The 55,943-nt window shown below is 68.4% G+C and carries 54 protein-coding genes (2 of these 54 cut by a window edge); 29 read left to right on the top strand and 25 right to left on the bottom strand.

The window, feature by feature from the left end:
• Together ACZ7J0_RS13885 and ACZ7J0_RS13880 are read right to left on the bottom strand one after the other, a co-directional pair.
• Nucleotides 1-168: the 5' portion of a DUF5326 family protein gene (locus tag ACZ7J0_RS13885; RefSeq protein WP_468708895.1), read on the bottom strand. 51 nt of this gene lie to the left of the window's left edge; the window shows 168 of its 219 coding nt (coding positions 1-168); its start codon is at nt 166-168; its stop codon lies off the left edge, out of view.
• Between the two features lie 153 nt (nt 169-321).
• Nucleotides 322-639 (bottom strand): cupin domain-containing protein, encoded by a 318-nt coding sequence (locus tag ACZ7J0_RS13880; protein WP_469120360.1) that lies wholly within the window; start codon nt 637-639, stop codon nt 322-324.
• Between the two features lie 52 nt (nt 640-691).
• Between ACZ7J0_RS13880 and ACZ7J0_RS13875 the strand changes: the two genes are divergently transcribed.
• The 4 genes from ACZ7J0_RS13875 to ACZ7J0_RS13860 all read left to right on the top strand — a co-directional run bounded on the left by ACZ7J0_RS13875 (nt 692) and on the right by ACZ7J0_RS13860 (nt 3,858).
• Entirely contained in the window at nt 692-1,072 is a 381-nt protein-coding gene (locus ACZ7J0_RS13875) for a phage holin family protein (RefSeq protein WP_470887035.1), read from the top strand.
• Nucleotides 1,073-1,077: 5 nt separating this feature from the next.
• Nucleotides 1,078-2,226: a cystathionine gamma-lyase gene (locus tag ACZ7J0_RS13870; protein WP_470887033.1), complete on the top strand. Its 1,149-nt coding sequence runs from the start codon at nt 1,078-1,080 to the stop codon at nt 2,224-2,226.
• Nucleotides 2,227-2,438: 212 nt separating this feature from the next.
• Nucleotides 2,439-3,332: a LysR family transcriptional regulator gene (locus ACZ7J0_RS13865; RefSeq protein ID WP_470887031.1), complete on the top strand. Its 894-nt coding sequence runs from the start codon at nt 2,439-2,441 to the stop codon at nt 3,330-3,332.
• A gap of 46 nt (nt 3,333-3,378) precedes the next feature.
• Nucleotides 3,379-3,858 (top strand): NUDIX domain-containing protein, encoded by a 480-nt coding sequence (locus ACZ7J0_RS13860; protein WP_470887029.1) that lies wholly within the window; start codon nt 3,379-3,381, stop codon nt 3,856-3,858.
• Here ACZ7J0_RS13860 and ACZ7J0_RS13855 read toward each other — a convergent pair.
• On the bottom strand, nt 3,855-5,438 hold the full coding sequence (locus ACZ7J0_RS13855; RefSeq protein WP_470887027.1) for a globin domain-containing protein: 1,584 nt from the start codon (nt 5,436-5,438) through the stop codon (nt 3,855-3,857). The genes ACZ7J0_RS13860 and ACZ7J0_RS13855 overlap by 4 nt on opposite strands.
• A 205-nt stretch (nt 5,439-5,643) precedes the next feature.
• Entirely contained in the window at nt 5,644-6,285 is a 642-nt protein-coding gene (locus tag ACZ7J0_RS13850) for an HAD family hydrolase (RefSeq protein WP_470887025.1), read from the bottom strand.
• 77 nt (nt 6,286-6,362) lie between these two features.
• Between ACZ7J0_RS13850 and ACZ7J0_RS13845 the strand changes: the two genes are divergently transcribed.
• Both ACZ7J0_RS13845 and ACZ7J0_RS13840 read left to right on the top strand, forming a co-directional pair.
• A complete protein-coding gene (locus ACZ7J0_RS13845; RefSeq protein WP_470887023.1) occupies nt 6,363-6,890 on the top strand; it encodes a DUF2269 family protein in 528 nt (175 codons plus the stop codon).
• A gap of 5 nt (nt 6,891-6,895) precedes the next feature.
• On the top strand, nt 6,896-7,783 hold the full coding sequence (locus ACZ7J0_RS13840) for a GNAT family N-acetyltransferase (protein ID WP_470887021.1): 888 nt from the start codon (nt 6,896-6,898) through the stop codon (nt 7,781-7,783).
• A 4-nt stretch (nt 7,784-7,787) separates the two neighbouring features.
• Here ACZ7J0_RS13840 and ACZ7J0_RS13835 read toward each other — a convergent pair whose 3' ends face one another.
• Both ACZ7J0_RS13835 and ACZ7J0_RS13830 read right to left on the bottom strand, forming a co-directional pair.
• Nucleotides 7,788-8,219, bottom strand: a complete 432-nt coding sequence (locus ACZ7J0_RS13835) for a GlcG/HbpS family heme-binding protein (protein ID WP_470887019.1) — start codon at nt 8,217-8,219, stop codon at nt 7,788-7,790.
• Nucleotides 8,220-8,269: 50 nt separating this feature from the next.
• On the bottom strand, nt 8,270-9,484 hold the full coding sequence (locus tag ACZ7J0_RS13830; protein WP_470887017.1) for an MFS transporter: 1,215 nt from the start codon (nt 9,482-9,484) through the stop codon (nt 8,270-8,272).
• A gap of 140 nt (nt 9,485-9,624) precedes the next feature.
• Between ACZ7J0_RS13830 and ACZ7J0_RS13825 the strand changes: the two genes are divergently transcribed.
• Nucleotides 9,625-10,083 (top strand): MarR family winged helix-turn-helix transcriptional regulator, encoded by a 459-nt coding sequence (locus ACZ7J0_RS13825; protein ID WP_470887015.1) that lies wholly within the window; start codon nt 9,625-9,627, stop codon nt 10,081-10,083.
• A 23-nt stretch (nt 10,084-10,106) separates the two neighbouring features.
• The gene (locus ACZ7J0_RS13820; protein WP_470887013.1) at nt 10,107-10,559 is read left to right on the top strand and encodes a GNAT family N-acetyltransferase; all 453 of its coding nucleotides are present in this window, start codon (nt 10,107-10,109) and stop codon (nt 10,557-10,559) included.
• 109 nt (nt 10,560-10,668) lie between these two features.
• On the opposite strand, the gene ACZ7J0_RS13815 is transcribed toward ACZ7J0_RS13820, so the two are convergent.
• On the bottom strand, nt 10,669-12,045 hold the full coding sequence (locus tag ACZ7J0_RS13815; protein ID WP_470887011.1) for a serine hydrolase domain-containing protein: 1,377 nt from the start codon (nt 12,043-12,045) through the stop codon (nt 10,669-10,671).
• Nucleotides 12,046-12,206: 161 nt separating this feature from the next.
• Here ACZ7J0_RS13815 and ACZ7J0_RS13810 point away from each other — a divergent pair, with 161 nt between their 5' ends.
• Nucleotides 12,207-12,770 (top strand): dihydrofolate reductase family protein, encoded by a 564-nt coding sequence (locus tag ACZ7J0_RS13810; protein WP_470887010.1) that lies wholly within the window; start codon nt 12,207-12,209, stop codon nt 12,768-12,770.
• Nucleotides 12,771-13,175: 405 nt separating this feature from the next.
• Here the strand turns inward: ACZ7J0_RS13810 and ACZ7J0_RS13805 are convergent, their stop codons facing one another.
• Nucleotides 13,176-13,835: a hypothetical protein gene (locus ACZ7J0_RS13805; RefSeq protein WP_470887008.1), complete on the bottom strand. Its 660-nt coding sequence runs from the start codon at nt 13,833-13,835 to the stop codon at nt 13,176-13,178.
• A gap of 381 nt (nt 13,836-14,216) precedes the next feature.
• Complete coding sequence (gene dnaB, locus ACZ7J0_RS13800; RefSeq protein ID WP_470887006.1) at nt 14,217-15,704, bottom strand: replicative DNA helicase; 1,488 nt, start codon at nt 15,702-15,704, stop codon at nt 14,217-14,219.
• A gap of 423 nt (nt 15,705-16,127) precedes the next feature.
• On the opposite strand from dnaB, the gene ACZ7J0_RS13795 reads away from it, so the two are divergent.
• The gene (locus tag ACZ7J0_RS13795) at nt 16,128-17,465 is read left to right on the top strand and encodes an MATE family efflux transporter (RefSeq protein ID WP_470887004.1); all 1,338 of its coding nucleotides are present in this window, start codon (nt 16,128-16,130) and stop codon (nt 17,463-17,465) included.
• 113 nt (nt 17,466-17,578) lie between these two features.
• Here ACZ7J0_RS13795 and rplI read toward each other — a convergent pair whose 3' ends face one another.
• The 4 genes from rplI to rpsF form a co-directional block, all read right to left on the bottom strand.
• Nucleotides 17,579-18,025 (bottom strand): 50S ribosomal protein L9, encoded by a 447-nt coding sequence (gene rplI, locus ACZ7J0_RS13790; protein ID WP_315894947.1) that lies wholly within the window; start codon nt 18,023-18,025, stop codon nt 17,579-17,581.
• An 18-nt stretch (nt 18,026-18,043) separates the two neighbouring features.
• A complete protein-coding gene (rpsR, locus tag ACZ7J0_RS13785; RefSeq protein ID WP_005315025.1) occupies nt 18,044-18,280 on the bottom strand; it encodes a 30S ribosomal protein S18 in 237 nt (78 codons plus the stop codon).
• Nucleotides 18,281-18,323: 43 nt separating this feature from the next.
• Nucleotides 18,324-18,905 carry a single-stranded DNA-binding protein gene (locus ACZ7J0_RS13780; RefSeq protein ID WP_469120376.1) on the bottom strand — a complete coding sequence of 194 codons (582 nt, stop codon included), beginning with the start codon at nt 18,903-18,905 and terminating at the stop codon, nt 18,324-18,326.
• A 74-nt stretch (nt 18,906-18,979) separates the two neighbouring features.
• Nucleotides 18,980-19,270 carry a 30S ribosomal protein S6 gene (rpsF, locus tag ACZ7J0_RS13775; RefSeq protein WP_004950685.1) on the bottom strand — a complete coding sequence of 97 codons (291 nt, stop codon included), beginning with the start codon at nt 19,268-19,270 and terminating at the stop codon, nt 18,980-18,982.
• A 272-nt stretch (nt 19,271-19,542) separates the two neighbouring features.
• On the opposite strand from rpsF, the gene ACZ7J0_RS13770 reads away from it, so the two are divergent.
• From ACZ7J0_RS13770 to ACZ7J0_RS13760, 3 genes are all read left to right on the top strand, one after another.
• Nucleotides 19,543-19,857 (top strand): hypothetical protein, encoded by a 315-nt coding sequence (locus ACZ7J0_RS13770; RefSeq protein ID WP_468708923.1) that lies wholly within the window; start codon nt 19,543-19,545, stop codon nt 19,855-19,857.
• A gap of 118 nt (nt 19,858-19,975) precedes the next feature.
• Nucleotides 19,976-21,094 (top strand): lipid II:glycine glycyltransferase FemX, encoded by a 1,119-nt coding sequence (locus ACZ7J0_RS13765; RefSeq protein ID WP_468708924.1) that lies wholly within the window; start codon nt 19,976-19,978, stop codon nt 21,092-21,094.
• A 73-nt stretch (nt 21,095-21,167) separates the two neighbouring features.
• On the top strand, nt 21,168-22,199 hold the full coding sequence (locus ACZ7J0_RS13760; protein ID WP_468708926.1) for an alanine racemase: 1,032 nt from the start codon (nt 21,168-21,170) through the stop codon (nt 22,197-22,199).
• Between the two features lie 3 nt (nt 22,200-22,202).
• Here the strand turns inward: ACZ7J0_RS13760 and ACZ7J0_RS13755 are convergent, their stop codons facing one another.
• Nucleotides 22,203-23,684: a glycosyltransferase family 87 protein gene (locus tag ACZ7J0_RS13755; protein ID WP_470887000.1), complete on the bottom strand. Its 1,482-nt coding sequence runs from the start codon at nt 23,682-23,684 to the stop codon at nt 22,203-22,205.
• Nucleotides 23,685-23,792: 108 nt separating this feature from the next.
• Nucleotides 23,793-26,537, bottom strand: a complete 2,745-nt coding sequence (locus ACZ7J0_RS13750) for a transglycosylase domain-containing protein (RefSeq protein ID WP_470886998.1) — start codon at nt 26,535-26,537, stop codon at nt 23,793-23,795.
• A gap of 370 nt (nt 26,538-26,907) precedes the next feature.
• On the opposite strand from ACZ7J0_RS13750, the gene ACZ7J0_RS13745 reads away from it, so the two are divergent.
• The 3 genes from ACZ7J0_RS13745 to ACZ7J0_RS13735 all read left to right on the top strand — a co-directional run bounded on the left by ACZ7J0_RS13745 (nt 26,908) and on the right by ACZ7J0_RS13735 (nt 30,113).
• Complete coding sequence (locus ACZ7J0_RS13745) at nt 26,908-27,588, top strand: PadR family transcriptional regulator (protein WP_468708930.1); 681 nt, start codon at nt 26,908-26,910, stop codon at nt 27,586-27,588.
• A 50-nt stretch (nt 27,589-27,638) separates the two neighbouring features.
• Complete coding sequence (locus tag ACZ7J0_RS13740; RefSeq protein ID WP_470886996.1) at nt 27,639-28,721, top strand: inositol-3-phosphate synthase; 1,083 nt, start codon at nt 27,639-27,641, stop codon at nt 28,719-28,721.
• A 114-nt stretch (nt 28,722-28,835) separates the two neighbouring features.
• Complete coding sequence (locus ACZ7J0_RS13735; protein ID WP_470886994.1) at nt 28,836-30,113, top strand: MFS transporter; 1,278 nt, start codon at nt 28,836-28,838, stop codon at nt 30,111-30,113.
• 86 nt (nt 30,114-30,199) lie between these two features.
• Here the strand turns inward: ACZ7J0_RS13735 and ACZ7J0_RS13730 are convergent, their stop codons facing one another.
• Nucleotides 30,200-31,666: a CCA tRNA nucleotidyltransferase gene (locus ACZ7J0_RS13730; RefSeq protein ID WP_470886992.1), complete on the bottom strand. Its 1,467-nt coding sequence runs from the start codon at nt 31,664-31,666 to the stop codon at nt 30,200-30,202.
• Between the two features lie 184 nt (nt 31,667-31,850).
• On the opposite strand from ACZ7J0_RS13730, the gene ACZ7J0_RS13725 reads away from it, so the two are divergent.
• From ACZ7J0_RS13725 to trxA, 7 genes are all read left to right on the top strand, one after another.
• Complete coding sequence (locus ACZ7J0_RS13725) at nt 31,851-34,139, top strand: DUF6049 family protein (protein WP_470887320.1); 2,289 nt, start codon at nt 31,851-31,853, stop codon at nt 34,137-34,139.
• A 46-nt stretch (nt 34,140-34,185) separates the two neighbouring features.
• Entirely contained in the window at nt 34,186-36,372 is a 2,187-nt protein-coding gene (gene murJ, locus ACZ7J0_RS13720; protein WP_470886990.1) for a murein biosynthesis integral membrane protein MurJ, read from the top strand.
• Nucleotides 36,373-36,491: 119 nt separating this feature from the next.
• Nucleotides 36,492-38,174 (top strand): protein kinase family protein, encoded by a 1,683-nt coding sequence (locus ACZ7J0_RS13715; RefSeq protein WP_470886988.1) that lies wholly within the window; start codon nt 36,492-36,494, stop codon nt 38,172-38,174.
• 23 nt (nt 38,175-38,197) lie between these two features.
• A complete protein-coding gene (gene sigM / locus ACZ7J0_RS13710) occupies nt 38,198-38,902 on the top strand; it encodes an RNA polymerase sigma factor SigM (protein ID WP_470886986.1) in 705 nt (234 codons plus the stop codon).
• The gene (locus ACZ7J0_RS13705; RefSeq protein WP_470886984.1) at nt 38,899-39,804 is read left to right on the top strand and encodes an anti-sigma factor; all 906 of its coding nucleotides are present in this window, start codon (nt 38,899-38,901) and stop codon (nt 39,802-39,804) included. Before sigM ends, ACZ7J0_RS13705 begins: the two co-directional genes overlap by 4 nt.
• 124 nt (nt 39,805-39,928) lie before the next feature.
• Nucleotides 39,929-40,903: a thioredoxin-disulfide reductase gene (trxB, locus tag ACZ7J0_RS13700; protein WP_468708942.1), complete on the top strand. Its 975-nt coding sequence runs from the start codon at nt 39,929-39,931 to the stop codon at nt 40,901-40,903.
• Between the two features lie 29 nt (nt 40,904-40,932).
• Nucleotides 40,933-41,289 (top strand): thioredoxin, encoded by a 357-nt coding sequence (trxA, locus tag ACZ7J0_RS13695; protein WP_470887318.1) that lies wholly within the window; start codon nt 40,933-40,935, stop codon nt 41,287-41,289.
• Nucleotides 41,290-41,365: 76 nt separating this feature from the next.
• Here trxA and ACZ7J0_RS13690 read toward each other — a convergent pair whose 3' ends face one another.
• The 9 genes from ACZ7J0_RS13690 to rpmH form a co-directional block, all read right to left on the bottom strand.
• Nucleotides 41,366-41,983, bottom strand: coding sequence for a GNAT family N-acetyltransferase (locus tag ACZ7J0_RS13690; protein WP_468708944.1), 618 nt, complete (start codon nt 41,981-41,983; stop codon nt 41,366-41,368).
• A 299-nt stretch (nt 41,984-42,282) separates the two neighbouring features.
• Nucleotides 42,283-43,377, bottom strand: coding sequence for a ParB/RepB/Spo0J family partition protein (locus tag ACZ7J0_RS13685; RefSeq protein WP_470886981.1), 1,095 nt, complete (start codon nt 43,375-43,377; stop codon nt 42,283-42,285).
• Nucleotides 43,374-44,447 carry a ParA family protein gene (locus tag ACZ7J0_RS13680; protein WP_470887316.1) on the bottom strand — a complete coding sequence of 358 codons (1,074 nt, stop codon included), beginning with the start codon at nt 44,445-44,447 and terminating at the stop codon, nt 43,374-43,376. The genes ACZ7J0_RS13685 and ACZ7J0_RS13680 overlap by 4 nt, the downstream gene beginning before the upstream one ends.
• Before the next feature lie 283 nt (nt 44,448-44,730).
• A complete protein-coding gene (rsmG, locus tag ACZ7J0_RS13675; RefSeq protein ID WP_470886979.1) occupies nt 44,731-45,447 on the bottom strand; it encodes a 16S rRNA (guanine(527)-N(7))-methyltransferase RsmG in 717 nt (238 codons plus the stop codon).
• 98 nt (nt 45,448-45,545) lie between these two features.
• On the bottom strand, nt 45,546-46,058 hold the full coding sequence (locus ACZ7J0_RS13670) for a Jag family protein (protein ID WP_470886977.1): 513 nt from the start codon (nt 46,056-46,058) through the stop codon (nt 45,546-45,548).
• A 13-nt stretch (nt 46,059-46,071) separates the two neighbouring features.
• Entirely contained in the window at nt 46,072-47,346 is a 1,275-nt protein-coding gene (gene yidC / locus ACZ7J0_RS13665; protein ID WP_470886975.1) for a membrane protein insertase YidC, read from the bottom strand.
• 3 nt (nt 47,347-47,349) lie between these two features.
• Entirely contained in the window at nt 47,350-47,676 is a 327-nt protein-coding gene (yidD, locus tag ACZ7J0_RS13660) for a membrane protein insertion efficiency factor YidD (RefSeq protein ID WP_468708951.1), read from the bottom strand.
• The gene (rnpA, locus tag ACZ7J0_RS13655) at nt 47,673-48,044 is read right to left on the bottom strand and encodes a ribonuclease P protein component (protein WP_470886973.1); all 372 of its coding nucleotides are present in this window, start codon (nt 48,042-48,044) and stop codon (nt 47,673-47,675) included. Before rnpA ends, yidD begins: the two co-directional genes overlap by 4 nt.
• Nucleotides 48,045-48,061: 17 nt before the next feature.
• On the bottom strand, nt 48,062-48,199 hold the full coding sequence (rpmH, locus tag ACZ7J0_RS13650) for a 50S ribosomal protein L34 (protein WP_006381191.1): 138 nt from the start codon (nt 48,197-48,199) through the stop codon (nt 48,062-48,064).
• A gap of 370 nt (nt 48,200-48,569) precedes the next feature.
• Here rpmH and dnaA point away from each other — a divergent pair, with 370 nt between their 5' ends.
• The 6 genes from dnaA to gyrB all read left to right on the top strand — a co-directional run.
• Nucleotides 48,570-50,321 (top strand): chromosomal replication initiator protein DnaA, encoded by a 1,752-nt coding sequence (gene dnaA, locus ACZ7J0_RS13645; RefSeq protein WP_470886970.1) that lies wholly within the window; start codon nt 48,570-48,572, stop codon nt 50,319-50,321.
• Nucleotides 50,322-51,254: 933 nt separating this feature from the next.
• A complete protein-coding gene (gene dnaN, locus ACZ7J0_RS13640; RefSeq protein ID WP_470886968.1) occupies nt 51,255-52,385 on the top strand; it encodes a DNA polymerase III subunit beta in 1,131 nt (376 codons plus the stop codon).
• 144 nt (nt 52,386-52,529) lie between these two features.
• A complete protein-coding gene (gene gnd / locus ACZ7J0_RS13635) occupies nt 52,530-53,408 on the top strand; it encodes a phosphogluconate dehydrogenase (NAD(+)-dependent, decarboxylating) (RefSeq protein WP_470886966.1) in 879 nt (292 codons plus the stop codon).
• Nucleotides 53,409-53,464: 56 nt separating this feature from the next.
• The gene (gene recF / locus ACZ7J0_RS13630) at nt 53,465-54,586 is read left to right on the top strand and encodes a DNA replication/repair protein RecF (protein ID WP_470886964.1); all 1,122 of its coding nucleotides are present in this window, start codon (nt 53,465-53,467) and stop codon (nt 54,584-54,586) included.
• The gene (locus tag ACZ7J0_RS13625) at nt 54,583-55,179 is read left to right on the top strand and encodes a DciA family protein (protein WP_470886962.1); all 597 of its coding nucleotides are present in this window, start codon (nt 54,583-54,585) and stop codon (nt 55,177-55,179) included. Before recF ends, ACZ7J0_RS13625 begins: the two co-directional genes overlap by 4 nt.
• A 286-nt stretch (nt 55,180-55,465) precedes the next feature.
• Nucleotides 55,466-55,943: the 5' end (the start) of a DNA topoisomerase (ATP-hydrolyzing) subunit B gene (gene gyrB, locus ACZ7J0_RS13620; RefSeq protein ID WP_470886960.1), read on the top strand. It continues 1,598 nt past the right edge of the window; only the first 478 of its 2,076 coding nucleotides appear in the window; the start codon lies at nt 55,466-55,468; its stop codon lies off the right edge, out of view.

Genomic DNA, 55,943 nt, shown 5'->3' with positions numbered 1-55,943 from the left:
GATCAGTCCGCCGACCAGAGCCGCGAAGACCAGGACCTTGAAGAGCAACCCGATGACGAAACCGACCACGCTGGCGATCATTCCGCCGAACACGACCAGCGCGATGACGGGTATGGCGACCCACTTCACCCACCAGGGCATCCCCGCGAGAATCTCCTTTACCGCCATTGTCCTTACCTCGTCTCCATGAGTCTTCGAGTGCTCCGCCCGGTTGTTCCGTAGCGAACACTCACGATGCTAGGGGCGGCAGGGGGCCGGCGGGGGCCTCGCAGCCCTTGATCTCCCCTGACGCGACCCCTAGGGACTCGGGCGCTTCGACCCTCAGCTCTCGGGCGGCGAGAAGACCACCATCACCCGGAGATCCTCCGTGACGTGGTGGAACTTGTGCGGCACACCGGCCGGTACGTACACCACGCTGCCCCGCCCCACCTGCGTCGTCTCCGTCCCCACCGTGATCGAGGCCCGGCCGCTGATGACGAGGTACACCTCGTCCTCGGTGTGCGGCTGCTGCGGGTCGAGCTCGCCCGCGTTCAGCGCGTAGAGACCCGCCGACATATTGCGCTCACGCAGGAACTGCAGATAAGCGCCCTTGTTGGCGGCGCGCTCCGCCTCCAGCTCGTCCAGTCGGAATGCCTTCATCGTCCGTCCGCCCCCTGCACTTGGCCCGATCATGTCTGCCACGATCAGACACATGATGAATTTCGTAGTCAAGACGATCGCCAACGCGGCAGCCCTGTTGGTGGCGATCTGGCTCCTCGACGACATCACCCTGACCGGTGACAGCACCGGCAAGAAGGCGCTGACGCTCATCCTCGTCGCCCTCGTCTTCGGCCTGGTCAACTTCCTCGTCAAGCCGCTCGTGAAGCTGCTCACGCTGCCGCTGTTCATCCTCACGCTCGGGCTGATCACTCTCGTGATCAACGCCCTGATGCTGCTGCTCACCTCCTGGCTCGCCGACAAGCTCGACCTGAGCTTCCACGTCGAGGGCTTCTGGACCGCGGTGCTCGGTGGCCTGATCATTTCGATCGTCTCGTGGGCGCTGAACGTCGTACTCCCCGACTCCAAGGACTGATCCGCATGACCATCGGAGACGGCACCCGGGCCGTCCGGGCCGGGCTGCCCGAGGCCCTCAAGTATGAGCCGACGCTGCCCGGGCCGGTGTTCGCCGCCCACTTCCATCTGCCCGGCGACCCGACGGGGCCCTACACCTACGGCCGTGACGAGAACCCGACCTGGACCCATCTCGAACGCGCCATCAGCGAGCTGGAGGCCCCTGGTACGTCACCGGGGGAGCCGTCGGCGCAGGCAGGCGTCGAGACGGTCACCTTCGCCTCGGGTATGGCTGCGATCTCCGGGGTCCTCTTCTCGCAGCTGCGGGCCGGCGACGCGGTCGTCCTGCCGTCCGACGGCTATCAGGCGCTTCCCCTGGTGCGCGAGCGCCTGGAGGCGTACGGAGTCGAGGTCCGCACCGCGCCGACAGGCGGTGACGCGCAGCTGGAGGTCCTGGACGGTGCCCGGCTCCTGTGGATCGAGACGCCGTCCAACCCCGGTCTCGACGTCTGCGACATCCGGCGGTTGGCCCGTGTGGCGCATGAGGCCGGCGCACTGGTCGCGGTCGACAACACCCTGGCCACCCCCCTCGGACAGCGGCCACTGGACCTGGGCGCGGACTTCTCGGTGGCGAGCGACACCAAGGGCATGACGGGGCACGGCGACATCCTCCTGGGCCATGTCAGCGGCCGTGATCCGCTGCGCATGGCGGAGGTACGGCGCTGGCGCAAGGTCGTCGGCGCGATCCCCGGCCCGATGGAGGCCTGGCTGGCACACCGCTCGCTGGCCACCCTCCAACTCCGCGTCGACCGGCAGTGCGGGACCGCGCTGACCCTCGCCGAGGCGCTGGGGGAGCGCGCGGACGTGTCCGGCCTGCGCTACCCGGGCCTGCAGGACGACCCCTCCCACAAGGTGGCCTCGGGGCAGATGCGGCGCTTCGGCTCCGTGGTCTCCTTCGTCCTGGCGGACCGCGGAAGGGCGGAGCGGTTCCTGGACGGTCTTCGGCTCGTGGACGACGCGACCAGCTTCGGAGGAGTGCGCTCCACCGCCGAGCGGCGCGGGCGCTGGGGCGGCGACGCCGTACCGGAGGGCTTCATCCGCTTCTCGGTCGGAGCGGAGGATCCGGAAGATCTGGTGGCCGACGTGCTGCGGGCTCTCGACGAGGCCCGGGGATAGGAAGCCGGACAGGCGGAAGGGACGGTCCGAGCCTCCCCCCTCATGGCTCGGACCGTCCCTGGCTGTCGGCGCGGACATCCGCCTGACCAAGGCTAGTTGACTGTGCGTCAGTGTCCAATCACGGTAGCGACAGAGACCTATCGACTTATTTATAGTTGGACGTCCTGAGGCGTCGTCAGTCGTCAGACCGTGGAGCCAGGAGAGGGGCGGGCATGGATCTGGCCCTGCTGCGCACGTTCATCACGGTGCACCGGGCCGGCTCCTTCACCAGGGCCGCCGCGCTCCTCGGTCTCTCCCAGCCGGCCGTCACCAGCCAGATACGAACCCTGGAACGGCAGCTGGGCCGCCCGCTCTTCCTCCGCCGCGCCCGCGGCGTCACCCCCACCACGATCGGCGACGAACTCGCGCACCGGGCCGCGCCCCACCTGGACGCCCTCGTCGAAATCGCGGAAGCGGGAGCCGACGAGAGCGGTGTCCGCACCCTGCATCTGGCCGGGCCCCCAGAATTCACCTCCGTACGCGCCCTGCCCGCGCTCACTCCTCTGATCTCCCAGGGCCTGGCGTTACGAGCCTCCTTCCTCGGCAACGCCGAGGAGGCCCTTGAAGGGCTCGCCGCCGGGCACCACGACCTGGCCATCGCCACGGCGCGGCCCCGCGGTGGGCTTCTGACCGCGACGCCGCTCTGCGACGAGGAGCACGTCCTGGTCGCCTCGCCTCGTTGGGCCGCCCGGCTCGCCCCCGGCGTGCTGCTGCGCAGAGGCGCCGTCGTGCTGGAGCAGCTGCCCGTGGTCGAGGTGCACGAGTCGCTCCCCTTCGTCGCCCGCTACTGGGCCGCGGTCTTCGAGAGCAAGCCCGCTGCCGCCGCCACCGTCGTCGCCCCCGACCTGCGGGCCGTCCTGGAGTCCGCGGCCTCGGGCGCAGGTCTCGCGGTACTGCCCCGCTATCTGTGCGAGGAAGCGTTGGAGAGGGGGCGCGTGGTGGCCCTGCTCGATCCGCCGGTCCCGCCCCTGCGCACCTATTTTCTGGTCGTTCGCACAGGAACGCTGGCCCTGCCGCATATTGCACGGGCACATGAGTGGCTGCTGCGCGCGGCGGCCGACTGGTGAGGGCCGAGTGGGTTTCAGACGGCGTTCCACGGGCCATTTTCTTGCCATGACCGAACGTCCAGTGGTCAAGCGCACCGCCCGTGCCATCCTCCTCGACGGCAACGACCTCATCCTGATCAAGCGCACCAAGCCGGGGGTCGATCCGTACTGGATCACGCCGGGCGGCGGAGTCGAGCCCGAGGACGCGACCGTCGTCGACGCCCTCCACCGCGAAGTCCACGAAGAGCTGGGTGCCAAGATCACCGACGTGGTGCCGTGCTTCGTCGACACCGTCGAGCACATCGTGGACGGTGGCGTGTCGGGCGTGAAGGTGCAGCACTTCTTCGTCTGCAGGCTCGAATCGATGGACGAGTCGCTGCGGCACGGTCCCGAGATCGAGGAGCCCTGCGGCGAGTACGAGATCGTTCGCGTGCCCTTTAGTCGCGTCGGCATCGCGGCCGTCCACCTCGTGCCGCTGTCCCTGCGTCACTACCTCGACGGGAACATCGAGGGCGTGCGCGCGATGCACGCCCCCGACCTGGGCTAATCCGCCGCAGCCACGAGCTCTTCGAGGGAGTCGTGGCGGATCCGGTCCGACGGCATCCCGATGCCCCTGAGCGCGTCGACCCCGCTGCGGATCATGCCGGCCGGGCCGGAGAGGTACGCGTCGAACTCGTCCCACGGACCGAACTCGCGCACGGCGTGCGGAAGCTGCCCCTGGTGCGCCCGGTCGTCTATCACCGTGCGCACGGCGAGCCAGGGGTGCGCCTGCTGGAGGCGGAGCATCGTGTCGATGTCGTAGAGGTCGTGATCGCTTCGTGCTCCGTAGAACACCTCGACGGGGCGCCGCTCACCATGCTCGGCGACGTCCTCGACCAGCGCCTTGATGGGCGCGATACCGGTGCCGCCGCCCAGACAGAGCAGCCCGTTGTCGGTCGAGTGGTCCACGGTCATCGATCCGGCGGGCGGTCCCAGGCGCAGGGTGTCCCCGGGGCGGGCGTGGTGCACCAGCGCGTTGGAGACCCAGCCGGCGGGGACCGCCTTGACGTGGAAGGACAGCAGCCCGTCGGGGCGCGGCGCCGATGCGAAGGAGTAGTTCCGCCAGACCCTGGGCCACCAGGGGGTTTCCAGCGTCGTGTACTGGCCGGCCAGGAAGGGATACGGCTGGTCGGGCCGGACGGTGACGACGGCGATGTCGGGCGTCCGCAGATCGTGCGAGACGACCTCGGCGTGCCACCAGGCGGGAGCGTGCCGCTCGTTCTCCGCGGCGGCGTCGATCATGATCTGGGAAATGGTCGTGTACGTACGGATCCAGGCGGCCTCGGTCTCCTCGTCCCAGGTGCTCGTCGCATACCGGGTGAGTGAGCCGATGAGAGCCTCGCCGACCGCAGGATAGTGCGAGGGCTGCGTACCGTACTTGCGATGACCACGGCCCAGGTGCTCGAGGTACTGGGTCAGCACAGGAGCGTTGTCCATGTGCTCGGCGGCGGTCAGCAACGCCTTGAGAAGCCGGTCGCGCTGGGCGTCCATGGCGGCCGGGAAGAGGGACCGCAGCTCGGGGTGGCGGACGAAGAGCAGCGCGTAGAAGTACGAGGTGACCTTGTCGGCCACGGGGGCGACCTCGGCGAGCGTGCGCCGGATGAGGATCGCGTCGGGAGAACCGATCTCGACGGGGCGCGGCTCGGCGCGGGGCCCGGCCTGCGGCGGCTGAGGTTCGGTGCGGGGCGGCTGGGGCGCGGCGTGGGGCGGCTGGGGCTGGGTCCCCGACGCCTGCGGTTCGACCGGCATGGGCTGGGGCTCTGCCTCGCGGCGGGGCTCACCGTGGGGCGCGCTCCCGTGCTCGGGAGCGCCCTGTCTGGGAATGTCGGGTGCGGGAGTCCCTCGGTCCGCGACGGTCCCCACCGGCCGTATGGCAGTGAAGGCACGACGCGGGGTGGCTATCCGGGGCGGGGTGTCCTGAGCCTCCCCCTCCGCCGCCTGGGGCGGCTTTCGCGGAGTGAACCAGCCGCTCGGGCTGGTGGTGCTGCCACTGGCGCTCGCGCTGCTCGCACCGTCGCTGTTACTGCCGTTGCCGTGATTGTTGTCGAGAGTGCCGTTGTCGGCCGACGTGGTGGTCGGAGCGTCCATCGTGTGCCTCGCCTCGAACATCTTTAAGTCGGACCGTTTGTGACAGTGCCCAGGCCTGCCGTCTTCGCAGCATGCCATTCCGGGCCTTCGCATCGGACAGAAAGCGGAGATCCCGGGCATTCGCACCCGCATTCCCGTTAAGCTGCCTGCCCTCCATGTCTCTGTCCAGAGCGTCCGGACATATGCCGGTCGTGTGCCTGATGAGTTACCGGTCAGTTCGGACCAGGCCGTAGGCCTCTCGCGCATCGCCCCCGGCATAAGCATGCGTGGCCAGCCCGGACACATGATGGTCTGCATTCACCGCGACCGCTACAGGGACCGCCGCGAAGAGCTCCGCGTCGGACATGGAATCACCGTATGCAACACAGTCGTCCAGACTCACCCCAAATTCTGCACACAGCCGCTCCGCGATCTTCACTTTCGCAGCGGCGTTGAGAATACCGGCCCGATTCACAGGCTGAGTGAAGGGGACAGCCGGCCAGCGGGACCCGTGAGCGGCATGCGCGCCCCAGGTCAGCAGTCGCTCCACGAAGAAATCCGGCGACAGCGAGACGACCGCGCAGTAGTCGCCGGCAGCCTCGATGTCGGCCCACACCTCGCGGATGCCCTCGAGCCAGGGCGCGCCGTCAAAAGCCGCCGCGACATGCGCCTCGGTCAGCTCCGCCCACAGTTCTCTGGCCTGCTCGGCGAAGTCGGCCGGATGCAGTCCCTCCAAGAGGAAGGCACGCTCCAGCTCGGCAATCTCCGCACTCACGCCGAGTTGCCGGGAGATCTCCACGGCGGCCGCGGATCCACGGATCAGTGTGCCGTCGAGATCGAAGAGATGAAGTCTGGGAGAGATCGCCATGTACGCCGAGGCTAGTACGTGGGGTTACTCCCCCGGTCGGACGCCGGATGAGGCAGTCGCACGGGACGGTGTTTCACGTGAAACAACTCCCGCGTCCCGCCCGCCGGGCCCTCCTCGTTGTCCATGTCGCCGTCTCCGTGAGCTGGCTGGGGCTCGCTCTGGGCCTTCTCACGCTCGGGATCACGGCGTACACGACCAAAGACGCCTCCCTGACGGAGGCGGTCTACCGCGCCATGAAGGTCTTCGGGGACTGGCTGCTCGCGCCGATCGCCCTGGCGACCCTGCTCAGCGGTCTCGTTCTGTCGCTCGGCACGCCGTGGGGTCTCGCACGCCACCGCTGGGTCTGGATCAAGTTCTGGCTGACGCTGATTACTGCGGCCGCGACTGTCTTCGCTCTGCGGCCGGAGATCAACGACGCTGCGGCTTCCGGAGTGCCCGACGCCAGCCTGATCGCTGCCCCTTCTGTCTCCACGACCGCCTATCTCTTCATGACCGTGATCTCGGTGCTCAAGCCCTGGGGGCTGACCCGGCGGGGACGGCGCCAGCGTGCCCTGGCAACCGCGCGTAAAACAGTGGACGGGCGATCTCCGCGTCAGCCAGCCTGACCTTCATGCCGACACCCTCTCCCGCCCCGTACGACCTCCCGATCAGGCGTCTGTCCCTGGACGACCTCACCGCTTGCGCCGACCTCTCCGAAAACCGCGGATGGCCGCGCGAAGAGCACAAGTGGGGCCTGCTTCTCGCTGCCGGCACCGGCTACGGCATCGACGATCCCTCGGGCAAAGGTCTCGTCACCGCGTGCGTGGTCACGTCCTACGGCGCGGGCACGGGCCCCGAAGCCGGCCTCGGCCTCGGCGCCGTGGGTATGGTCCTGGTCGCCGAGCGGTACGCACGCCAGGGCATCGGACGACGGCTGATGCGGCATGTGGTGGGCGAGGCGGGCGACACCCCGCTCACCCTTCACGCCACCCCGGCCGGCCGCCCGCTCTACGAGGACCTGGGTTTCACGGTGACCGGGCGGGCCGAAATGGTCTGTGGTCACTTCGGCTTCTCGGTGCCTGCCCCTGCCATCCCCACCCGCCCTGCGACCGCGGAGGACCTCCCGGCCATCCTGCGTCTGGATGCGGAAGTCTTCGGCCTCGACCGGACCCCTATGATCGCTCGCCTCCCCGCCTTCGCCGACCAGCTCCGTGTGGCCGAGGAGCACGGCGAGATCATCGGCTACACGGCGGCATGGCCCAACATGGACACCCATGTCGTCGGTCCTCTGATCGCACGCGACACTGCCACGGCGCAGGCTCTGGTGGCCTCCCTCGCCGAGAACACCGACCGACCGCTACGGACGGATGTCGATGTCCGCCACGAGAACCTGCTGACATGGTTGAAGGCGAACGGCCTGGAGCCGATCGCCTTCAACGCGGTGATGACCTACGCGATCCCCGGTCTCCCCGGGGACTGGACCCGCCGCTTCGCCCCCCTGACGGTGGCGGCCGGCTGACGGTTCACCGGACCAGCGATTCCACCGCCGCCGTGGCGAAGTCGTGGTCTTGATGCGGGGCGCCGCCGCCGACGCCGATGGCACCTATGAGACGGCCGTCGCGGTGTACCGGTACGCCGCCGGCGATGAACAGGAGCGGGCGGTCGAGGGCCGTTGGCAGCGTGTGGAAGAGGCCGCCGGGCTGGACCAGCTCGACCAGGTCCGCGGTGGGAGCGTTCAGCTGAAGGGCGGTGAACGCCTTGCGGGTACTCGTCTCGCCCGCGATGAGCACGGCCCGGTCGTCGCGGCGGAAGGCCAGCGGATGGCCGCCCGCGTCCACGACGGAGATGGCGACCGTGACCCCCTCCGCTTCGGCGGCGGCTCGGGCTGCCTCGACGAGTGCCTCGGCGTCCTGGGTGGTCAGCGGGGCAAGGGCCGTGGGGGCGGTGGTGCTCATGAGAACTCCTTGGTGCTGCGGTTCAGCGTGGTGAGGGGAAGGGGCTGGGGTCAGCGCCGGGCGGCGCCCACGGCCGCCGGGACCGAGGCCGAACCGGCCACGACCCTGCTGTCGCGCCGGGCGTCGCGGCGCTCCAGCGCGCTGGACAGGACAGCGAGGGCCAGGGCCGAGACGGCAAGGACCGCGCCCACCCAGTTCGGGGCGGTGATACCGAGGCCGGCGGCGATCACCATGCCGCCGAGCCAGGCGGCGAGGGCGTTGCCGAGGTTGAAGGCACCGATGTTGACGGCGGAGGCAAGCGTGGGGGCGCCGGAGGCCTGGTCCAGGACGCGCTTCTGGAGCGGCGGCACGGTGGCGAAGCCCAGAGCGCCGATGAGCACGATGGTGATGGCTGCGGCGAACTGGTTGTGGGCGGTGACCGTGAACAGACCCAGTACGAGCGCGAGCGCGCCGAGGGACACATAGAGCAGCGGCATGAGCGCGCGGTCGGCGAACTTGCCGCCGATCAGGTTGCCGCCCACCATGCCCAGGCCGAAGAGGACCAACAGCCAGGTGACGGACGAGTCTGCGAAGCCGGCGGCCTCGGTCATCATCGGCGTGATGTAGGTGACGGCGGCGAACACGCCGCCGAAGCCCAGCACGGTCATGGCCATCGCCAGCAGCACCTGGACGTTCTTGAACGCGGCCAGCTCATGGCGGAGGCGGACGCCTTCCGGCTTGGGCTGCTCGGGGATCAGCTTGGCGACGCCCACGAGGCCGAGAACACCCAGTCCGGCGACGATGAGGAACGTGGCCCGCCACCCGGCGCTCTGGCCGATGAAGGTGCCGAGCGGTACACCGACGACATTGGCCACGGTCAGACCGGTGAACATCATCGCGATGGCGCCGGCCTTCTTCTCGGGTGCGACCAGGTCGGCGGCCACGACGGAGCCGATGCCGAAGAACGCGCCGTGCGCGAGCGAGGCAACGACCCGGCCCGCCAGCATCAGTCCGAAGGACGGGGCGATGGCGGAGAGCACATTGCCCGCGATGAACAGGCCCATCAGCAGCATGAGCATCCGCTTGCGGGAGACCCGTGTGCCCAGCACCGTCATCAGCGGGGCCCCGAGGACGACCCCGAGGGCATACCCCGTGACCAGGTATCCGGCGGTCGGAATGGAGACCTGGAAGTCGTCGGCAACGTCGGGGAGTAGCCCCATGATCACGAATTCGGTGGTTCCGATACCGAATGCCCCGATGGCGAGAGCGAGGAGCGCGAGTGGCATGGGTTTCACCTTCCCAGAAGATTGCGCTTGCGCCTTACGAGCGTCCACAATAATTGCAGGCGCTGGTTGATTGCAAACGCGGGCTATTGCGCTCGTCGTCTATCCTGGGTGACAAGCCGCTCCGGGACAGAGGAGAGACCATGACAGCGACCGACCCGGCACTCACCGCCCTCTCGCAGGGGTGGTGCGCGCTCTCTCTTCTCCACGGGAAGATCGAGGCTCACATCGAGCGGGCGCTGGAGGCCGAGCACGGCCTGAGCATGCGTGAGTACTCGCTTCTGGATGTCCTCAGCCGCCAGCACAGCGGTCCGGGTGGGCACCTCCAGATGAAGCAGGTGGCCGACGCCGTCGTCCTCAGCCAGAGCGCCACGACGCGCCTGGTCACCCGCCTCGAAGACCGGGGTCTGCTTACCCGCTACCTCTGCGACACCGACCGGCGCGGCATCTACACCGACGTCACAGAGGCCGGCCTGGCGCTGCTCGCACAGGCCCGGCCCACCAATGACGCCGCTCTTCGAGAGGCCCTGGACACTGCCGCGCAAAACCCTGAGCTGGCTCCCCTGGTCAAGGTCGTCGAGGAGCTCCATGTCCCGGCGTAGCGCTGCGGCGTAGCCTGCGGAGCATGAGCGATCTTGACATCAGGCCCGCAGCCTCCAGCGACGTCCCGGCGATCGTGGCCATGCTGGCCAACGATCCCCTGGGCGCCAAGCGCGAGTCGCCGGACGACCTCTCCCCGTACACCAGCGCCTTCGAGCGACTGGAGCAGGACCCGAACCAGCATCTGGTCGTCGCCGTGCGGCAAGAGCGGGTCGTCGGCACGCTGCAATTGACGATCATTCCGGGGCTGTCCCACCGCGGTTCCACCCGGGGGCTCATCGAAGGCGTTCGCATCCATGCCGACGAGCGCGGCGGGGGCCTGGGAACCGAGCTGATCGAGTGGGCTGTCGCCGAGTCCCGGCGGCAGAATTGCCGGCTCGTTCAGCTGACGTCCGACGCCACTCGCACCGACGCCCGCCGCTTCTACGAGCGGCTCGGTTTCGTGGCGTCGCATGTGGGTTTCAAGCTCGCTCTCTGATCCTGCTGATCCTGCGCGGCTCCCTTGCGACTGAGCGCTCGATGAGTGCCCCGGGCGCCGAGGAGTGCCCTCGGCGGCCGGTTTCACGTGAAACACAGCCTCCAGGCGCCTAGAGGCCGCGCCAACCGCCCTCGTCCACTCCGCCGGGCGCGGCACCCCCCTGCTCGTACGGCTCACGCGTGAAGACGAACGACGCCAGGTCGAGGTGACTCACTGATCCGTCCTCTCGCCGCACCACCGAGAGCGTCTCGCCCGCGTAGTAGCCGTCCAGCCCTACCCAGGTGCCATCCGGTCGCGCCCGGAAACGCGCACGCCGACCGTTGCCCCGCAGTGGCTCCAGCGCCACGCCCCCCTCGCCGGTGAGCCGCAGCCCATAGGCGTACGTCCCCCAGTACCAGGGCCCGGTGAGCTCCAGCAGGTCCGTGTCCACGGTCGGAAGCGGGCGCCACGGCTCCGGGAAACGGGGCTCCGCATCCGCCACGATCCGTACGAGATCGGCGGCGATGGTCCCGGTCAGAGGCCCTGAGGTCGCATTGGCCAGCGCGACTGCCGCCACGCCGTCCTCCACGCTCACCCAGAGGCCCGCCACGAAGCCCGGCAGCGAACCGGTGTGCCCGATCAGCGTGCGACCCTTCACCCGGACGATCTGCAGGCCGAAGCCGTAGGCGGCGTCCCAGTCCCCCGCCTCGGACGGCGTCGACGGAGTCCGCATCTCCCGAACGGACTGAGCACTCAGAACGCGATCGTCTCCCCCCGCGAGAAACAGCGCGAATCGGCAGAGGTCCTCGGCCGTCGACCACAACTGGCCGGCCGGGGCCATCCGTCCAAGGTCCTCGGTCGGCTCCGGGAGCATCACATCGGCCCACGGATGTACGGCCCAGCCACCGGCATGAGGGGCCACCGGCTGCGTACTCGTCCGGCTCAGACCGAGCGGCTCCAGGATCTCGGCGCGCAACGCCTCCTCCCAGGACCTTCCTCGGACTGCTTCGACGAGCGAACCGAGCAGCGTGTAGCCGGGATTGGAGTAGTGGTGGCGGCGCCCCACGGCATGGATCAGGGGCCGCTCCCCGAGCACATCGGCAAGTTCGGGTCGCAGCGTACCGGGGGTCCGCTCCCACCAAGGAGCAGGGGTCTCGGCAGCCAACCCCGCACTGTGTCCCAGGAGTTGAGCGATGGTCACCTCGCCGACGCCAGTCCCCGGCAGATGCTTCTCCAGCGGATCACCGAGATCCAGCAGCCCCTCGTCACGCAGCCGCAGCACCAGAACGGCGGTGAACGTCTTGGTGATGGATCCGATCCGGTACTGCGTGTCGGCGTCCGGCGCATGACCGTCCACACAACTGCGCGATCCTGACCAGACGGTCCGTCCGTCCCTGGCCACCGCACCGACGACCGAGGGAGCTCGACCATCGCTCTGGGCGGTGGCGACACGGTGCAGAAGGGCCCGTTCCGTGCTGGGCAGAAGTGCTTCGAAGGGTGAAGTCATGGACCAGATCTATCGGCACGCCCCTCTTCCGTCGACCGCTTTTCGCGCGACACCCGCGATCCACCAGGGGCGAGCGAGTACGTTCGCCGTTCGCGCACCGATGAGTTTCCCGCGCCGCGCCGGTCTGTACGCGTGAGACCGACTCACGGAAGGCTGGCGCCATGAGGAAACTGATCTACGGCATGAACCTGACCCTGGACGGCTACATCGCCGCGCCCGGCGACGACATCGGCTGGAGCGTGCCGAGCGACGAGCTGTTCCAGTTTTGGTCCGACCAGTTGGAGGCGACCGACCTGTCGCTGTACGGGCGCAAGCTGTGGCAGACGATGAGCTCCTACTGGCCGACCGGCGACCAGCAGCCCAACGCCACCCCTGCGGAGATCGAGTTCGCGCGCCGCTGGCGGGACATGTCGAAGGTGGTGTTCTCCTCGACGATCGACAAGGTCGACTGGAACACCCGCCTGGTCACCGGCGACGCGGTCGCCGAGATCACCCGGCTCAAGGCCGAGGACGGCGGCCCGATGGACATCGGCGGCGCGACGCTCGCCGGGGCGGCCATGCGGGCCGGGCTGATTGACGAGTACGTGCTGGCCACCGCGCCGGTCCTGGTGGGCGGCGGCACGCCGTTCTTCACCGCGCTGGACAGCTGGGTGAACCTGAACCTGGTGGAGACGCGGACGCTTCCCTGCGGAGTGATCCTGACCAGGTACGAGACGAGGCGCTGAGCGGGGGCCATATGCCCGGCCCGTGACACCGGAGGAGCTGGCCCGGTTGCGCCGGCGCGCGACCTCATGGACCCGAGTACGCGAAGCCGCTCGACGTGCCCGCGTGGCCCGCGCCGCGCTGATGTCGCCCTCGCGCTTCTCCGGCCAGTTCCGCGCCCTAAAGGGTGAACGCCTCTGCCCCGTCTCATCGAGCACGTCATCTGGGTACTCCCTGACCTGCGAGGTGTCAGGTCTGGGTGAGACTCGGGTCGAGGCCGGGAAGCCATGAGGTCGGGGACCGGATCCGAAGGGATCGGATGTCTCATGGATCATGGCGGGTGTGTGGGCCCTGAACTGTGGTGTGCCAGTTCGGCTGAGACGCCATCGGTGTGACTCTCACCGAGCATGGCAGTTTCGGGGCGTGGTTCAGCTCCAGTAGGTGTCGCTGGCGGCTGTCTCCTCCCACGTTTGGAGCTTCAGCTGCTGTCTGCAGGAGGTGGCGGCTTTCGTCGCCCAGTCCCGGAAGGCTTCGGGGTCCTCTGCCAGGGCGTGCAGCTGCCGCGCGGACTCCTGAGCTTGGACCATCCAAGGCGCGAAGGCGTCCTCGCCCAGGACCTGGTCCAGGCGTCGCCGAGCGGTGGAGGTATCACCGGTCAGTCCGGCGGCGATCCCGGCGTGGTAGTTGTCCCAGAAGTAGCCGGGGCGAGGTTTCTGCGAGTTCAGGAAGTCGGCGGTGGACGGCAGATCAATGAACCTGTCCCGGTTTTCCCGCGCGAGGTCGGCGGCTCGCCGCGCGAGGTTTTGCGCGTCGAGGGCGAACTGGGTGGGATTCACGAACCGCTCGAATCCGGACTCGCGGCCGCCGACGTCGAATGCCAGATGATCCCTGTCCTGCCACAACCACATCACGCCGACGTTCAGATAGCTGCCTTCGTTCCGGCCGGGCTGGAACTCGACGATGCCCAGCCACCATCCGTGGTCGTCGATCCACGTTCGCGACCTTCCGCGCTGCTGAAGACCGAGGGGCCGGAGCGCCTCGCGGGCTGCTGCCGTGACCAGGCGGGGGGCGGTGGGTGTGGCTGCCATGCCGATCATTGTCCGCTGCCTTGTCGTGCGGGTTCTCCGGGCCAGTCCGCGGTGAGGCCAGACGGAAGTACGCGAGCTTCGATCGCCAGGCGGCGTGCGACTTCGGAATGCAGGTCGTCGCGCTCGCGCCAGTGAGACGAGGCGAACAGGCCGGTCAGGGCAACGGTTTCGGGGGCAGGTGGCGAATTCGATGCGATCCTCGGTGGGGCGGTGGGGGTCTCCGTAGGGGTCCTCGGCGATGGTGTCTAGGCGTCGTGTCCAGCGCTGCCGGATAGTGAGTGGCTCAGACGCTCGGAACCAATTCGCTGTGATCGTGCGGGCGCGCAGGTAGTTCAGGGCATGAGACTGTGCCGCGAAATCTGAGACCCTACACGCTCATGATCATGTCTGGGCCATGTCCACGAAACGGGAGTAGTGGCCCTGGAAGGCCACCGTGATCGTCGCCGTGGGGCCATTTCGGTGCTTCGCCACGATCAGGTCCGCCTCGCCCGCCCGCGGGGACTCCTTCTCGTACGCGTCCTCACGGTGCAGCAGGATCACCATGTCCGCGTCCTGCTCGATGGAGCCGGACTCACGCAGGTCCGAGACCATCGGCTTCTTGTCCGTGCGCTGTTCCGGTCCACGGTTCAGCTGGGACAGCGCGATCACCGGAAGCTCCAGCTCCTTGGCCAGCAGCTTGAGGTTTCGCGACATGTCCGAGACTTCCTGCTGGCGGCTCTCGGCACGCTTCGAACCGCCGGACTGCATCAGCTGGAGATAGTCGATGACCACCAGCTTCAGATTGTTCCGCTGCTTGAGGCGGCGGCACTTGGCACGGATCTCCATCATCGACAGGTTGGGCGAGTCGTCGATGTACAGCGGGGCCTGGGAGACGTCCGGCATCCGACGCGCCAACCGCGTCCAGTCCTCGTCCGTCATCGTCCCCGAGCGCATGTGGTGGAGCGCCACGCGGGCCTCCGCCGACAGCAGGCGCATCGCGATCTCGTTGCGGCCCATTTCGAGGGAGAAGATCACGCTCGGCAGGTTGTTCTTGATCGAGCACGCCCGGGCGAAGTCGAGCGCCAGCGTCGACTTACCCATGGCGGGGCGGGCCGCGATCACGATCATCTGGCCCGGGTGCAGACCGTTGGTCAGAGAGTCGAAGTCGGTGAATCCGGTCGGCACACCCGTCATCTCACCGCTGCGGGAGCCGATCGCCTCGATCTCGTCGAGCGCGCCCTCCATGATGTCGCCGAGCGGCAGATAGTCCTCGCTGGTGCGCTGCTCGGTGACCGCGTAGATCTCCGCCTGCGCCGAGTTCACGATCTCGTCGACGTCGCCGTCGGCGGCGTATCCCATTTGTGTGATCTTGGTGCCGGCTTCCACCAGGCGCCGGAGCACCGCCCGCTCGTGGACGATCTCCGCGTAGTACGACGCGTTCGCTGCCGTCGGCACCGACTGGACGAGCGTGTGGAGATAGGAAGCGCCGCCGACCCGGGTGATTTCCCCGCGCTTGGTCAGCTCCGCGCCCACCGTGATGGGGTCGGCCGGCTCGCCCTTGGCGTACAGATCGAGAATCGCGGTGAAGACCGTCTCGTGCGCCGGACGGTAGAAGTCATGGCCCTTGATGATCTCCACGACGTCCGCGATGGCGTCCTTGGAGAGGAGCATGCCGCCGAGCACGGACTGCTCGGCGTCGAGATCCTGCGGGGGCACCCGCTCGAAGCCGGCGGACCCGCTGTCCCACGGTCCGCTCTCGCTGCCCCGGTCATGCTGGTCGTCCCGGCCCCGCCCCCGGCCGCGACCATCGCCGGTTCGCTGACGGGCGGGCAGACGGTCTCCCGGACCGCTGTCGGCCCAGGGGTCGTCCAAGGGCTCGGGAATGCTCACCAAGCCACCTCCTCCCGTCCGCTCCGCGGACCTCACCGTGCGACTCTTTCTTACGCCACGGCTCTGACAAACGAGAGGCTCTACTCCGCTTCTGGGGCGTGGGGCGCCGGTCCACGGTAGGCCCGCGGGCACCGTCAGCCAATCTGGTTATCCACAGGCCCTGTGGATGGTGGACGGGATGCTGTGGAGAACCGCGCGGAACCTGTGCACGGACCGGGGGACAGTCATGTGGACAAACTCATAGCCGTCCTGGACCACCTCGTCTGACCTGGCGTTTTTCCGTCCACCGGCTGTGGGGGAGAAAAACTTTCCTCACCGGGCCAAGATCAGAACAAACGGCGCACAGCCGAAGCCACGCACACACCCAAGGTAAGGATCGCAGGGCGATTGCGTCTCTTACCTGTGGAAGATTAGATTGGGCACATGACACAGGCTCCCCCGACGCTCAAGGCCGCCCGGCGCCGGCACGACCGCGAGATCATCTCGCTCGCCCTGCCGGCCTTCGGCGCGCTCGTCGCCGAGCCTCTTTTCCTCATGGTCGACAGCGCCATCGTCGGCCATCTCGGCACGCCCCAGCTTGCCGGTCTTGCCATCGCGGCCGCGCTGCTGTCCACCGCGGTGAGCGTCTTCGTCTTTCTCGCCTATGCCACGACCGCCGCCGTCGCGCGCCGGGTGGGAGCCGGTGACCTCGCGGCGGCCATCAGGCAGGGCATGGACGGCATCTGGCTGGCACTGCTCCTGGGCGCCGCGGTGGTCGCCGTCACCCTTCCCGCCGCCCCCTGGCTGATCGGCCTCTTCGGTGCCTCCGACACCGCCGCTCCGTACGCCGTCACCTATCTGCGGATATCCAGTCTCGGCATCCCCGCGATGCTGGTCGTCCTGGCAGCGACCGGCGTTCTACGAGGCCTCCAAGACACCCGTACACCGCTGTACGTCGCCGTCGCAGGCTTCGCGGCCAATGGTGCGCTCAACGTCGGGCTGGTCTACGGAGCCGGCCTCGGCATAGCCGGCTCGGCCTGGGGCACGGTGATCGCCCAGTGCGGCATGGCCGCCGCCTATCTTGTGGTCGTCATCCGGGGCGCCCGGCGCCACCAGGCGTCCCTGCGCCCCGACGCGGCCGGCATACGCGCCAGTGCCCAGGCGGGCGTCCCGCTTCTGGTTCGTACGCTGTCGCTCCGCGCGGTCCTGATCATCGCCACTGCGGTCGCGGCACATCTCGGAGATGCCGAAGTCGCGGCGCACCAGATCATCCTGTCTCTGTGGAGTCTGATGGCGTTCGCCCTCGACGCGATCGCCATCGCCGGGCAGGCCATCATCGGCCGCTATCTGGGCGCGGAGGACGCCGAGGGAGCCAAGCAGGTCTGCCACCGCATGGTGCAGTGGGGTGTGGCCTCCGGTGTGGTGCTCGGAGCGCTGATCGTCATCGCCCGGCCACTCTTCATCCCGCTGTTCACCAGCGACGGGACGGTACAGGACACCCTCCTTCCCGCGCTGCTTGTGGTCGCCCTCTCCCAGCCGATCGCCGGCGTGGTGTTCGTGCTGGACGGCGTCTTGATGGGCGCGGGCGACGGACGCTATCTGGCATGGGCCATGCTGCTGACCCTGGCCGTCTTCGCCCCGGTGGCGCTGCTCATCCCCACCATGGGAGGCGGGCTCACGGCGCTCTGGTGGGCCATGACCCTGATGATGACCGTCCGGCTATTGACGCTTTGGCTGCGCTCACGATCGGGCCGCTGGGTCATCACGGGCGCCACGCGCTGAGCGATGTTTCACGTGAAACAGGCGGTTTCACGTGAAACAGACACCCTGTGAACATGCGAGAAGGGCCGCACCCGATGGGTGCGGCCCTTCTTACTGCTCTGCTGAGGACAGCGTTACGCGGCGACGACCTCGACGCCGAGCTTCGCGGCAACCTCGGGGTGCAGACGCACGGACACCTGGTGCGAGCCCAGGGTCTTGATCGGCGAACCGAGCTCGACGCGACGCTTGTCGACGTCGGGGCCGCCCGCGGACTTGATCGCCGTGGCGATGTCGGCCGGGGTCACGGAGCCGAAGAGACGGCCGGCGTCGCCGGAGCGAACGGCCAGACGCACCTTCACGCCCTCGAGCTGGGCCTTGATCTCGTTGGCCTGCTCGATGGTCGCGATCTCGTGGATCTTGCGGGCGCGGCGGATCTGCGCCACGTCCTTCTCGCCACCCTTGGTCCAGCGGATCGCGAAACCACGCGGGACCAGGTAGTTGCGAGCGTAGCCGTCCTTGACGTCGACAACGTCGCCAGCGGCACCGAGGCCGGAGACCTCGTGGGTGAGGATGATCTTCATTTTTCGGTCACCCTTCCCTTATCGCGCGGTGGACGTGTAGGGCAGCAGCGCCATCTCACGGCTGTTCTTGACGGCCGTGGCGACGTCACGCTGGTGCTGCGTGCAGTTGCCGGTCACGCGGCGGGCACGGATCTTGCCGCGGTCGGAAATGAACTTCCGCAGCATGTTCGTGTCCTTGTAGTCCACGTACGCGGTCTTGTCCTTGCAGAATGCGCAGACCTTCTTCTTCGGCTTGCGCACAGGCGGCTTCGCCATGGTGTATCTCCTGTGTGATCAAGAAGTGGGGGTACGAGCTCCCCTAGAAGGGGGGCTCGTCCGAGTAGCCGCCGCCACTGGAGCTTCCGCCCCAGTTGCCCCCGCCGCTCTGCGGCTGGCCGCCGCCGGCCGGCGCGCTGGTCGCCCACGGGTCGTCGGCGGGAGCCCCGCCGCCGGCCTGCTGACCACCACTGGGGCTTCCGCCCCAGTTGCCGCCGCCCTGCTGCTGACCGCCGCCGTAGCCACCCTGGCCGCCGCGACCGGTGGTCTTGGTGACCTTGGCCGTGGCGTTCTTGAGGCTGGGGCCGACTTCCTCGACGTCCAGCTCGTAGACCGTGCGCTTGACGCCCTCGCGGTCCTCGTAGGACCGCTGCTTCAGCCGGCCCTGCACGACGACGCGCATGCCTCGCTGAAGCGACTCGGCGACGTTCTCCGCCGCCTGACGCCAGACCGAGCAGGTGAGGAAGAGGCTCTCGCCGTCCTTCCACTCATTGGTCTGACGGTCGAAGGTGCGGGGAGTGGACGCGATACGGAACTTCGCGACCGCCGCACCGGACGGGGTGAAGCGCAGCTCGGGGTCGTCGACAAGATTGCCGACGACCGTGATGACGGTCTCGCCTGCCATTGGGTGAACCTCTCGGCGGGATTGCTTCTGGCTGCTTGCTGCTACTCGAACCCGATGACCTCTGAGCTAGGCGCTCAGTGGGTCTCGGGGCGGAGGACCTTGGTCCGGAGGACCGACTCGTTCAGGTTCATCTGGCGGTCGAGCTCCTTGACGACCGCAGGCTCGGCCTGCAGGTCGATGACCGAGTAGATGCCCTCGGGCTTCTTCTTGATCTCGTAAGCGAGACGACGACGGCCCCAGGTGTCGACCTTCTCAACCTTTCCGTTGCCCTCACGGACGACGGAGAGGAAGTTCTCGATCAGCGGGGAGACAGCGCGCTCCTCGAGATCGGGGTCGAGGATGACCATCACCTCGTAGTGACGCATGTGGAACCCACCTCCTTTGGACTCAGCGGCCACGGTCGTTCCGTGGCAGGAGGGTCGTGATGCGTAAGCAACGGTATCCGCCACCACTGACAGTCCCCCTCAGCGAGTGAGAGCTTCCGTTCTGGGCATGGGCAGACACCGGTGCAGATCGTACAGACTACCTGGCCACCGGCTTCCGGTTGAAATCCGGTGGCCAGGGGCCGCAATCTGTACACATCGGGTGCGGGTGGCGCTACGATGCGCCGCCCTCCGGCAAAGCCAGGAGGTGCCCCATGGCACAGGCAATGCGATCTCGCTCCTCCGTCTCCCTCCTCGCCACCGACGGCAAGCCTCATCCGCTCCAGGACACCCTGGTCGGTGTCGCGCTGGTGCTGGGCGCCGTCGCCTTTACCTCGGCGATGTTCCACCACCTCCACCTGCTCAGCTCCTGGGCGGGACTCCTCGGCATCATCGCCGGCGCGTACGGGCAGTTCATCTCGGTGACCACGCGAGAGCGGTTCGCGCTGATCGTCGGACTGGGCGCCTCTGCCATCGGGTTCTTCCTCGGCATGGCACACGGCGGTCTGTTCGGCGGCGTTCTGGGCTAGGCCCGAAGCGAGAGCCCGCACGCGGCCCATCGGGGCGCTCCTCGGTTCGCAGTAGGCTTCGGCGCGAGAGCCGGAGCCCCTGTATCCATGGGGACACACCTGCCGAGGAGCGCCCCGCATGAGCCTGACCCTGAGGACCATCAGCCGTGAGCAGCATCTGGCGTACATCCAGACTCTGCCCGCGGCGAGCCATTGCCAGGTCCCGGCATGGGCTGATGTGAAGACCGAGTGGCGTTCGGAGAGCCTGGGTTGGTTCGACAAGAGCGGTGAACTGGTGGGCGCGGGCCTCGTGCTGTACCGCCAGCTGCCGAAGATCAAGCGCTACCTGGCCTATCTCCCCGAGGGCCCGGTCATCAACTGGTACGCGCCCAACCTGGAGGACTGGCTCCAGCCGATGCTCGCCCACCTCAAGCAGCAGGGCGCCTTCTCCGTGAAGATGGGTCCGCCGGTGGTGATCCGGCGCTGGGACTCCGGGGCGATCAAGTCCGGTATCCAGGACCCGGATGTGAAGCGTCTGCGCGACGTCGAGGCGACGCACATCGAGCCGCGCGCCTTCGAAGTGGCCGACCGGCTGCGGAAGATGGGCTGGCAGCAGGGAGAGGACGGCGGCGCCGGCTTCGGCGACGTCCAGCCCCGCTACGTCTTCCAGGTGCCGCTGGCCAACCGCTCCCTGGACGACGTCCTCAAGGGCTTCAACCAGCTGTGGCGCCGGAACATCAAGAAGGCCGAGAAGGCCGGTGTCGAGGTCGTACAGGGTGGCTACGAGGACCTCGCCGAGTGGCAGCGGCTGTACGAGATCACCGCGGTGCGCGACCACTTCCGGCCCCGCCCTCTCTCGTACTTCCAGCGCATGTGGACGGTCCTGAACAACGAAGACCCCAACCGCATGCGGCTGTACTTCGCGCGGCACGACGGCGTGAACCTGTCCGCGGCCACGATGCTCGTCGTCGGCGGCCACGTCTGGTACTCCTACGGCGCGTCGGACAACATCGGGCGTGAGGTCCGGCCCTCGAACGCGATGCAGTGGCGGATGCTGCGCGACGCCTATGCGATGGGCGCGACGGTCTACGACCTGCGCGGCATCTCGGACTCCCTGGACGAGACGGACCACCTCTTCGGTCTGATCCAGTTCAAGGTCGGTACGGGCGGCGAGGCCGTCGAATACGTCGGCGAGTGGGACTTCCCGCTGAACAAGCTGCTGCACAAGGCGCTCGACATCTACATGTCCCGGCGCTGACGGCTCCACGCTGGCATAAGTTTCGTCCATACCTCTGATACACCGCAGCCACCAGAAAGGTTCCGGGCCGGCCATGGCGCTCTCCCTTTACGTCGACACCGCTCGCTGGCGGGCGCACCAGAAGACCGTGATCGACCAGTTCCCGGGCCTGGTGCCGGTCTGCAAGGGCAACGGCTACGGGTTCGGTCATGAGCGGCTCGCGGAGGAGGCGGCGCGCTTCGGCTCGGACATGCTCGCCGTCGGCACCACCTACGAGGCAGCCCGGATCAAGGACTGGTTCAGCGGTGATCTGCTGGTCCTGACGCCCTTCCGGCGGGGCGAGGAGCCGGTACCGCTGCCGGACCGGGTGATCCGTTCCGTGTCATCGGTCGACGGTGTGCACGCCCTGGTCGGCGCCCGCGTCGTCATCGAGTGCATGAGCTCGATGAAGCGCCACGGCGTCAGCGAGCAGGAGCTGGGGCAGCTCCAGGCGGCCATCGAGGACGTCCGGCTCGAGGGCTTCGCGCTGCACCTGCCGCTGGACCGCACGGACGGTTCCGACGCGGTGGAGGAGGTCATCGGCTGGATGGACCGGCTGCGGGCCGCACGGCTTCCGCTGCACACCATGTTCGTGAGCCACCTGCGCGCCGATGAGCAGGCACGGCTTCAGCAGCAGTTCCCGCAGACCCGTTTCCGGGCCCGGATCGGCACCCGCCTGTGGCTTGGCGACCACGAGGCGACGGAGTACCGGGGGGCCGTCCTGGACGTGACCCGGGTCGCCAAGGGCGACCGCTTCGGCTACCGCCAGCAGAAGACCGCCTCGGACGGCTGGCTGGTGGTCGTCGCCGGCGGCACGTCCCACGGCGTCGGGCTGGAGGCTCCGAAGGCCCTGCACGGGGTGATGCCCCGCGCCAAGGGGGTGGCCCGCGCCGGACTCGCGACGGTCAACAGGAACCTTTCCCCGTTCGTCTGGGCGGGCAAGCAGCGCTGGTTCGCCGAGCCCCCGCACATGCAGGTGTCGATCCTGTTCGTTCCGTCGGACGCGCAGGAGCCGAAGGTCGGGGACGAGTTGGTGGCCTATCTGCGGCACACCACGACGCAGTTCGACCGGCTCGTGGAGCGCTAGCCCCTATTCGCGTACGACGCCCCACTCCACACGGGGCCCTTCCACAGCGTGTACGGCGTGCCGTGGCGGGTGCGCGGCCCGTCCCAGTACGAAGACGTCCTCCGCGCCGTCCAGGACGCCTCCGGACGGGTCGTCGGACCCGTCCTGGCGTACACCGTCCCGTTCGGGCATCAGGATGTCGCGTACGACCACCGCGCACACGTACAACGTGCCGACCAGGTGCAGGACGATCGCGAACTGGTAGCCGTCGGTGGGCAGCCCCTGCTTGTTCCCGCTGGTCGTGAAGGCGAGGTACATCCAGATGCCGAGGAAGTACATGACCTCGCACGCCTGCCAGATCAGGAAGTCCCGCCAGCGCGGCCTGGCGAGGGCCGCGAGCGGGATGAGCCACAGTACGTACTGCGGCGAATAGACCTTGTTGGTGAGGATGAACGCCGCCACGACAAGGAACGCGAGCTGGGCGAAGCGCGGCCGCCGCGGGGCGGTGAGGGCCAGGGCGGCGATCCCCGCGCAGGCGAGGATCATCAGGACGATCGCGTACGTGTTCGCGGTCTCGGGTGCGATGGGCAGCCCGGTGCGCTGGGTGATGATCAGCCAGAACGAGCCGAAGTCCACGTTGCGTTCCTGGCTGAAGGTGTAGAACTTCTTCCAGCCCTCGGGCGCGAGCAGCATCACGGGCACATTGACGACGAGCCAGGCACCGGCAGTGCCCAGCAGCGCGGCCCCGAACTCCCGCCACTTCCAGGCCCGCCAGCACAGCAGCAGCAGTGGCCCGAGAAGCAGCACCGGATAGAGCTTGGCGGCGGTGGCGAGTCCGATGAGGATGCCGAAGGCAAGCGACCGGCCGCGTGACCACATCAGCATGGCGGCGGCCGTCAGGCCCACGGCCAGCAGGTCCCAGTTGATCGTGGCGGTGAGTGCGAGGGCCGGGGCGAGGGCGACCAGCAGCGCGTCCCAGGGCCGGTTCCGGTGCGTGCGGGCGACACAGACCGCCATGACGGCCGTGCAGATCATCAACATGCCCGCGTTGACCATCCAGTACAGCTGCTCGCGGTGCTGGAGGTCGCCGCCACCGGGGGTCAGCCAGGAGGCGACCTCCATGAAGAGACCCGTGAGGACGGGGTACTCGAGGTACTCCATGTCACCGGAGAGCCGGTCGAAGTAGGGGACCAGCCCGTCGGCGAAGCCGCGCCCGATGAAGAGGTGCGGAATGTCCGAGTAGCAGGCGTGGGTGTACTGCGAGCTGGTGCCCCGGAACCAGGCCCAGTCGTAGCAGGGGATCTTCTGCACCATGCCGAGCGCGAACATCCCGATCGCCACGAGCGCGATCACGCGCACGGGCGTGAGCGCGCCGCCGCCCAGCCGCGCCCAGCGGCCGATGGGGCCACCGATGAGTTCGCTGCCCGCGGCGGCTACGTCGTCCCGCCGGGTGGGACGCACGACCGGCCTGTCCTGGGGCGGGCTCGTCTTCTGTGGGCTCGGCATGGGAGACATCCTGCCGTACGGCGCTGTGGAAACGGCGAGGGCCGCCGCCCCGGAGTACGCACGGAGCGTACGTACCGGATGCGGCGGCCCTGGGGACGCGGGGGAGCGCTATTGGCTGCCGGTTCCGCCGAGCCACCCCGTGGTGGTGCCTTGGGTCTTACCGCCGTTGCCGTTGCCGCCGGTACTGCCACCGGTGGGCGGTGAAGGACTGGTGGTCACACCTCCGGTGGCGCCGCCGTCGGTGGTCCCCCCGGTGTCATTGCCCCCGGTGTCGTTGCCGCCATTGTCATTGCCACCGTTGTTGTTGCAGTCCCAGTCCCACACGCCACAGGAGTTGTCCGGGTCGGGCGTGGTGGACGGGGTCGTCGACGGCTTGGTCGACGGCGTCTGCGAGGGCGTCTGCGACGGGGTGGTGGACGGCGTCGGCTTAGGGCTGGGCACTCCACGGAAGATGGCCTTGGCGTTCTCCAGGTCCTCCGGCTCGGGGAACCTCATGACCTTGTCGCCCTCGAGCGCGTCCGTCATGTAGTCGTGCCAGATCTGGGACGGGAACGACGAACCGTGGATCTTGGGCTGGTCGCCCGTGCCGAACATCTCCAGGAACCCGCGGTTCTTGCTCTTCGCGTCGTCGTCGAACCGGTACATGTCGATGGCGGTCGACAGCTGCGGGGTGTAGCCGACGAACCAGGCGGACTTGTTGCCGTCCGTGGTACCCGTCTTGCCGGCGACGTCACGGCCGGGGATGGCGGCCTTGCGGCCAGTGCCCTTGGGGTTCTCCACGACGTCCCTCAGCACGTCCGTCACATTGCTCGCGACGGCGGGCGTGAAGGCCTGATCGGTCTTGTCCTCGTGCTTGTAGACCGACTTCCCGTTCTCCTTGACCTCCTTGACGGAGTACGGGTCGCGCTGCTCCCCGTTGGCGGCGAAGGTCGCGTAGGAGCCGGCCATGCGGATGGCGCTGGGGTCGGAGATACCGATGGAGAAGGACGGCACGTCGGACTTGACCAGCGAGCCCTCGAGCAGCCCGGCGTCCATGGCCGCGTGACGCACCTTGTCGATGCCGACGTCCATGCCGAGCTGTACGAAGGGGGAGTTGGCGGAGCGGATCATCGCTTCGCGCAGGTTCATGTCCTTGTAGCTCGCGTCATCGTCGTTGGTCTGCAGCCACTCCTCTCCCTTCTCGTTCTGCCAGGTCGATCCGTCGTAGTTCTTGATCTTGAGCTTGTTCTTGCCGCTGTACCGGCTCTTGTCCGGGTCGAGGATGGTCCGCTCGTCCAGGCCTTGCTCGCGCGGTCCCTCGGGGTCGCGCACACCGTCCCGCATCGCCGCGGCCAGGACGAACGGCTTGAACGTCGACCCCACCTGGGCACCGGTCTGGTCCGCGTTGTTGGTGAAGTGCTTGGTCGCGTCATTGCCGCCGTAAATGGCGACGATCGCGCCCGTCCTCGGGTCCACCGAGGCGCCGCCGAACTGGACATGGGTGTCCACGTCCGGGCGCTTCTTGGGGTCGATGTGGGCGTCGTAGACCTTCTTGACGGCCGTCTCGAGGGCTTTGACCTTTTTTTCGTTGAAGGTCGTGTGGATCTCGAAGCCGCCCTGGGCCAGCGCCTTCTCGTCGATGCCCCTGTCGTTGTTGTTGATGAAGTAGGCCTTGGCCAGGCTCACCAGATAGCCGACCTGCCCGCCGAGCTTCGCGTCCTTCTTCGGCGGGTCGGGCATGGGGAACGTGGTGATGGGGGCGCGCTCGGCGGCGGGGAGGTGCCCGTCCGCGACCATCTCGTCGAGGATCCACTTCCAGCGCTTCGTCGCGCGGACCGTGTTGTCCGTCGCGTTGGCCTTGGGATCGATCTCCGGCGCGCCGGCCGGGTCGTAGTACGTGGCGCCCTTGAGCAGCGCGGCCAGGAACGCGCACTGGCTGGGCGACAGCTTCTCCGCGTCCTTGCCGTAGTAGGTGCGGGCCGCGGCCTGGATGCCGTAGGCACCCCGCCCGTAGTAGGCGGTGTTCAGATAGCCCGCCATGATCTCGGGCTTGTCCAGTTCCGTGCCGACCCTGATGGAGATGAAGAGCTCCTTGAGCTTTCGGGTCAGCGTCTGCGACTGGTCGGCGAGCCGGTTGTTCTTCACGTACTGCTGGGTGATCGTCGAGCCACCCTGGGTCTCCTGACCGCGGGCCATGTTGAACAGCGCGCGGCCGATACCCATCGGGTCGATGCCCGAGTCCTCGCGGAACGTCTTGTTCTCGGCCGAGATCACCGCGTTCTGCATGGCGAGCGGGATCTTCTCGATCGGAATGATCTGCCGGTTGACCTCACCGCCGGTGGCGGCCATCTCCGTACCGTCAGCCCAGTAGTACACGTTGTTCTGCGCCTTGGCGGAGTCGTCCACGTCGGGGAGTCCCACCATGGCGTACGCGATCGTCGCAGCGCCCATGAGGCTGCCGCAGAAGACGAGGAACAGGCCCGTGGTGAGCTTCCACGACGGCACCCAGCGGCGCCAGCCGTACTTGTCGTAGCGCGGATAGTCGATCATCCGCTTGCGGCCCGGAGGCCGGCCACCGCGGCCCCGTCCGGGACCGCCGTCGTATCCACCGCCGCCGCGACGTCCGCCCCCCGGTCCGCCGGGACCACCGCCCCCTTCGGGCGCACGCCTGCGCCCGCCGCGCTGGGCGGCACGCCGCGCCTCGGCACGACTTGCGTAAGGACGGTCCTCACCGTACGGCTCGGAGGGGGATCCGGCACTGGCTCCCCGGGCCTGCGCCGACCTGCGGCCCTGGGGCTGCTGGGCGGCGCGCCTGGCCGCGGCACGTCCGCCGCCCTGCGGCTGCGGCGGCTGTTTGCGACGGTGCTCGCTCATCGAACGACTACTCCTCGGGCAGGCGCGTACGCCTGGAAACGGCAGCTGAGTTCCGGTCCCCCCGAAATACATACGGACCAGCCCTGGGACGGGCTCATCCGCGGTGCAGCCATGGCACCGAGAGCACTGACGTCCCCTGCCGTCGCATGGTTCCCGGTGGACTGCATGCCGCACAGACTACGCACGGTCAAAACCCTCCTAGGGCCGAAGTTCAACCCAAATCAGGCAAGTCGATTGCTCCGAATTGACGATGTGACGCCGGTCACTACTGCCCCTCTTGTCGCAGCAGGACGGTCGTTCTATCGTCGGGATGTATCGAGTCGATACATCAGCACGACATAAGAGCCCAGGACGGCAGAGGAGGCGAGGCATGAGCAGGCGCTCAGGGATCCTTGAGTTCGCCGTCCTCGGGCTGCTCCGCGAGGCCCCGATGCACGGGTACGAGCTGCGGAAACGGCTCAACACCTCGCTCGGGATCTTCCGGGCCTTCAGTTACGGGACTCTGTACCCCTGCCTCAAGACGCTGGTCGCAAACGGCTGGTTGATCGAGGAGCCGGGCAGCGCACCGGAGGAGGCCCTCGCCGCTTCACTCGCAGGACGCCGAGCGAAGATCGTCTACCGGTTGACGGCGGAAGGTAAGGAGCACTTCGAAGAGCTCCTCACCCACGCCGGCCCGGACGCCTGGGAGGACGAGCACTTCGCGGCTCGTTTCGCCTTCTTCGGGCAGACGGAGCGCGAGGTGCGGATGCGCGTGCTGGAAGGCCGTCGTAGCCGGCTGGAGGAGCGCCTGGAGAAGATGCGCGCTTCCCTGGCCCGTACGCGCGAGCGGCTGGACGACTACACGCTTGAGCTGCAGCGCCACGGTATGGAGTCCGTGGAGCGCGAAGTGCGCTGGCTGAACGAGCTCATCGAGAGCGAGCGGGCGGGGCGGGATCAGCGATCCGGTCCCGAGAGCGCCGCTCAGCAGGACAGCACATCTGGAGAAACGGGCGGCCTGCCCCGGCACGGGGGCAGTACCCGGCCGGATCCGTCCGACGACACCGCCAAGTGAGGCCCTGCGACGTGCAGGGCTTCGACGAGATCACACAGGGAGCAACCGGAATGGGTTCGGTTCGCGTAGCCATCGTAGGCGTGGGCAACTGCGCCGCCTCGCTGGTGCAGGGCGTCGAGTACTACAAGGACGCCGACCCGGCGAGCAAGGTACCGGGTCTGATGCACGTCCAGTTCGGCGAGTACCACGTTCGGGACATCGAGTTCGTCGCCGCCTTCGATGTCGACGCGAAGAAGGTCGGCCTCGACCTCGCGGACGCCATCGGTGCCAGCGAGAACAACACCATCAAGATCTGCGACGTGCCCAACTCGGGCGTGACCGTTCAGCGCGGCCACACCCTCGACGGCCTGGGCAAGTACTACCAGCAGACGATCGAGGAGTCCCCCGAGGCCCCGGTCGACATCGTCAAGGTCCTCAAGGACAAGCAGGTCGACGTTCTGATCTGCTACCTGCCCGTCGGTTCCGAGGACGCTGCGAAGTTCTACGCGCAGTGCGCCATCGACGCCAAGGTCGCGTTCGTCAACGCTCTCCCGGTCTTCATCGCCGGCACCAAGGAGTGGGCGGACAAGTTCACCGAGGCGGGCGTCCCGATCGTCGGCGACGACATCAAGTCCCAGGTCGGCGCCACCATCACGCACCGCGTCATGGCGAAGCTCTTCGAGGACCGCGGTGTCCGCCTGGAGCGGACCATGCAGCTGAACGTCGGCGGCAACATGGACTTCAAGAACATGCTCGAGCGCGAGCGCCTGGAGTCCAAGAAGATCTCCAAGACGCAGGCCGTCACCTCGCAGATCCCGGACCGCGACATGGGCGACAAGAACGTCCACATCGGCCCGTCGGACTACGTGGCCTGGCTGGACGACCGCAAGTGGGCGTACGTCCGCCTCGAGGGCCGCGCGTTCGGCGACGTCCCGCTCAACCTGGAGTACAAGCTCGAGGTCTGGGACTCCCCGAACTCCGCGGGTGTCATCATCGACGCCCTGCGTGCCGCGAAGATCGCGAAGGACCGGGGCATCGGCGGCCCGATCCTCTCCGCTTCCTCGTACTTCATGAAGTCCCCGCCGGTGCAGTACTTCGACGACGAGGCCTACGAGAACGTCGAGAAGTTCATCAAGGGCGAGGTCGAGCGCTGAGCGCGAGTCAGCGACGGCGCGTGTGGTGAGAATCCACCCGCAGCCTTCCTGCTCTGAGAGGGCCCCCGGGACAAATGCTCCCGGGGGCCCTCTCCGTGTGTGACGCTTGCCCACATGCCCGTCGTACGTGATCTGCGCGTACTCCTGCGCCTGACGAACTTCCGCCGCCTGCTCGCCGTACGGCTGCTGTCGCAGTGCGCCGACGGCGTGTACCAGGTCGCGCTCGCCACGTACGTCGTCTTCTCCCCCGAGAAGCAGACTTCGCCCGCGGCCATTGCCTCGGCGATGGCCGTCCTGTTGCTTCCCTACTCCCTGATCGGCCCTTTTGCCGGCGTGCTGCTGGACCGTTGGCAGCGACGGCAGGTCTTTCTCCACGGGAATCTCCTGCGTGCCCTGCTCGCCTGCGGCACGGCCGTGCTGGTCCTCGCCTCCGTGCCCGACTGGCTCTTCTATGTCTCCGCGCTCTCCGTCACGGCCGTCAATCGGTTCGTCCTGGCGGGGCTGTCGGCCGCGCTGCCGCGTGTGGTCGACGCGGAGCGTCTGGTGATGGCCAACTCCCTTTCACCCACGGCAGGGACGATCGCCGCGACAGCGGGTGGTGGGCTCGCCTTCGCGGTTCGGCTGGCGGCCTCGGACTCGGACGCAGTGGTGGTTGTGCTGGGCGCTCTGCTCTATCTCTGCGCGGCACTCGCTTCCCTGCGCATTCCCCGTGAACTGCTGGGGCCGGAGCCCGCATTGGTGCAGGCGCGCGTCAAGGCCGCGCTGGCCTCCACCGCTCGTGGACTCGTCGCCGGCCTGCGTCACCTGAGGGAGAGGCCGTCGGCGGCCCGTGTGCTGGCGGCGATGACGCTGATGCGGTTCTGCTACGGCGCGCTCTCGGTGATGGTCTTGATGCTCTGCCGGTACTTCTGGGCATCCACGGAGTCGGACGGGCTGGCCCTGCTCGGGCTGGCCGTCGGAGTGTCGGGAGCAGGCTTCTTCATGGCGGCGGTGCTCTCACCCTGGTCCGTGGGACGACTGGGGCCCTTTGGCTGGATCGCCGCGTGCGCCGCCACGGCCGCCGTTCTGGCGCCGGCGTTGGGGCTGCCGTTCGCTCCTGTGCCCATGCTGATCGCCGCCTTTTTCCTGGCGCTCGCCACTCAGGGAACGAAGATCGCCACTGACACGGTCGTACAGAGATCGGTGGACGATGCCTATCGGGGACGCGTCTTTTCGCTCTACGACGTACTGTTCAACGTCGCCTTTGTCGGCGCGGCAGGAGTGGCGTCGCTGTTGCTGCCGGGGGACGGACGCTCGGCCCCTCTTCTCGTCATGGTGGCCGTCCTCTACGCCGCCGTCGCGGTCATGCTCGCGCGACGGAAGCAACAGGACGGCACGGCTCGACGACCGTGAGCAGATAGCGAGGGGCGTTGTTTCACGTGAAACAACGCCCCTGCGTTCCGCCGCGTCATGTTTCACGTGAAACATGACCGCCGGGATCAGCTCTCCGTCGCCCACCATTCCTTCAGCGCGGCGACAGCGGCATCGTGTCCCATCGGGCCATGCTCCAGACGCAGTTCCAGCAGGAACTTGTACGCCTTGCCAATGGCCGGCCCTGGTCCGATCCCGAGGATCCCCTGAATCTGATTGCCGTCCAGGTCGGGTCGGATCGCATCCAGCTCCTCCTGCTCCTGGAGCTGCGCGATGCGCTCTTCCAGCCCGTCGTAGGCGCGGGAGAGAGCGTTGGCCTTGCGCTTGTTCCGGGTGGTGCAGTCCGAGCGGGTCAGCTTGTGCAGCCGCGACAGCAGCGGCCCGGCGTCCCGCACGTACCTGCGCACGGCGGAGTCGGTCCACTCCCCGGTCCCATAGCCGTGGAAGCGCAGATGCAGCTCGACCAGCCGGGAGACGTCCTTGACCATCTCGTTGGAGTACTTGAGAGCGGTCATGCGCTTCTTGGTCATCTTGGCGCCCACCACCTCGTGGTGGTGGAAGGAGACCCTGCCGTCGCTCTCGAACCGCCGTGTGCGGGGCTTGCCGATGTCATGCAAGAGGGCGGCAAGCCGCAGCACCAGGTCCGGACCGTCCTCTTCGAGGTCGATCGCCTGCTCCAGGACGATCAGCGAGTGCTCGTACACATCCTTGTGCCGGTGGTGCTCATCGCTCTCCAGACGCAGGGCCGGGAGCTCGGGCAGCACACGCTCGGCCAGACCGCTGTCCACAAACAGCGCCAGCCCCTCCCGGGGGTGGGCGGAGAGGATCAGCTTGTTGAACTCATCGCGCACGCGCTCGGCGGAAACAATGTCGATGCGCTCGGACATGGCCTTCATGGCGGCAACGACCTCGGGGGCAACCGTGAAGTCGAGCTGGGCGGCGAACCGCGCCGCACGCATCATGCGCAGCGGGTCGTCGGAGAAAGACTCCTCCGGGGTCCCCGGGGTGCGCAGCACGCGCGTGGCCAGATCCTCGAGACCACCGTGCGGATCGATGAACTCCTTCTCCGGGAGCGCGACGGCCATCGCGTTGACGGTGAAGTCACGCCGGACCAGGTCCTGCTCGATGGAGTCGCCGTAGGACACCTCGGGCTTGCGCGACGTACGGTCGTACGCCTCCGAGCGGTACGTCGTGACCTCGATCTCGAAGCGCTGCTCGACGCCGTCGACGAGGGCGTTCTTCTGGCAGCCCACCGTGCCGAAGGCGATTCCGACTTCCCACACCGCGTCGGCCCACGGGCGGACGATCTTGAGTACGTCCTCGGGACGAGCGTCCGTGGTGAAGTCGAGATCGTTGCCGAGCCGTCCGAGAAGGGCGTCCCGAACCGAGCCGCCAACCAGGGCAAGGCTGAACCCCGCCTCCTGAAAGCGGCGGGCGAGGTCGTCGGCGACAGGGGACACACGCAGCAGCTCACTGACCGCGCGGCGTTGCACCTGGCTCAGTGCGGTGAGGTTGTCTTCGTTGGCGTTCGGCACAACAGAAAAGGGTACGTGCCCTGGCCCACCGGGGCGTCCCCGTTTCATAGCGGTCCCGGACCTCCCTTTCCGATCACGTGGAGCAGTCCGCGGCACTTAGCCACAGCGTGCCTCGTTACCATGCGTGGACACAGCAACCGACAACCACCGGCACCACTGACAATGACGAGGGATGGGCGAACGCGTGGCCGAGGCGGCAGACATCCAGGGCACCGGTCCCTCTCCTGCCCGACGGTGGCTACTGCGGGCGGCTTCACTTGCCGCCGGTGCCCCCCTGCTGGCCGGTCTGCTGAACGGTCCGACCGTGGCCGCCGCGCCTGCCGCCGATGACCCCACGGGCTCGCGGACCGTCGATGTGTCCCTCGACACTTTCTCGCCGAGCGCCCCTTTGAAGGGCGACACGCTCACGATCACCGGCACGGTGACCAATCAGGGTAAGCAGACGGTCACGGGCGGTCATGTAGACCTTCGGGTCGGGCCGCGCCTCTCGAGCCGCAGCGCGATCGACGAGGCTGCGGGCCGCACGGGCTTCCGCCCGGGTACCGACCCTGCGGTGCTCGATGACGAATACACCGTCGCTGTCCCGCCGCTCGCCGCCGGGATCAGCCAGGACTTCAGCATCAGCGTTCCGGTCGAGGACCTCGGTCTCGACGACGAGGGCGTGTATCAGGTCGGGGTCTCCCTCACGGGCCAGGCCCCGGGCCAGTCGGGCAACCGGGTGCTCGGCATCGAGCGGACCTTCCTGCCGTGGCAGCCGGAAGCCACCGAGAAGAAGACCCAGCTCACCTATATGTGGCCCCTGATCGCGGCGACCCACCTGTCGGCCCAGACGGGCTCGGACGATCAGCAGACCCCGGTCTTCGAGAACGACGACCTGGCCGCCGAGCTGGCTCCGGGCGGGCGGCTGGAGCAGATGGTCGCGCTCGGCAAGGATCTTCCGGTCACTTGGGTCATCGACCCGGATCTGCTCGCCACCGTCGACGCGATGACCAGGACCTATCGCGTCAAGGAGGGGACGACCGACGTTCCGGGCAAGAACCAGGCCGTCGCGGAGCAGTGGCTCAGCGCCTTGGAGAAGGCGGTGGCCGGCCGCAAGGTTGTCGCCCTTCCCTTCGCCGACCCGGATCTGGCGTCCCTGGCCCACCGGGGCAAGGACGTGTCCGGCTCGCTGCGGCACCTGCAGCCTGCCACCGAGGTGGCCGAGACGACGGTGGAGACCATCCTCCATGTGACGCCGTCCGTCGACTTCGCCTGGCCGGTCGAGGGCGCCATCGACCCGTCCATCGTGGACGTCGCCACCTCCGCCGGGGCGCACAAGGTGATCGCGCGCAGCGACAGCCTCCGGGACGACCTGCCGTACACCCCCACCGCCGCGCGCCCGATCGGCGGCGGTCGGACCGCCGTGGTCTCGGACGCCTCGCTCTCCACCGCCTTCGAAGGCGACATGAGCCAGTCGGGCAACACCACCCTGGCGGTCCAGAGATTCCTCGCCCAGACGCTCGCTGTGACCCACCAGGAGCCCGAGAACCAGCGCAATGTGGTCGTGGCCCCGCAGCGGCTGCCGACCGCCACTCAGGCACAGAGCATGGCCGCCGCCCTCCGGGGGCTGTCCGCGCAACGCTGGACACAGCCCCTGGACCTCATCGCCGCGGCCGCGGTGAGGCCCGACACGGACGCCCAGACCGGGGTGCCCCGCGCCTCTCAGTACCCCGAGCGGCTCCGCAAGCAGGAGCTGCCGGTGCAGGCGTTCCGCGACATGAAGAGCACCCAGGAGACCCTGGACAACTTCAAGGTCATCCTCACGGCCGCCTACCGGGTGGTGACGCCCTTCGGCAATGCGATCAGCCGGGAGATGTCGACGTCCTGGCGGGGCCACGCGCCCGCGGCCGCCCAGTACCGCAGCAATGTTCTCGCCTATCTGAAGAGCCTCACCGCAGAGGTGCAACTCATCGAGAAGTCGGACCTGACCCTGTCGGGCCGCAGCGCCACGATCCCCGTGACGGTGCAGAACAAGCTCGTCCAGGGCGTCGACCACCTCGTGCTGCGACTGACGTCCACGAAGCCGACCCGCCTCAAGCTCAACGGCGGCGAGGCCGTCGCCGAGCAGCCGGTCAAAATCAACGGCGGCCACAGCCAGTCGGTGAAGTTCACGGCCTCGGCCAACGCCAACGGTCCGGTCCCGATGACGGCGCAGCTGTTCACGGCGGACGGTAAGCCGTACGGTCAGCCCATGACCTTCACCGTCAAGGTCTCGGAGATCACGCCGACGGTGATGCTTGTCATCGCGGGCGGTGTGCTCCTGCTCGTTCTCGCGGGCATCAGGATGTACACCCAGCGCAAGCGGGCCGCAGCCCGGCACACCGCGGTGGATGCCACGGAGAGCGACGATCCCGAGCAGCCGAGTGACCCTGCGCCGGACACCGGTCCGGAAAGCGGTGACCCGTCGGGCACGGGTGAGAAAGTGGACCGTTGAGCGATGTCGTGGCCGGTCGGCCGGAAACGATGAGGTGGGGTAAACCATGAACGCGCCGTACGACGGTGACCGCGGGCAGGGCGCGGGCGGCGGCAGCGCGCCTTCCGCGGGAACACCCGAGCCACCTCTCGCCGGAGGGCAAGTCCCGATTCCCTCGCCTCCGCAGGCCCCGGACCCGTACGTCCAGGAAGCCTACGACCACGACCCCTATCAGGCGCGGGACCTGGCCGCCCAGGACCCGGTGGAAGAGGCTCTCTACGACCGCGCCGCGCATCCCCCGCCGCCGCCGGGCACGTACCAGGAGCCGCAGCCGCTCTACCAGCAGCCTCCCGCCCCGCAATTCGGCCCGGACCCCCGGGTATGGGCGCAGACCCCGGCGCCCGAGCCCGACGGGCCCTCCCGTCACCTCCCCTACGGTGACGACGCCAGGACCGTCCAGTTCACCGGTGTGGACGACCTGGTCACCCGGGCCGGCGACGACGAGTCCGAGCCGGACGCCTTCGCGCACCTCTACCGCGATCAGCAGACGCCCGGGCAGCCCTCCTCGCCCTCCCCGGAGCCGACGCCCGAGCCCCTGCCCGCGCCCGCCCCGAAGAAGTCCGGCGGCCGCGCCTCCGGGCTGCTGAAGTCCAGCGCCGTGATGGCGGCCGGCACGCTCGTCTCCCGCCTCACGGGCTTCGTCCGGAGTCTGGTGATCACCGGCGCGCTGGGTGCCGCGCTGCTGGGTGACACCTTCACCGTGGCGTACACCCTGCCGACGATGATCTACATCCTGACCGTCGGCGGAGGGCTCAATTCGGTCTTCGTCCCGCAGCTGGTTCGTTCGATGAAGAACGACGAGGACGGTGGCGAGGCATACGCCAACCGGTTGCTGACCCTCGTCATGGTGGCCCTTGGCGCCATCGTGGCCCTCGCGGTCTTCGCCGCACCGCTGCTGATCCGTCTGATGTCGAGCACCATCGCCGACAACCAGGCGGCCAACAGCGTCGCCGTCACCTTCGCGCGCTACTGCCTGCCCACCATCTTTTTCATGGGTGTGCATGTGGTGATGGGTCAGATCCTCAACGCACGCGGCAAGTTCGGCGCGATGATGTGGACCCCCGTCCTCAACAACATCGTCATGATCGTCACCTTCGGGCTGTTCATCTGGGTCTACGGCACCTCGGCCGAGTCCCACATGGGCGTGCAGACGATCCCGGACGAGGGCATCCGCCTCCTCGGCGTCGGTACCCTCCTCGGCCTGGCCGTCCAGGCGCTGGCGATGATCCCCTACCTCCGCGAAACGGGCTTCCGCTTCCGCCCCCGCTTCGACTGGAAGGGCCACGGTCTCGGCAAGACGGTCAAGCTCGCCAAGTGGACCGTGCTGTTCGTCCTCGCCAACCAGGCCGGTGTCCTGGTCGTCACTCAGCTCGCGACCGCCGCCGGTGAGGCATCCGGCAAGAACGGCGCGGGCTTCCTCGCGTACTCCAACGCCCAGCTCATCTGGGGCATGCCGCAGGCCATCATCACCGTCTCGGTGATGGCGGCTCTTCTGCCCAGGATCTCCCGCGCCGCCCATGACGACGACCCGGGCGCGGTCCGCGACGACATCTCGCAGGGGCTGCGGAACTCGGCCGTCGCCATCGTGCCCGTGGCCTTCGCGTTCCTCGCCCTCGGCGTGCCGATGTGCACCCTGCTCTACGCGTCCAGCGGCGTGCAGGCCGCCCAGAGCATGGGCTTCATCCTCATGGCGTTCGGCCTCGGCCTGATTCCCTACTCCGTGCAGTACGTCGTCCTGCGCGGCTTCTACGCCTACGAGGACACCCGGACGCCGTTCTACAACACGGTGATCGTGGCAGCCGTCAACGCGGCGGCCTCCGCGGCCTGCTACCTCGTTCTTCCGGCCCAGTGGGCGGTCGTGGGCATGGCCGGCTCCTACGGACTCGCCTACACGGTCGGCGTGGGCGTCGCCTGGCGCAGGCTGCGCAACCGGCTCGGCGGCGACCTCGACGGCGCCCACGTCATGCGGACCTACGCACGTCTCTGCATGGCCTCACTGCCCGCCGCTGTGGTGGGCGGCGCCGCGGGCTTCGCGGTTCTCAAGGCGCTCGGCGAAGGGGCGCTGGGTTCTCTCGCAGCGCTGGTCGCCGGTGGAGTGGTCCTGCTGGGTGTCTTCTTCCTCGCGGCGAAGAGGATGCGTATCGCGGAGCTGAACTCCCTGGTCGGCATGGTGCGCGGCCGCCTCGGACGCTAAGGCGTTCACCGCCCCGCACAACCATCGTCGGCTGCCGTGTGTCGTGCACTGCAGCAGACTGTGGGCACAATTGGCATGGCTGTTGGATATGCGCAACGGATGGGGAGGCAGGAACGACGGTGGCGGAACGTAGCACGGCTGCCGTCGACGTGGCCGACAACAGCGGGGACGACCCGCTGGCCGCCAAGGCGGACAAGGCCACGACCGACGGGGTGGCGGAAGCGCAGGACACGGCGGACGAGTCCGCACAGGACCAGGGCGGCGAGCAGCCCGCGATCACGACACCCGAGCTGCACAGCGGCCACAAACTCGCCAGACGCTACCGGCTCGAGGAGTGCGTCACCCGTCTGGACGGTTTCAGCAGTTGGCGTGCCGTGGACGAGAAACTGCGCCGCGCCGTCGGCGTTCATCTCCTGCCCGCGGACCACCCGAGGGCCCGCTCGGTACTCGCCGCTGCCCGCTCGTCCGCGCTTCTCGGCGACCCCCGCTTTGTGCAAGTCCTGGACGCCGTCGAGGAGAACGACCTCGTCTACGTCGTCCACGAATGGCTTCCGGACGCCACGGAGCTCACCGCGCTCCTCGCCGCCGGCCCGCTGGAGGCGCATGACGCCTACCAGCTGGTCACTCAGGTGTCACAGGCCATGGCCGCCGCGCACCGCGAGGGTCTGGCCCATCTCCGTCTCACGCCCAGTGCCGTGCTGCGCAGTTCCTCGGGGCAGTACCGCATCCGCGGCCTCGCCGTGAACGCCGCCCTGCGCGGCATCAGTTCCGAGGGGCCCCAGCGCACCGACACGGAGGCGATCGGCGCCCTGCTGTACGCGGCGCTGACCCAGCGCTGGCCGTACGACAGTGATGCCTACGGCCTCACCGGGCTTCCCAAGGGCGTCGGGCTGCTCCCTCCCGACCAGGTCCGCGCGGGCGTCCACCGCGGACTGTCGGAGATCGCCATGCGCGCCCTGGTCAACGACGGTGCCACGGCGTCCCGGCAGGAGCCGCCGTGCACCACGCCGGACGAGCTGGCCAAGGCCGTCGCCTCGATGCCGCGGATCCGGCCGCCCGAGCCCGAGTTCACGTCGCCGCCCGAGTACCAGCGCACCACCTATCAGCAGGGCACCTACGGGCGCCCTCAGCCGCGTCCCGGCGTATCCGTCACCCAACCAGTGGCCGCCCCGCCGCCCCCGCTGCAGAGCCGCACCGGCAAGGTCCTCAAGTGGGCCGTGTCCGCACTGCTCATCGCCGCACTGGGTCTCGGCAGCTGGCAGGTGGCCGACGCGCTGCTGGACCGCGAGAAGAAGGTGGAGCCGGCGCAGACCACCCAGCCGGAGCAGGGCGAGGACAAGAAGCAGAGCGAGGGTGGAAAGCCGGTCGCCATCGTCGCCGCCCATGACTTCGACCCGCTGGGGGACCAGAGCGAGAACTCCCGGAGCATAGAGAACGCCTACGACGGTGACCCAGGGTCGTTCTGGCAGACGGCCAACTACTTCAGCGCGGACTTCGGCCGGCTCAAGGAGGGCGTCGGAATCGTCCTGGACCTCGGAAAGGTCCAGCGGGTCGGATCCGTCGAGGTCACCTTCCAGGGTTCGACCTCCGTCGAGCTGCGGGCCGCCGCGGCCGACGCCAAGAACGAGCAGCCGACGGCCTCCGGCTCCTTCACCAAGCTCGCCACGGGCTCCGGAACCAACGTGACGCTCAAGCCGGGCGCACCGGCGACGACGCGGTACGTTCTGATCTGGCTGACGGAGCTTCCCTCGGACGACGGTGGCTTCCGCGGCAAGATCTCGAACATCAAGATCACCAGCTGACGGCACAGGGAGGGGGCTCACCGTTGGACGACGCCATACACGGCGACACGAGCGACCAGGATCTCCTGGCGCTTCATGTCGCCGGCGATCCGGACGCCTTCGGTGAGCTCGTACGCCGCCATCGCGACCGGCTCTGGGCCGTCGCCCTGCGCACCCTGGGGGACCGCGAGGAGGCCGCTGACGCGGTCCAGGACGCTCTTGTCTCCGCCTTCCGGGCGGCCCACACCTTCCGCGGCCAGTCGGCCGTCACGACCTGGCTGCACCGGATCACCGTCAACGCCTGCCTCGACCGGGCTCGCAAGGCGGCCTCCCGCAAGACCTCGCCCGTCGAGGACACCGAGCGCCTGGAGCAGCTTCTCGAACCGCACGAGTCGGCCGAGGCCCCGGCGGAACGCCATGACCTCCACCGCGAGCTACTGGCAGCGCTGTCGAAGCTTCCCCCCGACCAGCGGGCGGCGCTCGTCCTGGTCGACATGCAGGGCTACCCCGTGGCGGAGGCCGCCCGAGTCCTCGACGTCCCCACCGGAACAGTGAAAAGCCGCTGCGCACGCGGCCGGGCCCGTCTTCTCCCCATGCTCACTCATCTGCGCGCCGACTCCATGGATAGCGACCGTCCCGTCGGGGGAAGGAACCGGACGCCAGGGACATCCGTCCCACCGGTGTCGGGGCCAAGGGAATCAGGACCAAGCGGTCCTGCTGCTGTGAAGGGCGGAGGTGGCCGCGCGTGACATCGACGACCGATACGACTCAGCACCCGGACGTCTCGGAGATCTCCGATCTCACCGAGGGGCTGCTCTCGCCGTCCCGCACGGCGGATGTCCGCCTGCATCTCGAGGACTGTCCGCTCTGCGCCGATGTCCGCACCTCCCTGGAAGAGATCCGAGGGCTTCTGGGCACCCTGCCCGGGCCCCCGCGGATGCCCGCCGATATCGCCGGCCGCATCGACGCCGCCCTGGCAGCGGAAGCTCTCCTCAGTGCCACGGCTCCCGAGTCCTCGACTCCTGTTTCACGTGAAACATCGATCGCCCGCCCGGAGACCTCTCTTGAGGCGGCACCAGCGCCCCGCCCCGCAGGGCACCCTCGCGCCGCCACGGGCCCCGGACGCGGCCACCGGTCCCGGCGCCGCCGCGTCGCCGCCCTGGGCGCGGCCTTCGGCATCGCCGCGGTAGGTATGGGCGTCTTCTTCTTCCAGTCCGTCCAGGACTCCGGCGACAGCGCAGGCAGCAGGAAGGCCGACACCGCCGTCAGCGCACCCGACAACGCGCGATTCTCGGGCGAGATCCTTCAGGACCGCGTTCATGGCCTGCTGGCTGCGGGGGGCGGGAAGACTCCCAGCGAGTCCGGGCAGAAGCGGAGTGAGTCGCTCTCCAACGAATCCGTCCCTCCCAAGCCCATGCTCAGCACGGACACGACGGTCCCGGACTGCGTGCAGGAAGGTACGGGTCGTTCCGACGCCGCTCTGGGTGTCGAGAGGGGCGTCTACCGCGGCGAGCAGGCCTACCTCGTCGTCCTGCCGCATCCCACGGATAGCACCAAGGTGCAGGCGTATGTCATGGCTGCCACCTGCGTCGACTCCGGCGGGAACGGTGCGGCAGAGGTCTTGCTGACTACCTCTTATCCTCGCTCCTGAATACACACTGCCGCGCCACTGGCTTCCGAGGGAATGCATGCCCCGTAGGATCCGTTGGGTGGGGTGAGAGTCATTGACCCGACCCCGTGGCAGTAGGCAGTCTGCAGAGACGAGGAAGAAACCCGTGAGCGACGTCCGTAACGTGATCATCATCGGCTCCGGGCCCGCGGGTTACACCGCCGCGCTCTACACGGCGCGCGCGTCGCTGAAGCCGCTGGTCTTCGAAGGTGCCGTCACCGCCGGTGGCGCCCTGATGAACACGACCGACGTGGAGAACTTCCCCGGCTTCCGTGACGGCATCATGGGTCCGGACCTGATGGACAACATGAGGGCCCAGGCCGAGCGCTTCGGCGCCGAGCTCGTCCCGGACGACGTGGTGGCCGTGGATCTCACGGGCGACATCAAGACCGTCACGGACACCGCCGGCACCGTGCACCGCGCCAAGGCCGTCATCGTCACGACCGGCTCCCAGCACCGCAAGCTGGGGCTGCCGAACGAGGACGCCCTGTCCGGCCGCGGTGTCTCCTGGTGCGCCACCTGCGACGGGTTCTTCTTCAAGGACCAGGACATCGCCGTGGTGGGTGGCGGTGACACCGCGATGGAAGAGGCCACCTTCCTCTCCCGGTTCGCCAAGTCCGTCACCATCGTCCACCGCCGTGACACCCTGCGCGCCTCCAAGGCCATGCAGGACCGGGCCTTCGCCGACCCGAAGATCAAGTTCGCCTGGGACAGCGAGGTCGCCACGGTCCACGGTGAGCAGAAGCTCTCCGGCCTCACTCTGCGGAACACCAAGACCGGTGAGACCTCCGAGCTGCCGGTGACCGGTCTGTTCATCGCTGTCGGCCACGACCCGCGCACGGAGCTGTTCAAGGGTCAGTTGGACCTGGACGACGAGGGTTACCTGCAGGTGGACGCCCCGTCGACGCGGACGAACCTGACCGGTGTCTTCGGCGCCGGCGACGTCGTCGACCACACCTACCGTCAGGCGATCACCGCCGCGGGCACCGGTTGCTCCGCGGCCCTCGACGCCGAGCGCTACCTGGCCGCTCTCGCCGACGGCGAGAAGGTGGCCGAGCCCGAGAAGACCCCCGCGGTCTGATCTCTTCTCCCCACCCCACACCCCGCGAAATCAAGGAGGCCGCCGTGGCCCTGAAGATTGTGACCGACGACTCCTTCGAAGAGGACGTCCTCAAGAGCGACAAGCCCGTCCTGGTGGACTTCTGGGCTGCCTGGTGCGGTCCGTGCCGCCAGATCGCCCCGTCGCTGGAGGCGATCGCCGCTGAGCACGGCGACCAGATCGAGATCGTCAAGCTGAACATCGACGAGAACCCTGCCACGGCTGCCAAGTACGGCGTGATGTCGATTCCGACGCTGAACGTCTACCAGAACGGCGAGGTCGCCAAGACCATCGTCGGCGCCAAGCCGAAGGCCGCGATCATCCGCGACCTCGAGGGCTTCATCGGCGACGAGGCTGCCAAGGCCTGACCGCCTCCCGTGTTTCACGTGAAACACGAACGGCCCACTCCCGCGCTCGGGGGTGGGCCGTCGTCGTACCCGGACGCTACAGCGGCCTCAGCGCCGGCTCCTTCTGGACGGCTCCCAGGAGCCGGTCCAGAGCCAGTTCGACGTCTTCCTTCCAGGAGAGCGTGGTCCTCAGGTCCAGCCTCAGCCGCGGGTAAGTGGGATGCGGGCGTACGGTCTTGAACCCGACGGCCAGAAGATGATCCGCGGGCAGAACGCATGCGGGCTCCTTCCACCGGGCATCACCGAACGCCTCGATGGCCTTGAATCCACGGCGGAGCAGATCCTTGGCGACGGTCTGCACCATCACCCGTCCCAGGCCCTGCCCTTGATACCCGGGCGTGATCCAGCCGGTCATCAGCTGCACGGCGTCGGGGGCCACCGGGCTGGTCGGGAACGCCATGGACCTCGGCACATAGGCGGGAGGCGCATAGAGCACGAAGCCGACCGGCACCTCATCGACATAGACGACCCGGCCGCACGAGCCCCACTCCAGCAGCACGGCCGAGATCCAGGCTTCCTTCTCCAGTTCGGGTCTGCCGGCCTTTACCGCGGCTTCCCCGCTGACCTGATCAAGTTCCCAGAAGACACACGCACGGCAACGCTTGGGAAGGTCCGGAAGGTTGTCCAGCGTGAGCGGTACAAGCCGACGCCCCAAGGCTGATCCTCGCTTCCCATACCGGCCGCATCACGAGCGGCTGTCAGAGCGCTCCGTTCTCGGAGCAGGCTGCCGATGAAGCCACCGACCGCCCCCAGTCCCAATCCGACGGTCACCAGTTGGCTTCGGCTCACCTCTGGCATGCCCGCGCCTCCCTCTGCGATGGATCACGGTGGATGCGCCCTACCGGAACGCATCGTATCCACCGGGCCATGACGCGGATACCGTCCAAGAGCAAAGGGCGGGCCGTGTTCCGGTAACACCGGCCACAACCCGCCCCCACGACACAGGGAGACGGCTCAGTCCTTGCCGTCGTCCTCTGTCTCCTGCTCGGAGAGCCCCTGCTCCAGGACCCGACCCTCGCCAGGAGCGAGGGTGCCGAGGATCCGGTCCAGATCCTCTATCGAGGCGAACTCGACGACGATCTTTCCCTTCTTCTGACCGAGGTCGACCTTCACACGTGTCTCGAAGCGATCCGAGAGCCGGGAAGCGAGATCGGTGAGAGCCGGCGACACACGGGCACCGGCACGCGGCCCCTTCGGCTTGGACGCGGCGGTGGGTTCCGAGCCCATCAGCGTCACGATCTCTTCGACCGCCCGCACGGACAGGCCCTCGGCGACGATGCGGTACGCGAGCTTGTCCTGCGCCTCGGGGTCCTCCACCGCGAGCAGCGCCCTGGCGTGACCGGCCGACAACACGCCGGCGGCGACCCTGCGCTGGACCGGCGGCGAGAGACGCAGCAGGCGAAGCGTGTTGGAGACCTGCGGCCGCGAGCGGCCGATCCGGTCCGCCAGCTGGTCGTGGGTGCAGTTGAAGTCCTTGAGCAGCTGGTCGTAGGCGGCCGCCTCTTCCAGCGGGTTCAGCTGCGCCCGGTGAAGGTTCTCCAGGAGCGCGTCCAACAGCAGCTTCTCGTCGTCCGTCGCGCGGACGATCGAGGGGATGCGCTCCAGGCCGGCCTCTCGGCATGCCCTCCACCGGCGCTCGCCCATGATGAGCTCATAGCGTTCGGCCCCGAGCTGGCGGACGACGACAGGCTGAAGAAGGCCCACCTCCCGGATGGAGGTGACCAGTTCGGCCAGCGCGTCCTCGTCGAAGACCTCACGCGGCTGGCGCGGGTTGGGCGTGATGAAGTCCAGCGGCAGCTCGGCGAAGTGCGCTCCCGGCTCCGGCTCGGACACGATCTCCGGCTCCGGGGCCTCGGCGATCTCCGGCGCCTGCAGGCTCTGCGCCAGCGTCGCCAGCTTCGCGGCCGCCACACCGCGCTCCGGGTTCAGTGACGGAATCGCGCCGGGAGAGGTCGCCCCCGCCCCGGCAGCAGGCACCGTCCGCTCCTGGGGCGCAGCGGGGATCAGCGCACCGAGCCCACGCCCCAGCCCTCTACGTCGATCGCTCACTGGATCCCCTCCGACATGCTTCGCTGATTGTTCTGACCCGCATGCGCGTGCTGGGGGTCGTAATGCACACCGACACCCCTGAGCGCGATCTCGCGGGCCGCTTCAAGGTACGACAGAGCACCGCTGGAGCCCGGATCGTACGTGAGGACGGTCTGCCCGTAGCTCGGCGCCTCCGAGATGCGTACCGATCGCGGAATGCTGGTCCGCAGCACCTCGTCACCGAAGTGAGTGCGCACCTCGTCCGCGACCTGTGAAGCGAGCCGAGTCCGACCGTCATACATGGTGAGAAGGATCGTCGACACATGGAGCGTGGGGTTGAGGTGCCCCCGGACCAGATCGACGTTCCTGAGGAGCTGTCCCAGGCCCTCCAGGGCGTAGTACTCGCACTGGATGGGGATCAGCACCTCGGCCCCCGCCACCAGGGCGTTGACTGTGAGCAGACCGAGCGACGGCGGGCAGTCGATGAGGATGTAGTCCAGCGGCTGCTCGTAGGCCTGGATCGCTCGCTGCAGTCGACTCTCCCGCGCCACCAGCGACACCAGTTCAATCTCCGCACCGGCGAGATCGATGGTGGCTGGGGCGCAGAAGAGACCTTCGACGTCGGTGACGGGCTGCACCACTTCGGAGAGCGGCTTGCTCTCCACCAGGACGTCGTAGATCGAGGGGACATCGGCGTGATGGTCGATGCCCAGTGCGGTGGAGGCGTTTCCCTGCGGATCAAGGTCGATGACCAGGACCCGGGCGCCGTGCAGCGCGAGCGATGCAGCGAGGTTGACCGTGGTGGTCGTCTTCCCCACTCCGCCCTTCTGGTTGGCGACCACCATCACACGCGTCTGCTCAGGCCTCGGAAGGCCCTCGCCGGCACGGCCCAGCGCCTCTACTGCCAACTGGGCAGCGCGGCCGATGGGGGTGTCATCCATCGGGGGCGGTGTTTCACGTGAAACATCCTCCCCCGCCGTTTCGGTGCGGGGACCGGGGACCGGGTCGGTCATCGGTCCCGCGATGTTGGCGTTGGACCGCAAGGATTCACTCTCCTCGGCTGCAGGCTCTCGATGAGCAGAGCCTGCCATGCTTTCGGGGTCGTGAACCAGCGAGGCCCGTGGATCTGTGGATGAATCCCCCTCTGTGGACAATTCCGTAACCCTCACGGGGGGCTTGCGGTCGCGCGGCGTGGCAGCCGCACGGCCGCGGCTGATGATTCCCTGCAGCAGTGAGCGACGTTTCACGTGAAACACGATGCACGCGCCGCACGACGAGACCGCCTCGACACTCCGCAGCGGATACGTATGGCAGCTTGTATGGAGCATCGCTGATAGCCAGTACCGACCGGCGGATCAGCGACGAATTCAGAGGCTAGCGACGGCGCCGGGGACGGCTCGGGCGGGCGGCCTTGGCCCGCTTCGCGGCGAAGCGCACTCCGCCAGGGCTCTCTCCGACCTCTACGCGCACCACGGTCGTCATCGGATCCACGATGCCCTCACCGACGTGCAGGACTGAGGCTTCCACCACACCCAGCTTGCTCAGGGCGGCCCGTGCTCCGTTGATCTCCTCCTCGGCCGTGTCGCCCTTGAGCGCCAGCATCTCGCCGTACGGGCGCAACAGCGGCACTCCCCAGCCGGCCAGGCGGTCCAGCGGAGCCACCGCGCGCGCCGTCACCACATGAACGGGGGACAGCGTGCCGAGCACTTCCTCGGCGCGCCCACGCACCACCGTCACATGGTCGAGACCCAGGAGTTCGACGACCTCCTGAAGGAAATTCGTACGCCGCAGCAACGGCTCGAGAAGCGTGATCTTGAGATCCGGCCGGACCAGTGCCAACGGGATACCGGGCAGGCCGGCCCCCGAACCGACGTCGCAGACCGTGACGCCCTCCGGAACGACCTCGGAGAGCACGGCGCAGTTCAGCAGATGCCGCTCCCACAGGCGCGGTACTTCGCGGGGGCCGATGAGGCCTCGCTTGACCCCGGCGTCCGCGAGGAGCTCCGCGTACCGAACGGCCTCCGGGAAGTACTCACCGAATACCGTCCGCGCCTGGTCGGGCGCCTGGGGGAGCTCCGCTGCCTCCGTCACGGGAACCGTCCTTCCGTACCGCACTGGGGTGGCTGACTATCAGGCTGACAAAGATCGGCCCCGCCTGCGAACAGACGGGGCCGACAACACAAGGGGCGTCAGGCGGGGAGCACGACGACGAAGCGCTGCGGCTCTTCGCCCTCCGACTCGCTGCGCAGTCCGGCGGCCGCGACCGCGTCGTGCACGACCTTGCGCTCGAAAGGCGTCATCGGAGCCAGCTTCACCGGCTCACCGCTCTGCTTCACATCGTTCGCGGCCTTGGCGCCCAGCTCGGCGAGCTCGGTACGCTTCTTGGCCCGGAAGCCCGCGATGTCCAGCATCAGGCGGCTGCGGTCACCGGTCTCCCGGTGAACGGCCAGACGCGTCAGCTCCTGGAGAGCCTCGAGAACCTCGCCGTCGCGGCCCACAAGCTTCTGCAGGTCACGGCCGGAGTCGCTGATGATCGAGACCGCGGCCCGGTCCGCCTCGACGTCCATGTCGATGTCGCCGTCAAGGTCGGCGATGTCGAGCAGACCCTCGAGGTAGTCGGCCGCGATCTCGCCCTCCTGCTCCAGGCGAGTCAGGGTGTCGCCACCCTCGGCGGCGGCCGCGGAGGTGGTGCCTTCCGTCACGGATGGACTCCTTCTACTTCTTGGAGGACGGGTGCTTGGGCCGCTGCTGGCCCTTGCGCTGTCCGGACTTGGCTTGGCGTGAGGAGCCGGAGGGCGACTTGCCCGCCTGCTTCGGCTTGGCGTCCTGCGGCTCGTCCTTCTTCTCCAGCGAGGTCTTGGGCTCCTCGGTGGAGGCCGCGGAGTCCTCGGCGGCCTTGGCCGCGCTCTGGGCAGCGGCGGACTGGCGCTGGGCCTTGGTCTGGCGCTTGGGCTGCTGACGCCTCGCGGCACCGGCGGCCTCGGACTCGGTCGCGACGGTGTCGCTCTTGGCGACCGTCCCGTCGGGCTGTGCGGCGAAGCCGGCCTTGGAGAGGCCGACGAAGAAGCGGCGCTCGTTCTCGTTGCGGTCGCTGCCCTTGGCGACGATGGCCTGGACGATGTTCCGCCGACGACGGCCGCGCACCTCACCGTGCAGGGTGACGCTCTTCAGCAGCCGCTGCAGGTAGGCGTCCTGGGCCTTGCTGCCCGGGGTGGGGTTCTGGTTGATCACGTACATCTGCTGGCCCATGGTCCACACGTTGGTGGTCAGCCAGTAGACGAGGACACCGACGGGGAAGTTGATGCCCATACCGGCGAAGATCAGCGGGAAGATGTACATGAGCATCTTCTGCTGCTGCATGTACGGGGTCTTCACCGAGAGGTCGACGTTCTTCATCATCAGCTGGCGCTGCGTGTAGAACTGCGACGCCGACATCATGACGATCATGATCGCCGTGACAATGCGGACCGAGGTGATCGAAGCGTCCAGGGAAGCGACCTTCTCGGCGCTGTCCGTGAAGGTGGCCGCCAGCGGCGCCCCGAAGATGTGTGCCTCACGGGCGCTGTCGAGCAGCGGCCTGTTGATGACACCGATCGTCTTGCCCTCGGCGATCGACGACAGCACGTGATACAGAGCGAAGAAGAACGGCGACTGCGCCAGGATGGGAAGGCACGAGGAGAGCGGGTTGGTGCCCGTCTCCTTGTACAGCTTCATCATCTCTTCGGACTGACGCTGCTTGTCGCTCTTGTAGCGCTCCTGGATCGCCTTCATCTTCGGCTGGAGCGCCTGCATGTTCCGGGTCGACTTGATCTGCTTCACGAAAAGCGGGATCAGACAGATCCGGATCAGCACCACCAGGGACACGATGGACAGACCCCAGGCCCAGCCTGTGTCAGGCCCGAAGATCGCCCCGTACAACTTGTGGAACTGGACGATCACCCATGAGACAGGCGTGGTGATGAAGCTGAAAAAACTGGCAATCGTGTCCACTAATCAGGCTCCTTGAGCATTGGGCGAGGTCTCTGCGGCCGGGCTCGTCTCGGCTGAGTGCCCGCCCTTGCCGCCGCGCAGTGCGTTGCGCAGCATTTCGTGCCAACGAGGGCGCTTGCGCGGCGGGACGTGGTCCACGCCACCGGGCGACCACGGGTTGCACCGCAGGATGCGCCAGGCGGTCAGGGCCGTGCCCTTCACCGCGCCATGCCGGTCGATAGCCGTAAATCCGTAGTGGGAACACGACGGGTAATACCGGCAGACAGGTCCGAGAAGCGGGCTGATCGTCCACTGGTACAGCTTGATCAGAGCCAGCAACGGGTACTTCATCGCATGCCCCCTCCCAGCAACCGCTGAAGAGCGGCATCCAGGTCTCGGGCCAGCTGTGGGTACTCGGCGTCGCCCGCTCCGGGCAGCGCCCGTACGACAACCAGGCTACCGGGGGGCAGCCCGGGCAGCCGGTCGCGAACGAGGTGGCGCAGTCTCCGCTTGACCTGGTTACGGACGACCGCCCCGCCCACGGCCTTGCTCACGACGAAACCCGCACGCGTCGGGGGAGCGCTCTCCCCAGGCGCGTGCGGGTCCGTGGCACCGCTGCGTAGATGGACGACGAGTAGCGGGCGACCGGCCCTGCGTCCTCGGCGTACCGCGGTTGCGAAGTCCTCGCGCCGCCTCAGCCGATTCTCGGTAGGCAGCACGTCATGACCTGTAGCGGTCAGGCGGACAGGCTCGCGCGACCCTTGCCACGGCGGTTCGCCAGGATGGCGCGGCCGGCGCGGGTGCGCATGCGCAGACGGAAGCCGTGGGTCTTGGCACGACGGCGGTTGTTCGGCTGGAAGGTGCGCTTGCTCACTCGGGGGCTCCAGAAATGATTCGTTGGTGGCGGGACATCGCCTGGCTGTCACCGTGCGCCCACGAGAAGCTCGCAATACGCCCGAGTGCACCGCTTCACGATCACAGACCGTGATCTTTGCCCATCGGAGGCAGGCGGCAGCAGCCATCGACAACTCGACCACGTTACGGTACGCGCGGCTACGCCATCCGGTCAAACCAACCGCTCGCTGCCCCACACTGTGCACAGGCTGTGGACAACAACTTGAACCACGTCAGCCGCCGCGACTACCGTGGCTGAACTCCGAATCTTTTCCCCTTGTGTCCTTACCTGTCCTTACAGACCGTCCCGAGAACCACACATTCGTGGGACCTGCGAGAGAGCGTGCCCTGTGGCTGACGTACCTGCCGATCTTGCCGCAGTGTGGCCACGGGTGCTGGATCAGCTCCTCGGGGAGGGCCAGCAGGGCATCGAGCCCAAGGACAAGCAGTGGATCGAGCGCTGCCAGCCTCTCGCGCTGGTGGCGGACACCGCTCTGCTCGCCGTGCCCAACGAGTGGGGCAAGCGCGTTCTCGAGGGCCGGCTGGCGCCGCTGATCAGTGACACCCTCAGCCGTGAGTGCGGCCGCCCGATCCGTATCGCGATCACCGTCGACGAGTCGGTCGGCGAGCAGCCCGCGCCGTCCGCGCCTTCCGTGCAGCAGCCGCGCTACGACGAGCGCCCGCGCCAGGACGCGTACGACGGTTACGGGCACCGCCAGCAGATGCCCGACGACGGGCTGCCGACCGTGCGCCCCGCCTACCCGGAGTACCAGCAGCAGCGCCCCGACCCCGGGTCCTGGCCGCGCGTCCAGGAGGACCTGTGGCAACAGCAGCGCCTGGGCGGGTTCCAGGAGCGGGACCCGTACACCGGACCGCGTCCCCAGCAGCCGCAGCACGACTATCGCGGCCCGCAGAGCCAGGACCGCCCGCAGTACGAGCAGCAGCGCCCGGAGCGCGCCGAGCTGCCCGACCCGCAGGCCCAGCGCCATGGAGGCCCCGGAGGAGGTCCGGGCGGAGGGCCCGGCTCCATGGGTTCCTCCTCCGGCAAGGGACCGGGTCCCGGCGAACCGCACGCCCGTCTCAACCCCAAGTACCTCTTCGACACCTTCGTCATCGGGTCGTCGAACCGCTTCGCCCACGCGGCGGCCGTCGCGGTGGCCGAGGCGCCCGCCAAGGCGTACAACCCCCTCTTCATCTACGGGGAGTCGGGGCTCGGCAAGACCCACCTGCTGCACGCGATCGGGCACTACGCGCGCAGCCTCTACCCGGGCACGCGGGTGCGTTATGTGAGCTCCGAGGAGTTCACCAACGAGTTCATCAACTCGATCCGTGACGGCAAGGGCGACACCTTCCGCAAGCGCTACCGCGATGTGGACATCCTGCTGGTCGACGACATCCAGTTCCTCGCGAGCAAGGAGTCGACGCAGGAGGAGTTCTTCCACACCTTCAATACGCTCCACAACGCCAACAAGCAGATCGTGCTGTCCTCCGACCGGCCGCCCAAGCAGCTGGTGACGCTGGAGGACCGGTTGCGCAACCGCTTCGAGTGGGGTCTGACCACCGATGTGCAGCCGCCGGAACTGGAGACGCGGATCGCGATCCTCCGGAAGAAGGCCGTGCAGGAGCAGCTGAACGCCCCGCCGGAGGTACTGGAGTTCATCGCCTCGCGGATCTCGCGCAACATCCGCGAGCTGGAGGGCGCCCTGATCCGGGTGACGGCCTTCGCGAGCCTCAACCGCCAGCCGGTGGACCTCGGGCTCACCGAGATCGTGCTGAAGGACCTGATCCCCGGCGGCGAGGACTCGGCCCCCGAGATCACCGCGAGCGCCATCATGGCGGCGACCGCGGACTACTTCGGGCTGACGGTGGAGGACCTCTGCGGATCCTCGCGCAGCCGGGTGCTGGTGACGGCCCGCCAGATCGCCATGTACCTCTGCCGGGAGCTCACCGATCTGTCGCTGCCGAAGATCGGCGCGCAGTTCGGCGGCCGGGACCATACGACGGTGATGCACGCCGACCGCAAGATCCGCGCCCTGATGGCGGAGCGGCGCTCCATCTACAACCAGGTCACGGAGCTCACCAACCGCATCAAGAACGGCTGACACGCCGGCCGACAGAGCCCTCCGAGGACGCCCCGGGACACCGTTCCGGGGCGTCTTTCGTCGTTGGAAGGGGCGTCCTTCGTCCTCGCGGAGCGCGTCCTTCGCCGTGCCGGGGGGCGCCACGGGGGCGTTGAGGGGGCGTCCGGGCGGAGACGCGCGCCGCCGCCCTGTTCGAATACCGAGGCGCGGGGAGCCGTTCTCCACAGATCTGGGGAGAATCTTCCGTCCACAGCCTGGGGACTGGTGGGTTGTCCAGACCGTGTCCACAGGCAGTCTGCTCGAGAGATCATCATTCCAGGTCAGAGCCTTGTGGATTTGTGGTCAACCGCGCTCCACAGCCTGTGGACAGATCATCTGTCCACAGGGGCTCACCGGCGTTGTCCACCGGCGGCCCACAGGCAGAGCGCTCTTGCCCACAGCTTCTCCACACCGCTGTCCACTGTTCGGCAACGAAACGCCCGTCCTCACCGGCTCGAGTGAAAGCCGTCACACCAAGGTGGTCGGTTGGCCTGTGGGGAAGGTGGGTAAAGCTGGGGACGACGCTGGGGAGAACTCCCCGTCGCCTGTGCATCGGGTGTGCAGAACTTTCCGGCGTCCACAGAAAGGGCAGGTTGTCCACCGGTCCCGCCCACAGGCACGGTGGACAAAAAATGGGCGGTGACCTGCGAAAACGACGTTATCCACCGTTTCCACAGGCCCTACTACTACTCCCACTTAGAGTTACCGGGAAATTCGCTTCGAAGAAGGCCCTGTGCACAACTCGGCCCCGGAGCCACCGAGGCCTCTCGCGGCGACTTGACCCCGAGCCGCACCGACTGTCGGCGGCGTGCGTCAGACTGGTCCCCGGCAACGTCCCCTGCCTCCGGTGGGGAGACACCGAGCCAGACGACGAAAGCCAGCAGGGCGAGCCAGCAACAGCAGGAGGCGGTTCCGGTGAAGATCCGGGTGGAGCGCGATGTACTCGCGGAGGCGGTGGCCTGGGTGGCCCGCAGCCTCCCGGCCCGTCCGCCGGCGCCCGTACTCGCGGGCCTTCTTCTGAAGGCCGAGGACGGCGCGCTCAGCTTCTCCAGCTTCGACTACGAGGTCTCGGCCCGCGTCTCGGTGGAGGCCGAGGTCGAGGAGGACGGCACCGTCCTGGTCTCCGGCCGGCTGCTCGCCGACATCTGCCGCGCTCTCCCCAACCGGCCGGTGGAGATTTCCACAGACGGTGTACGGGCGACCGTGGTCTGCGGCTCGTCGCGATTCACACTCCACACCCTGCCTGTGGAGGAGTACCCGGCCCTGCCGGAGATGCCCACCGCGACCGGCACCGTCCCCGGTGAGGTCTTCGCCTCCGCCGCCGCGCAGGTGGCCATCGCCGCCGGCCGTGACGACACCCTGCCGGTGCTCACCGGTGTGCGGATCGAGATCGAGGGCGACACCGTCACCCTGGCCTCCACCGACCGCTACCGCTTCGCGGTCCGCGAGTTCCTGTGGAAGCCGGAGTCCCCGGACGCGTCCGCGGTCGCCCTGGTGCCCGCGAAGACCCTGCTGGACACCGCCAAGGCGCTGACCAGTGGTGACACGGTGACCCTGGCGCTCTCGGGCTCCGGCAAGGGTGAGGGTCTGATCGGTTTCGAGGGGGCGGGACGCCGCACGACCACGCGTCTGCTCGAGGGCGATCTGCCGAAGTACCGGACGCTCTTCCCCACCGAGTTCAACTCGGTCGCGGTGATCGAGACCGCTCCGTTCGTCGAGGCCGTCAAGCGCGTGGCCCTGGTGGCCGAGCGGAACACCCCGGTGCGGCTCAGCTTCGAGCAGGGCGTCCTGATCCTGGAGGCCGGTTCCAGCGACGACGCACAGGCTGTGGAGAGGGTCGACGCCAACCTGGAGGGCGACGACATCTCGATCGCCTTCAACCCGACGTTCCTGCTGGACGGTCTGAGCGCCATCGACTCCCCGGTCGCACAGCTGTCCTTCACGACCTCCACCAAGCCCGCGCTGCTGAGCGGCAAGCCGGCGGTGGACGCCGAGGCCGACGAAGCGTACAAGTACCTGATCATGCCGGTCCGCCTCAGCGGCTGAGACCGTTCCTCCGCCCGGCCGACCGCGTTTCGCGCGGGTCGGCCGAGCGGTCGACTGAGCGGCTGACCCCACAGGTGTGCGCCCGTGTCCCGGCGTAGGCTCGGACGCGGGTACGAACCGCACACGACGCTTAAGGAATCTCTGATGGAGCTCGGTCTCGTCGGTCTTGGCAAGATGGGCGGCAACATGCGTGAGCGCATCCGCCGCGCAGGCCACACCGTCATCGGATACGACCGCAACCCGGACCTCGCGGATGTCCACAGCCTCGAGGAGCTTGTGGGCAAGCTCAAGGGCCCGCGCGTCGTGTGGGTGATGGTCCCGGCCGGTGCCGCGACCCAGTCCACCGTCGACGAGCTGGCCGAGCTGCTCTCCCCGGGTGACATCGTCGTGGACGGCGGTAACTCCCGCTGGACGGACGACGAGAAGCACGCGGAGGAGCTCGCCGCCAAGGGCATCGGCTTCGTCGACTGCGGCGTCTCCGGCGGCGTCTGGGGTCTCGAGAACGGCTACGCGCTGATGTACGGCGGCGACGCCGAGCATGTCGCCCGGGTCCAGCCGATCTTCGACGCGCTCAAGCCCGAGGGCGAGTTCGGTGCCGTGCACGCGGGCAAGGTCGGCGCGGGCCACTTCGCGAAGATGGTCCACAACGGCATCGAGTACGCCATGATGCAGGCCTACGCCGAGGGCTGGGAGCTGCTGGAGAAGGTCGACTCCGTCACCGACGTGCGGGAGGTCTTCCGCTCCTGGCAGGAGGGCACGGTCATCCGCTCCTGGCTGCTCGACCTGGCCGTCAACGCGCTGGACGAGGACGAGCACCTCGACAAGCTGCGCGGGTTCGCCGCGGACTCCGGTGAGGGCCGGTGGACCGTGGAGGCCGCGATCGACAACGCCGTGCCGCTGCCCGCGATCACCGCCTCGCTGTTCGCGCGCTTCGCGTCCCGCCAGGACGACTCGCCGCAGATGAAGATGATCGCCGCACTGCGCAACCAGTTCGGTGGCCACGCGGTCGAGTCGAAGAAGTAATCCACAGGCTGTGTGCTCCGGCGCACGGCCACGCCGGGGGAAGGTCGGCGCACATCATGCATGTCACGCATCTGTCGCTGGCCGACTTCCGGTCCTACGCCCGGGTCGAGGTTCCGCTCGACCCGGGCGTCACCGCGTTCGTGGGGGCGAACGGCCAGGGCAAGACGAACCTCGTCGAAGCGGTCGGCTATCTGGCCACGCTCGGCAGCCACCGGGTGTCCTCGGACGCGCCGCTCGTCCGGATGGGCGCCGAGCGCGCCGTCATCCGGGCCGCCGTCACCCAGGGCGAGCGCTCCCAGCTGGTTGAGCTCGAACTCAACCCGGGCCGCGCCAACCGGGCGCGTATCAACAGGTCCTCACAGGTCAGGCCCCGGGACGTACTGGGGATCGTCCGCACGGTCCTCTTCGCGCCCGAGGACCTGTCGCTCGTCAAGGGGGACCCCGGGGAGCGCCGGCGCTTCCTGGACGAGTTGCTGACGGCGCGCGCGCCGCGCATGGCGGGCGTGCGCTCCGACTACGAGCGGGTGCTCAAGCAGCGCAACACGCTGCTGAAGAGCGCCGCGATGGCTCGGCGCCACGGCGGACGGTCGATGGATCTGTCCACGCTCGATGTGTGGGACCAGCATCTGGCGCGGGTGGGCGCGGAGCTGCTCGCCCAGCGGCTCGACCTGATCGCGACGCTCCAGCCGCTGGCGGACAAGGCGTACGAGCAGCTGGCGCCGGGCGGCGGGCCGGTCTCGCTGGAGTACCGAGGATCCGCGGCGGGCGACGCGCACACCCGCGAGGAGCTGTACGAGCAGCTGATCGCCGCGCTCGCCGACGTCCGCAAGCAGGAGATCGAGCGGGGCGTGACCCTGGTCGGCCCGCACCGCGACGAGCTGCTGCTCAAGCTGGGCGAGATGCCGGCCAAGGGCTACGCGAGCCATGGCGAGTCCTGGTCGTACGCGCTGGCGCTGCGGCTGGCGTCGTACGACCTGCTCCGGGCGGAGGGCAACGAGCCGGTGCTCGTCCTGGACGACGTGTTCGCCGAGCTGGACGCGCGACGCCGGGAACGGCTGGCGGAGCTGGTCGCGACGGGCGAACAGGTGCTCGTGACGGCCGCGGTCGACGACGATGTGCCGGGGGTGCTGGCGGGCGCGCGGTACACGGTCGCGGAAGGCGCGGTCGAGCGCGTATGAACAACTCCCCCGAGTTTCCGGACCTCGCCGCGGGCTCCGGCCTGCCCGCCGCCGGGACCCCCGCACCGGGCGCGCCCGGCGTTCCCGAGGCGTCGGGCGTCGACTTGGCGCGGGTGGCGCTGCGTGCCGCCAAGGAACAGGCGCGGGCACGTGGCGCGGCGGCGCAGCAGAAGAAGCAGGCCAAGCGCGGCGGCGGACTGCGGTCGGGGGCCCGCGCGGACGGGCGCGATCCCCTGCCCCTCGGCGCCGCGATCAACCGGCTGATCACCGAGCGCGGCTGGGAGACGCCGGCCGCGGTGGGCGGTGTGATGGGCCGGTGGCCGCAGATCGTCGGAGACGACCTCGCGAAGCACTGTGTCCCGCTGCGGTACGACGAGGACCCGGACGAGCGCGTACTCACCGTGCAGTGCGACTCGACGGCCTGGGCGACGCAGCTGCGCCTGCTGGCCCCCCGGCTGGTGGCCCGTCTGAACGAGGACCTCGGTCAGGGGACGGTACGGCTGATCAAGGTGCTGGGCCCCGGCGGCCCCCGCCGGGGGTACGGACCGCTCCGAGCGCCGGGCTCGGTGGGGCCCGGGGACACGTACGGATAGGGAGCGGACGGCGGAGCCGCACACAGGAGCGAGCGGAAACCGGCTCCGGAGCGCCCGCCCACACAACCCGTGACAGCCCGAAGCGCTGGGTGCCCGTCAGAGCCTCTTGGAGCCCCTTCCCGGATATGGGGAGTCGGGCCGCTCCGGTTCAGGGCGGCACATGCGGACTCAGGTACCGGCAAACCCCCATTCATGTCGGCGCTACCGGTAGACTGGTAGACAATCCCGCCCCATCGCGGAACATGTCGAACGACGCAGCCGCTCCCGTATGCCCGGAGAACGGCTTGTGCTGTGCCAGAAAGGGCGCTTCGTGGCCGATTCCGGCAACCCCAACGAGAACACTCCGTCCACTGCTGCCGGCGCGAACGGCGAGGTGACTGCCTCGTACGACGCCAGCGCGATCACCGTCCTCGAGGGCCTCGACGCGGTTCGCAAGCGCCCCGGCATGTACATCGGGTCGACGGGCGAGCGTGGTCTGCACCACATGGTCCAGGAAGTCGTCGACAACTCCGTCGACGAGGCCCTGGCCGGTCACGCGGACATGATCGACGTCACGATCCTGGCCGACGGCGGCGTGCGCGTCGTCGACAACGGCCGCGGTATCCCCGTGGGCATCGTCCCGTCGGAAGGGAAGCCGGCCGTCGAGGTCGTGCTGACCGTCCTGCACGCGGGCGGAAAGTTCGGCGGCGGCGGCTACGCGGTCTCCGGTGGTCTGCACGGCGTCGGCGTGTCCGTGGTGAACGCCCTGTCGACGCGGGTCGCGG

The organism is Streptomyces sp. NPDC038280 (genome assembly GCF_055600045.1).
This window is presented reverse-complemented; position numbering and strand designations above follow the sequence as displayed.

Coding starts and splice junctions, on each gene's coding strand:
- ACZ7J0_RS13880 (WP_469120360.1), bottom strand. CDS start 639: ATGAAGGCATTCCGACTGGACGAGCTGGAGGCGGAGCGCGCCGCCAAC.
- ACZ7J0_RS13875 (WP_470887035.1), top strand. CDS start 692: ATGATGAATTTCGTAGTCAAGACGATCGCCAACGCGGCAGCCCTGTTG.
- ACZ7J0_RS13870 (WP_470887033.1), top strand. CDS start 1,078: ATGACCATCGGAGACGGCACCCGGGCCGTCCGGGCCGGGCTGCCCGAG.
- ACZ7J0_RS13865 (WP_470887031.1), top strand. CDS start 2,439: ATGGATCTGGCCCTGCTGCGCACGTTCATCACGGTGCACCGGGCCGGC.
- ACZ7J0_RS13860 (WP_470887029.1), top strand. CDS start 3,379: ATGACCGAACGTCCAGTGGTCAAGCGCACCGCCCGTGCCATCCTCCTC.
- ACZ7J0_RS13855 (WP_470887027.1), bottom strand. CDS start 5,438: ATGGACGCTCCGACCACCACGTCGGCCGACAACGGCACTCTCGACAAC.
- ACZ7J0_RS13850 (WP_470887025.1), bottom strand. CDS start 6,285: ATGGCGATCTCTCCCAGACTTCATCTCTTCGATCTCGACGGCACACTG.
- ACZ7J0_RS13840 (WP_470887021.1), top strand. CDS start 6,896: ATGCCGACACCCTCTCCCGCCCCGTACGACCTCCCGATCAGGCGTCTG.
- ACZ7J0_RS13835 (WP_470887019.1), bottom strand. CDS start 8,219: ATGAGCACCACCGCCCCCACGGCCCTTGCCCCGCTGACCACCCAGGAC.
- ACZ7J0_RS13830 (WP_470887017.1), bottom strand. CDS start 9,484: ATGCCACTCGCGCTCCTCGCTCTCGCCATCGGGGCATTCGGTATCGGA.
- ACZ7J0_RS13825 (WP_470887015.1), top strand. CDS start 9,625: ATGACAGCGACCGACCCGGCACTCACCGCCCTCTCGCAGGGGTGGTGC.
- ACZ7J0_RS13820 (WP_470887013.1), top strand. CDS start 10,107: ATGAGCGATCTTGACATCAGGCCCGCAGCCTCCAGCGACGTCCCGGCG.
- ACZ7J0_RS13815 (WP_470887011.1), bottom strand. CDS start 12,045: ATGACTTCACCCTTCGAAGCACTTCTGCCCAGCACGGAACGGGCCCTT.
- ACZ7J0_RS13810 (WP_470887010.1), top strand. CDS start 12,207: ATGAGGAAACTGATCTACGGCATGAACCTGACCCTGGACGGCTACATC.
- ACZ7J0_RS13805 (WP_470887008.1), bottom strand. CDS start 13,835: ATGGCAGCCACACCCACCGCCCCCCGCCTGGTCACGGCAGCAGCCCGC.
- ACZ7J0_RS13795 (WP_470887004.1), top strand. CDS start 16,128: ATGACACAGGCTCCCCCGACGCTCAAGGCCGCCCGGCGCCGGCACGAC.
- rplI (WP_315894947.1), bottom strand. CDS start 18,025: ATGAAGATCATCCTCACCCACGAGGTCTCCGGCCTCGGTGCCGCTGGC.
- rpsR (WP_005315025.1), bottom strand. CDS start 18,280: ATGGCGAAGCCGCCTGTGCGCAAGCCGAAGAAGAAGGTCTGCGCATTC.
- ACZ7J0_RS13780 (WP_469120376.1), bottom strand. CDS start 18,905: ATGGCAGGCGAGACCGTCATCACGGTCGTCGGCAATCTTGTCGACGAC.
- rpsF (WP_004950685.1), bottom strand. CDS start 19,270: ATGCGTCACTACGAGGTGATGGTCATCCTCGACCCCGATCTCGAGGAG.
- ACZ7J0_RS13770 (WP_468708923.1), top strand. CDS start 19,543: ATGGCACAGGCAATGCGATCTCGCTCCTCCGTCTCCCTCCTCGCCACC.
- ACZ7J0_RS13765 (WP_468708924.1), top strand. CDS start 19,976: ATGAGCCTGACCCTGAGGACCATCAGCCGTGAGCAGCATCTGGCGTAC.
- ACZ7J0_RS13760 (WP_468708926.1), top strand. CDS start 21,168: ATGGCGCTCTCCCTTTACGTCGACACCGCTCGCTGGCGGGCGCACCAG.
- ACZ7J0_RS13755 (WP_470887000.1), bottom strand. CDS start 23,684: ATGCCGAGCCCACAGAAGACGAGCCCGCCCCAGGACAGGCCGGTCGTG.
- ACZ7J0_RS13750 (WP_470886998.1), bottom strand. CDS start 26,537: ATGAGCGAGCACCGTCGCAAACAGCCGCCGCAGCCGCAGGGCGGCGGA.
- ACZ7J0_RS13745 (WP_468708930.1), top strand. CDS start 26,908: ATGAGCAGGCGCTCAGGGATCCTTGAGTTCGCCGTCCTCGGGCTGCTC.
- ACZ7J0_RS13740 (WP_470886996.1), top strand. CDS start 27,639: ATGGGTTCGGTTCGCGTAGCCATCGTAGGCGTGGGCAACTGCGCCGCC.
- ACZ7J0_RS13735 (WP_470886994.1), top strand. CDS start 28,836: ATGCCCGTCGTACGTGATCTGCGCGTACTCCTGCGCCTGACGAACTTC.
- murJ (WP_470886990.1), top strand. CDS start 34,186: ATGAACGCGCCGTACGACGGTGACCGCGGGCAGGGCGCGGGCGGCGGC.
- ACZ7J0_RS13680 (WP_470887316.1), bottom strand. CDS start 44,447: ATGGCAGGCTCTGCTCATCGAGAGCCTGCAGCCGAGGAGAGTGAATCC.
- yidD (WP_468708951.1), bottom strand. CDS start 47,676: ATGAAGTACCCGTTGCTGGCTCTGATCAAGCTGTACCAGTGGACGATC.
- gnd (WP_470886966.1), top strand. CDS start 52,530: ATGGAGCTCGGTCTCGTCGGTCTTGGCAAGATGGGCGGCAACATGCGT.
- recF (WP_470886964.1), top strand. CDS start 53,465: ATGCATGTCACGCATCTGTCGCTGGCCGACTTCCGGTCCTACGCCCGG.
- ACZ7J0_RS13625 (WP_470886962.1), top strand. CDS start 54,583: ATGAACAACTCCCCCGAGTTTCCGGACCTCGCCGCGGGCTCCGGCCTG.